The 57671-nt window shown below is 67.3% G+C and carries 54 protein-coding genes, 1 tRNA gene and 1 pseudogene (2 of these 56 only partly in view); 39 read left to right on the top strand and 17 right to left on the bottom strand.

Going from position 1 to position 57671, the window contains the following annotated elements:
* A protein-coding gene (locus tag HH308_RS12905; RefSeq protein WP_170194605.1) for a glycoside hydrolase family protein crosses the window boundary here: on the top strand, positions 1-788 show its 3' portion. 187 nt of this gene lie to the left of the window's left edge; 788 of the gene's 975 nt are visible here — the last part of the coding sequence; its start codon lies beyond the left edge, outside the window; its stop codon occupies positions 786-788.
* 131 nt (positions 789-919) lie between these two features.
* Positions 920-2722 carry a serine/threonine-protein kinase gene (locus HH308_RS29545; protein WP_211188444.1) on the top strand — a complete coding sequence of 601 codons (1803 nt, stop codon included), beginning with the start codon at positions 920-922 and terminating at the stop codon, positions 2720-2722.
* A 30-nt stretch (positions 2723-2752) separates the two neighbouring features.
* On the opposite strand, the gene HH308_RS12895 is transcribed toward HH308_RS29545, so the two are convergent.
* On the bottom strand, positions 2753-3181 hold the full coding sequence (locus tag HH308_RS12895; protein WP_211188443.1) for a hypothetical protein: 429 nt from the start codon (positions 3179-3181) through the stop codon (positions 2753-2755).
* 62 nt (positions 3182-3243) lie between these two features.
* Positions 3244-4053: an alpha/beta fold hydrolase gene (locus HH308_RS12890; RefSeq protein WP_170194604.1), complete on the bottom strand. Its 810-nt coding sequence runs from the start codon at positions 4051-4053 to the stop codon at positions 3244-3246.
* Positions 4054-4104: 51 nt separating this feature from the next.
* Between HH308_RS12890 and HH308_RS12885 the strand changes: the two genes are divergently transcribed.
* Positions 4105-5871 carry a GNAT family N-acetyltransferase gene (locus tag HH308_RS12885; protein WP_170194603.1) on the top strand — a complete coding sequence of 589 codons (1767 nt, stop codon included), beginning with the start codon at positions 4105-4107 and terminating at the stop codon, positions 5869-5871.
* Positions 5872-5893: 22 nt separating this feature from the next.
* Here HH308_RS12885 and HH308_RS12880 read toward each other — a convergent pair whose 3' ends face one another.
* On the bottom strand, positions 5894-6484 hold the full coding sequence (locus tag HH308_RS12880; RefSeq protein WP_170194602.1) for a TetR/AcrR family transcriptional regulator: 591 nt from the start codon (positions 6482-6484) through the stop codon (positions 5894-5896).
* Positions 6485-6583: 99 nt separating this feature from the next.
* Between HH308_RS12880 and HH308_RS12875 the strand changes: the two genes are divergently transcribed.
* The 9 genes from HH308_RS12875 (at position 6584) to nrfD (ending at position 16708) form a co-directional block, all read left to right on the top strand.
* Positions 6584-7654 carry an oxygenase MpaB family protein gene (locus tag HH308_RS12875; RefSeq protein WP_170194601.1) on the top strand — a complete coding sequence of 357 codons (1071 nt, stop codon included), beginning with the start codon at positions 6584-6586 and terminating at the stop codon, positions 7652-7654.
* Between the two features lie 37 nt (positions 7655-7691).
* Complete coding sequence (locus tag HH308_RS12870) at positions 7692-8453, top strand: maleylpyruvate isomerase family mycothiol-dependent enzyme (RefSeq protein ID WP_170194600.1); 762 nt, start codon at positions 7692-7694, stop codon at positions 8451-8453.
* Between the two features lie 74 nt (positions 8454-8527).
* A complete protein-coding gene (locus HH308_RS12865) occupies positions 8528-9286 on the top strand; it encodes a hypothetical protein (protein ID WP_170194599.1) in 759 nt (252 codons plus the stop codon).
* A gap of 84 nt (positions 9287-9370) precedes the next feature.
* Positions 9371-9610, top strand: a complete 240-nt coding sequence (locus tag HH308_RS12860; protein WP_170194598.1) for a type II toxin-antitoxin system Phd/YefM family antitoxin — start codon at positions 9371-9373, stop codon at positions 9608-9610.
* Entirely contained in the window at positions 9607-10035 is a 429-nt protein-coding gene (locus HH308_RS12855; protein WP_170194597.1) for a type II toxin-antitoxin system VapC family toxin, read from the top strand. The genes HH308_RS12860 and HH308_RS12855 overlap by 4 nt, the downstream gene beginning before the upstream one ends.
* Positions 10036-10127: 92 nt before the next feature.
* The gene (locus HH308_RS12850; RefSeq protein ID WP_170194596.1) at positions 10128-10898 is read left to right on the top strand and encodes an enoyl-CoA hydratase; all 771 of its coding nucleotides are present in this window, start codon (positions 10128-10130) and stop codon (positions 10896-10898) included.
* A gap of 476 nt (positions 10899-11374) precedes the next feature.
* Entirely contained in the window at positions 11375-14554 is a 3180-nt protein-coding gene (gene fdnG / locus HH308_RS12840; protein ID WP_211188442.1) for a formate dehydrogenase-N subunit alpha, read from the top strand.
* Positions 14554-15576: a 4Fe-4S dicluster domain-containing protein gene (locus tag HH308_RS12835; protein ID WP_170194593.1), complete on the top strand. Its 1023-nt coding sequence runs from the start codon at positions 14554-14556 to the stop codon at positions 15574-15576. Before fdnG ends, HH308_RS12835 begins: the two co-directional genes overlap by 1 nt.
* Before the next feature lie 4 nt (positions 15577-15580).
* Positions 15581-16708 carry an NrfD/PsrC family molybdoenzyme membrane anchor subunit gene (gene nrfD / locus HH308_RS12830; RefSeq protein WP_170194592.1) on the top strand — a complete coding sequence of 376 codons (1128 nt, stop codon included), beginning with the start codon at positions 15581-15583 and terminating at the stop codon, positions 16706-16708.
* Positions 16709-16814: 106 nt separating this feature from the next.
* Here nrfD and selD read toward each other — a convergent pair whose 3' ends face one another.
* On the bottom strand, positions 16815-17831 hold the full coding sequence (selD, locus tag HH308_RS12825; protein WP_170194591.1) for a selenide, water dikinase SelD: 1017 nt from the start codon (positions 17829-17831) through the stop codon (positions 16815-16817).
* Positions 17832-17876: 45 nt separating this feature from the next.
* Here selD and HH308_RS12820 point away from each other — a divergent pair.
* From HH308_RS12820 to HH308_RS12795, 6 genes are all read left to right on the top strand, one after another.
* Positions 17877-17972: transfer RNA gene (locus HH308_RS12820), tRNA-Sec, on the top strand.
* A 25-nt stretch (positions 17973-17997) separates the two neighbouring features.
* Positions 17998-19305 (top strand): L-seryl-tRNA(Sec) selenium transferase, encoded by a 1308-nt coding sequence (selA, locus tag HH308_RS12815; RefSeq protein ID WP_170194590.1) that lies wholly within the window; start codon positions 17998-18000, stop codon positions 19303-19305.
* Positions 19302-21107, top strand: a complete 1806-nt coding sequence (selB, locus tag HH308_RS12810; protein ID WP_170194589.1) for a selenocysteine-specific translation elongation factor — start codon at positions 19302-19304, stop codon at positions 21105-21107. Before selA ends, selB begins: the two co-directional genes overlap by 4 nt.
* Positions 21108-21253: 146 nt before the next feature.
* A complete protein-coding gene (locus HH308_RS12805; protein WP_170194588.1) occupies positions 21254-22582 on the top strand; it encodes a dihydrolipoyl dehydrogenase family protein in 1329 nt (442 codons plus the stop codon).
* Positions 22583-22661: 79 nt separating this feature from the next.
* Positions 22662-23027: an Rv0313 family protein gene (locus HH308_RS12800; protein WP_170194587.1), complete on the top strand. Its 366-nt coding sequence runs from the start codon at positions 22662-22664 to the stop codon at positions 23025-23027.
* A gap of 129 nt (positions 23028-23156) precedes the next feature.
* Positions 23157-25241 carry an ArnT family glycosyltransferase gene (locus HH308_RS12795; protein ID WP_170194586.1) on the top strand — a complete coding sequence of 695 codons (2085 nt, stop codon included), beginning with the start codon at positions 23157-23159 and terminating at the stop codon, positions 25239-25241.
* A 77-nt stretch (positions 25242-25318) separates the two neighbouring features.
* Here HH308_RS12795 and HH308_RS12790 read toward each other — a convergent pair whose 3' ends face one another.
* A complete protein-coding gene (locus HH308_RS12790; RefSeq protein WP_170194585.1) occupies positions 25319-27571 on the bottom strand; it encodes a glycoside hydrolase family 3 C-terminal domain-containing protein in 2253 nt (750 codons plus the stop codon).
* Positions 27572-27678: 107 nt separating this feature from the next.
* Here HH308_RS12790 and HH308_RS12785 point away from each other — a divergent pair, with 107 nt between their 5' ends.
* The 3 genes from HH308_RS12785 (at position 27679) to HH308_RS12775 (ending at position 30646) form a co-directional block, all read left to right on the top strand.
* The gene (locus HH308_RS12785) at positions 27679-27981 is read left to right on the top strand and encodes a YiaA/YiaB family inner membrane protein (protein ID WP_246284566.1); all 303 of its coding nucleotides are present in this window, start codon (positions 27679-27681) and stop codon (positions 27979-27981) included.
* Positions 27982-28134: 153 nt separating this feature from the next.
* Positions 28135-29331 carry an acyl-CoA dehydrogenase family protein gene (locus HH308_RS12780; RefSeq protein ID WP_170194583.1) on the top strand — a complete coding sequence of 399 codons (1197 nt, stop codon included), beginning with the start codon at positions 28135-28137 and terminating at the stop codon, positions 29329-29331.
* Positions 29332-29365: 34 nt separating this feature from the next.
* A complete protein-coding gene (locus HH308_RS12775; RefSeq protein ID WP_170194582.1) occupies positions 29366-30646 on the top strand; it encodes a WS/DGAT domain-containing protein in 1281 nt (426 codons plus the stop codon).
* Here HH308_RS12775 and HH308_RS12770 read toward each other — a convergent pair.
* Together HH308_RS12770 and HH308_RS12765 are read right to left on the bottom strand one after the other, a co-directional pair.
* Positions 30639-31097 (bottom strand): hypothetical protein, encoded by a 459-nt coding sequence (locus HH308_RS12770; protein ID WP_170194581.1) that lies wholly within the window; start codon positions 31095-31097, stop codon positions 30639-30641. The two genes, HH308_RS12775 and HH308_RS12770, sit on opposite strands and share 8 nt — an antisense overlap.
* The gene (locus HH308_RS12765) at positions 31094-31786 is read right to left on the bottom strand and encodes an RNA polymerase sigma factor (RefSeq protein ID WP_376767222.1); all 693 of its coding nucleotides are present in this window, start codon (positions 31784-31786) and stop codon (positions 31094-31096) included. The genes HH308_RS12770 and HH308_RS12765 overlap by 4 nt, the downstream gene beginning before the upstream one ends.
* Positions 31787-31863: 77 nt before the next feature.
* Here HH308_RS12765 and HH308_RS12760 point away from each other — a divergent pair, with 77 nt between their 5' ends.
* The 7 genes from HH308_RS12760 to HH308_RS12730 are packed head-to-tail and all read left to right on the top strand — an operon-like array spanning position 31864 to position 34988.
* On the top strand, positions 31864-32304 hold the full coding sequence (locus tag HH308_RS12760; protein ID WP_170194579.1) for an Asp23/Gls24 family envelope stress response protein: 441 nt from the start codon (positions 31864-31866) through the stop codon (positions 32302-32304).
* Positions 32301-32657 carry a hypothetical protein gene (locus HH308_RS12755; protein WP_312870565.1) on the top strand — a complete coding sequence of 119 codons (357 nt, stop codon included), beginning with the start codon at positions 32301-32303 and terminating at the stop codon, positions 32655-32657. The genes HH308_RS12760 and HH308_RS12755 overlap by 4 nt, the downstream gene beginning before the upstream one ends.
* 15 nt (positions 32658-32672) lie before the next feature.
* Positions 32673-32852 (top strand): DUF2273 domain-containing protein, encoded by a 180-nt coding sequence (locus HH308_RS12750; protein ID WP_170194578.1) that lies wholly within the window; start codon positions 32673-32675, stop codon positions 32850-32852.
* Positions 32845-33306 (top strand): Asp23/Gls24 family envelope stress response protein, encoded by a 462-nt coding sequence (locus HH308_RS12745; protein ID WP_170194577.1) that lies wholly within the window; start codon positions 32845-32847, stop codon positions 33304-33306. The genes HH308_RS12750 and HH308_RS12745 overlap by 8 nt, the downstream gene beginning before the upstream one ends.
* On the top strand, positions 33303-33890 hold the full coding sequence (locus HH308_RS12740; protein WP_170194576.1) for a hypothetical protein: 588 nt from the start codon (positions 33303-33305) through the stop codon (positions 33888-33890). The genes HH308_RS12745 and HH308_RS12740 overlap by 4 nt, the downstream gene beginning before the upstream one ends.
* Complete coding sequence (locus HH308_RS12735; protein WP_170194575.1) at positions 33887-34516, top strand: hypothetical protein; 630 nt, start codon at positions 33887-33889, stop codon at positions 34514-34516. The genes HH308_RS12740 and HH308_RS12735 overlap by 4 nt, the downstream gene beginning before the upstream one ends.
* A gap of 55 nt (positions 34517-34571) precedes the next feature.
* Positions 34572-34988, top strand: a complete 417-nt coding sequence (locus tag HH308_RS12730; RefSeq protein WP_170194574.1) for a VOC family protein — start codon at positions 34572-34574, stop codon at positions 34986-34988.
* On the opposite strand, the gene HH308_RS12725 is transcribed toward HH308_RS12730, so the two are convergent.
* Positions 34973-35878, bottom strand: coding sequence for a hypothetical protein (locus HH308_RS12725; RefSeq protein WP_170194573.1), 906 nt, complete (start codon positions 35876-35878; stop codon positions 34973-34975). The genes HH308_RS12730 and HH308_RS12725 overlap by 16 nt on opposite strands.
* A 34-nt stretch (positions 35879-35912) precedes the next feature.
* The gene (locus HH308_RS12720; protein ID WP_170194572.1) at positions 35913-36491 is read right to left on the bottom strand and encodes an HhH-GPD-type base excision DNA repair protein; all 579 of its coding nucleotides are present in this window, start codon (positions 36489-36491) and stop codon (positions 35913-35915) included.
* Between the two features lie 32 nt (positions 36492-36523).
* Between HH308_RS12720 and HH308_RS12715 the strand changes: the two genes are divergently transcribed.
* A complete protein-coding gene (locus tag HH308_RS12715; protein ID WP_211188441.1) occupies positions 36524-37021 on the top strand; it encodes a hypothetical protein in 498 nt (165 codons plus the stop codon).
* Between the two features lie 10 nt (positions 37022-37031).
* Here the strand turns inward: HH308_RS12715 and HH308_RS12710 are convergent, their stop codons facing one another.
* The 3 genes from HH308_RS12710 to HH308_RS12700 all read right to left on the bottom strand — a co-directional run bounded on the left by HH308_RS12710 (position 37032) and on the right by HH308_RS12700 (position 39708).
* A complete protein-coding gene (locus HH308_RS12710; RefSeq protein WP_170194571.1) occupies positions 37032-37751 on the bottom strand; it encodes a lysoplasmalogenase in 720 nt (239 codons plus the stop codon).
* 14 nt (positions 37752-37765) lie between these two features.
* Positions 37766-38578, bottom strand: a complete 813-nt coding sequence (locus HH308_RS12705; protein WP_170194570.1) for a hypothetical protein — start codon at positions 38576-38578, stop codon at positions 37766-37768.
* Positions 38579-38850: 272 nt separating this feature from the next.
* Positions 38851-39708, bottom strand: coding sequence for an Rv1157c family protein (locus HH308_RS12700; protein ID WP_376767221.1), 858 nt, complete (start codon positions 39706-39708; stop codon positions 38851-38853).
* Between the two features lie 315 nt (positions 39709-40023).
* On the opposite strand from HH308_RS12700, the gene HH308_RS12695 reads away from it, so the two are divergent.
* The 5 genes from HH308_RS12695 (at position 40024) to HH308_RS12675 (ending at position 46222) form a co-directional block, all read left to right on the top strand.
* Positions 40024-41058, top strand: coding sequence for a thiamine ABC transporter substrate-binding protein (locus HH308_RS12695; protein WP_376767220.1), 1035 nt, complete (start codon positions 40024-40026; stop codon positions 41056-41058).
* 3 nt (positions 41059-41061) lie between these two features.
* Complete coding sequence (locus tag HH308_RS12690) at positions 41062-42729, top strand: ABC transporter permease (protein ID WP_170194568.1); 1668 nt, start codon at positions 41062-41064, stop codon at positions 42727-42729.
* A 301-nt stretch (positions 42730-43030) separates the two neighbouring features.
* Complete coding sequence (locus tag HH308_RS12685) at positions 43031-44065, top strand: ABC transporter ATP-binding protein (RefSeq protein ID WP_170194567.1); 1035 nt, start codon at positions 43031-43033, stop codon at positions 44063-44065.
* 8 nt (positions 44066-44073) lie between these two features.
* Positions 44074-44460, top strand: a complete 387-nt coding sequence (locus tag HH308_RS12680; protein WP_170194566.1) for a (deoxy)nucleoside triphosphate pyrophosphohydrolase — start codon at positions 44074-44076, stop codon at positions 44458-44460.
* Between the two features lie 196 nt (positions 44461-44656).
* Positions 44657-46222: a DUF222 domain-containing protein gene (locus HH308_RS12675; protein WP_170194565.1), complete on the top strand. Its 1566-nt coding sequence runs from the start codon at positions 44657-44659 to the stop codon at positions 46220-46222.
* A 287-nt stretch (positions 46223-46509) separates the two neighbouring features.
* Here HH308_RS12675 and HH308_RS12670 read toward each other — a convergent pair whose 3' ends face one another.
* The 3 genes from HH308_RS12670 to HH308_RS12660 all read right to left on the bottom strand — a co-directional run bounded on the left by HH308_RS12670 (position 46510) and on the right by HH308_RS12660 (position 48002).
* Entirely contained in the window at positions 46510-46986 is a 477-nt protein-coding gene (locus HH308_RS12670; RefSeq protein WP_246284565.1) for a helix-turn-helix domain-containing protein, read from the bottom strand.
* 298 nt (positions 46987-47284) lie between these two features.
* The gene (locus tag HH308_RS12665; protein WP_170194564.1) at positions 47285-47782 is read right to left on the bottom strand and encodes a hypothetical protein; all 498 of its coding nucleotides are present in this window, start codon (positions 47780-47782) and stop codon (positions 47285-47287) included.
* A gap of 43 nt (positions 47783-47825) precedes the next feature.
* Positions 47826-48002: a hypothetical protein gene (locus tag HH308_RS12660; RefSeq protein WP_170194563.1), complete on the bottom strand. Its 177-nt coding sequence runs from the start codon at positions 48000-48002 to the stop codon at positions 47826-47828.
* Positions 48003-48098: 96 nt separating this feature from the next.
* Here HH308_RS12660 and typA point away from each other — a divergent pair, with 96 nt between their 5' ends.
* The 5 genes from typA to HH308_RS12635 all read left to right on the top strand — a co-directional run bounded on the left by typA (position 48099) and on the right by HH308_RS12635 (position 56025).
* Positions 48099-50012: a translational GTPase TypA gene (gene typA / locus HH308_RS12655; RefSeq protein WP_170194562.1), complete on the top strand. Its 1914-nt coding sequence runs from the start codon at positions 48099-48101 to the stop codon at positions 50010-50012.
* 109 nt (positions 50013-50121) lie between these two features.
* Positions 50122-51999: an ABC transporter family substrate-binding protein gene (locus HH308_RS12650; RefSeq protein WP_170194627.1), complete on the top strand. Its 1878-nt coding sequence runs from the start codon at positions 50122-50124 to the stop codon at positions 51997-51999.
* Between the two features lie 56 nt (positions 52000-52055).
* Positions 52056-52931, top strand: a complete 876-nt coding sequence (mshB, locus tag HH308_RS12645; RefSeq protein ID WP_211188453.1) for an N-acetyl-1-D-myo-inositol-2-amino-2-deoxy-alpha-D-glucopyranoside deacetylase — start codon at positions 52056-52058, stop codon at positions 52929-52931.
* Between the two features lie 23 nt (positions 52932-52954).
* A complete protein-coding gene (locus HH308_RS12640; RefSeq protein ID WP_170194561.1) occupies positions 52955-53335 on the top strand; it encodes a facilitated glucose transporter in 381 nt (126 codons plus the stop codon).
* A gap of 107 nt (positions 53336-53442) precedes the next feature.
* Positions 53443-56025, top strand: coding sequence for a bifunctional FO biosynthesis protein CofGH (locus HH308_RS12635; RefSeq protein ID WP_170194626.1), 2583 nt, complete (start codon positions 53443-53445; stop codon positions 56023-56025).
* A 680-nt stretch (positions 56026-56705) separates the two neighbouring features.
* Here HH308_RS12635 and HH308_RS12630 read toward each other — a convergent pair.
* A pseudogene (locus HH308_RS12630) lies at positions 56706-57102 on the bottom strand (rhodanese-like domain-containing protein).
* Positions 57099-57671 carry the 3' portion of a cysteine dioxygenase gene (locus HH308_RS12625; protein WP_170194560.1) on the bottom strand. It continues 6 nt past the right edge of the window, so 573 of the gene's 579 nt are visible here — the last part of the coding sequence; the start codon falls outside the window, past its right edge; its stop codon occupies positions 57099-57101. The pseudogene HH308_RS12630 and the gene HH308_RS12625 overlap by 4 nt, the downstream one beginning before the upstream one ends.

The following is a 57671-nucleotide window of genomic DNA, read 5'->3' as shown; positions in this document are numbered from 1 at the left end:
ATTACGCGGCTGTCCACCTCGGGGCGTATCGGCCTCCGGACGGATATGTGCGTGACCCGAGTATCTTCCGAAACAGCGACGGAACGTACTACGTCACCTACACGACCGCCAACGGCGCGAATATCGGCTTCGCGCGCAGTACCGATCTCGCCACGTGGACTCACATCACCGACTATCCGGTCCCGTTCTGTTGCGCATTCCTGCCCGGAACGGGCGATGGGAAGGGCCCGATCAACCCGTTCGGATCCTCCGGATCGGCCGGATTCCAAGACGGCCCGTCGCTGTCGCCGTTCACCACCAAGGCGTGGGCGCCGGACTGGTTCGTCGAAGACGGGCGAGTCAGCATCATTCTGTCGATGTCGACCGGCGGCGGATTCATGCCGTATCTGATGACCGCGCTCGATTCTTCTTTTCAACGCTGGAGTTGGCCGTCACCGATTCTCAGCATCGGCACCGACCATATCGACACCACGATCGTCAAAGTCGGATCGACCTACCACGCGTTCACGAAGAACGAGACGAAGAAGATCATCCAGCATGCGGTGGCGTCGTCGTTGGCCGGACCGTACAGATTCGTGACGCCGGGAAAGTGGGGCCGGCTGGTAGAGGGGCCCGCGGTGGTGCAACTGCCGAATGGAAAGTGGCGGCTCTACCTCGACGCCTACACGAAGGGCCGCTACCTGTATTCCGACAGCGCCGACGGCCTGAAAACTTGGTCGACGCCGAAGGAACTGTCGAGCCTGTCCGGACGGGTGCGGCATATCGGAGTGATGCGCGAGCCCTCGTGACGCGGCGCCGTCGGGCCGTTGGATCGGCGCAGACCTCATCGACCCGGTTGCGTAGTTCATTCGGCCGACGTCGGCGGTGACGTGCTTCAATTCTCAATACCGCAAAGCACGCGCGAGCTGGAGGCAGGCACATGGCAGAACGGCGCTTGGCACCGGGGGATGTGCTGGCCGGATACGAGGTGATCCGACCACTCGGCGCGGGTGGAATGGGCACGGTCTACCTGGCACGGCATCCGCGCCTACCGCGCAATCAAGCCCTGAAGGTACTGGCCGCGACGTTGGGCAACGACCCCGCGTTCCGGCAGCGGTTCCGGCGCGAGGCAGACCTCGCCGCGCAGCTCGATCACCCGAACATCGTGGCGGTTCAGGACGCGGGCGTTGAACACGATGTCATGTGGATCGCGATGCAGTACGTCGAGGGCACCGACGCTTCCGCGCTGATCCGCGACGAGGGGCCGATGTCGACCGATCGGGCGCTCGACATCGCCAGGCAGGTCGCCGCGGGCCTCGACTACGCGCACGAGCACGGAATGCTGCACCGTGACGTCAAACCGGCCAACATCCTCGTCGCACCGGGGTGGGAGCGGACCGGCCGCCAGCGTGTTCTGATCGGCGACTTCGGGATCGCCCGGTCACTGGCCGAATCGTCGGGACTGACCAGTACCGGCACGATGATCGGAACCCTCGCCTACGCGGCGCCGGAGATGCTCACCAGCGAGCGGTTGACGCCGGCCGTCGATCAGTATGCTCTCGGCTGCACGCTGTACGAACTTCTCGTGGGATCGGTCGTGTTCCCGCGAACCACTCAGCTCGCGATCATGCACGCGCACGCCAACGATGCCGTCCCACGGGTATCCGACGGCCGCCCCGATCTGCCTCGCGACCTCGATGACGTCATCGCTCGCGCACTCGCGAAGAACCCCGCTGATCGCTATCCGAGCTCTCAGGACTTCGTCGCGGCTGCGACTGTGGCGGCGGCGCGCTCGGGCGGTCCGGCCGACACCGCCGGACAGGTGCGATTCACCAAGGGCGGACCGGGACCGACCGTCGTACCCGACCGCGGCGGCCAGACGACATCTCCGGGCGGCGCCGACCAGACGACGGTTCGCCGGCCGCACGACCCGACGGCCGTTCCTGCGGTAGGCGATCAGTCCACCGTGTGGCACGGGCAGGACCGGTCCACCGTCGAGCACGGCCCCGCGCCCTCGCCCTACCAGCAACCGCCCTACCAGCAACCGCCCAACCAACAACCGCCAAACGAGCAACGCGCGGTCAACCCGACGCTGTTCGGTGGCCCACCGTCGGGGCCGCAGTATCCTCCACAGCAACCGCCCGGCTGGGCCGGGCCGCCCGCAGGAGGGCAGCCCGTGGCACCCGCGAACAAGTCACGTAAACGGACGCCGATCATCGCAGGAGTCGTAGCGGCGATAGTGGTGGCCGTCGTACTCGCGGCAGTCCTGCTCTGGCCGAAGCGTTCCGGCGACGACACCGCAGCCACGACGACGCCGCCGGTCGCGACGACGGCAACGACAACCGAGACCACCGATACATCGACCACGGATACGTCGACTACAGGCACATCCACGGCCGCTACGCCGACTACCCCCACGCTCGCCGACATAGTCGGTACATGGAGCGGTGAGGTCAAGGAAGGCGACACGAGTTATGGCGATGCGGTCCTCACCATCACCGCGGCCAAACCCCTCAAAGCGACCGTGAACTACAAGGACCGCGGATGTGTCGCGACGTGGACAGAACGCGACCGGACCGACACGAGGATCAATATCACCGAACACAGCACCTCCGGCTCGTGTACCGACGCCACAGCCGAGCTGAGCGTGAACCCGGATGGCTCCTTGGCCATGTACACCATCTTCTATTCGCCGAAGAAGGGCGGCGACGTCTATACCGGCGCAACCCTCAATCGGAAATGACGGCCGACGGTGCGGCGAGAGGCCAGTCGGCTACGGCACCCATACACTGGCCAATCCCGGTGATACCGGCGGTTTGGCGTCGAGCATCAGTACCACTTGTCCGACGCCGGTGCGCATCGTCGTCTCGGGCGGAAATCCGTTGAGCCCCGACGACATCTTCGCCGTCCCCGACCATCCGTTCGTCAGGTTCCGCCAGTGCACCCAGCTGTAGGACATGCATCCCCACCGGCCACGCTGCGTCCCGGTCACAACGGCGACGCCGCGCACTGAGCCGACCTCGACGGCACAGTGAATCGGCGGGACGTCGAAGCTCCCGTTGGGGTTGCCGAACGGCGCGGGATTCAGCTGGAACGGAATGCGCGTCGACGCCGACGCGGTGCCCGGGATGGCGAGAGATCCCGGGATCGCGAGAAATACGGCGGCAGCGATGCCGGCGATGACTAGTGCGATGCGTTTCATCGGTCTGTGCACCTCGCGGTAGACGGTTTCGGCCCGTTTGCGAGAATACTCCGCATTGCTAACTATTTCCGGTTCTTGCCGCATTGCGCGCGCATCTCGCCGTTGCGCGCGACATCCTCGCTCAAGATCGACGGCCAGCGGGCGACGTCGTCGGGTGTCCGCGCCACCCGCAGCGACGAGTTGTGCAACAGCGTCACCAACGACACCGCCGTCGAGATCGGATGCGCCGGGTCGTCGATCCACGCCAGAATCGTTGTCGGAACATCGATCTGGACGATCTCCACGACGTTGGGCAGGTCACTGAGCGCGGCCCCGCGAAACAGCGACGGCAAGAGGTCCTCGGTGACGTCGGGGCCGGTGACGTGCGGCACCGCGGCGGGAGGTCGGGGAGCGTCGCGTCCGGCGGCGACGAATGCCTCCAGGCCGTGTTCTTCGACGATCGTGGCCGCACGCCGGTATTCGTCGGATTTGGCGATGCGCGTCTCCCACGCGGTCGCCGGAACCATCAGCGTCAAACCACTGAACCGATCAGGATCTTTCACCGCGGCGTGCAGCAGCGTCGCCGTGCCCATCGACGGTCCGACGCCGTGTACGCGCTCGCCGGGAAAGTAGTGGTCGAGCAGCAGCAGCAGGTCGTCGGCGAGATTCGACCAGCGGTAGTCGTCGGGCACCTGGCGCCCGGTCGACCGGCCGTGCCCCCGGGCGTCGTAGCGCAGCAGCCGGGTCCCCGACAGACCCCGCCCCAGGTCCAGGTCGAGTACTCGGTCGCGCGACCGGCTCGACGTCAGCCCGTGCAACTGAACCACCGGATGGCCGCCTTCGTCGCTCAGCTCCACGTCGAGAACAGCCCCCGGGACGTCGAATTTCGCCATGTCAGCTCCTTAACTCGGGTGGCTGCAACCCGCAGCGGTTAGGGTACCGCCATGCGGCTCACCAACGTTGGACACCTTCGCCTGCCATTCGGACGACTGTGGGGTTACGACGTGACGGTATCCCAGGTTGGGGTCGGTCTGCCGGTCTCGTTCGACCAGCGGCGTCACGTCGGCGCGGGCGCGCGGCCCGGATCGTGGATGGCGTTGTCCTTCCGGTTGCGCGAGAACGTCTCCCGCGACGCGTTGGCAGCGGCTTGGCTGGCGGTGATCGCGCGACACGGAACGCTGCGCACGGCGTTCAGCCCGGGCCCCGACGGCCCGCAACTCAACGAGATCGAGGTGCGGCCCGGCGGCTGGACCGAGCACGACATCGCTCCCGGCGAGGCGGTCAACGACGCCCTGCGCGATGTCCTCGACGTCGCCTGTTCGCCGTACAACCGGCCGTCGCATCGGCTGTGCGTCTTGGAGACAGCGGCCGGGCCGACCGTCGTCGTCGCCGCCGACCACTCCCACGTCGACATGTGGTCGATGCTTGTCATCGCGCGTGATCTCCTTGCGGCACTGGGGGATACGCGCGCCGGCCGGGAACCTCACCTGCCACCCGCGCCACCGTTCGTCGCACACACCCGGGCCCTGTTGGAACGGCCCGCCGCGCCCGACGACGTTCGCCGCCGCTGGGCCGAGATCCTCACCGACAGCGGTGGTGTGATGCCGAAATTCCCGCTGCCGCTGGGTGATTCGGAGCTGCAGCCGGAGCGGGTGGAAGTACGTGATGTCTTCGACGTCGACGACAGCGCCGCGTTCTCCGCGCAAGCCCGCGGCGACGGGGTGTCCACGCTGACCCTCGCCGTGTCCGCGATGACAGCGGTCACGCGGGAATTGGCCGGATCACCGCTGCGCGCGGTGTTCCCCGTGCACAGCCGATACGAGCCCACCTGGCACGACTCGGTCGGCTGGTTCATCACCAACTCCGTCCTGGAGTCGGCCGACGCCGATCCCGCGGCTTCCGCGGCTGCGGTGAGAGAGGCTGTGCGCCTTGGCTCTTGGCCACTCAAGGACGTGCTGGAACCGTGGGGCGGCGAGATGCCGGAGGTGCCCGGGATGTTCGCGATCTCCTGGCTCGACCTGCGTCGGCTGCCGGTGCGCGTCGACAGCGTCAGCCTGCAAGCCCAGTACGTCAGTGCCGCCATCCGCACCGACGGCGTGATGCTGTGGTTCATCCTCGACGAGTCCGGTCTGCACCTGCGATGTCGCTACCCCGACACGCCGCAGGCGCGTCGCAACGTCGGCGGCTGGCTGGACCTGCTGGTCGACCGTCTGCAGTCCGGTGCGCGGTCGTCGGTCGGCGGACTGCTCAGACTCGGCGATCGCATCTATCGCGTGCAACGTGCGCAGCGCGGCGACGTCGGCGATGTGGTCGCGCTGCTGTCCGCCGACGAGGTCGGCGGAACCAGGGAGATCGACGACGACGCGGTCTACGAGGCCGCCTACGACGTCGTGGCCCGCGACGGATCGCACTACCTCGCGGTGGTCCGCGACGAAGCCGACCGAATTGTCGCGACGATGCAGCTGACGGTGATTCCCGGGCTGTCTCGGGGCGGCACGACGCGATTGCAGATCGAGGGACTGCGGGTGGCGGCGCCGGAGCGTTCGTCGGGCCTGGGTTCGGCGATGCTGGCCTGGGCGCACGATCACGGGCGGGCCCGCGGCGCGACGCTCGCTCAGGTGACGACCGATGAGATCCGGGATCGGGCGCGCGCCTTCTACTCGAGGCTGGGATACGAGACCAATCATGTTGGCCTGAAGCGATCGTTGTGATCTCTCCGCGTGTAGCCGGCAGTTACCGTCGCGCCAACGACGCGACCGCCTGATCCACGACGGCGTCGAGGTCGTCGCCCAGATTGCCGGACAACCATTGCAACGCGAGTTCGACCATGGCGCCGGTGAACATCGCCGCGCGCACCCGGCTCGACGTCGGGTGGTCGTGCGAAGCTCCGCCGGCCAATGTCGTCCTCAGCAGTAGATCCTGGGTCGCGGCGCGGCGGACGATGAGGACGGGGTTGGTACGCGCCTCGGTGAACAGAACCCGACCGCGCCGTGGATCGGCGGATCCGAATCCCAGCACGGTGCGGATGCCCGCCCGGGTCCGCTCGGCCGCCGAGTCACCGGCGGCGGCGATCGCGGCCTCGAGAACGGCCGACATCTCCTCGGCCGCCTCGTCGTAGACCGCGCCGAGCAGTTCGTCGGTGTCGGCGAAACTCTCGTAGAAGTAGCGGGAGTTGAATTCGCATGCGCGACAGACTGATCGGACCGACAATCCCGACTCGCCCTGTGTTCCGAAGATCTCGAATGCCGCCGCGACCAGTTGTGATCGTCGTTCGGCGCGGCGATCGGCCAGTGGCACACCGGCCCACCTCGTGGGGCTGGACATCGCCCAAGCATACGTCGACCCGGGGCGCGCGGCGCTGGCCGACTGCCGCGCCGCGAGCTATTCTGGGTACACCCGTTGCCAAATAGTGGGAGTGTGACGATGGTGATCTCCATGCCGACCGTGCGGATTCCCGGCGTGCCGCGGATCCCGGTCGTCGCCGACCTGCTCGACGCCGACCTTCCGCCGCTACCGCACCAATACATCGGGAACTGGCTCAACGAACGCTTCGACGACACGGTCAAGTCGAAGTTCTTCCGCGGCATGGAGTTCGACGCCCCGCTCGGCGATCCAGGCTGGTTCGGCCCGGGCAGCGCGACCTGGCACGTCCACTCGCATACGCCCGCACTGATCTTCGGGCTGCAGTGCGCCGCGTACCTCGAGCGCCTCGACCCCAGCATCTTCTGGATGGGCATGCAGCACTCGCGGCTGGCCAAACCGTCGTCGCACATGCCCACTGCGACAATCGATCCCGAGGGCGCGAACATCCGGCTCGGTCATTCGCTGGCCTTCTTCATGGGAACCGCCTACGGCTCCACCGACACCGCGCAGCGGCTTGCCCGCACGGTGCGGGCGATGCATCACACGATCAAGGGAACTCGTCCCGACGGCCTCGCCTACGACGCCGACGATCCCGACTGGCTGCGCTGGAACTACGCGACGGTGGTCTGGGGTATCGCGACGGCGCACGAGATCTACCATCCGAACCCGTTGCGCGGCAAGAAGCTCGACGGCTACTACGGGGAGTTCGTCCGGGTCGGTCAGGCGCTCGGCGGCACCGACCTCCCGGCCACCAAGGCCGACACCCTCGAATGCCTCAAGTCGTACCTGCCGCGGCTGGCGCTGACCTACGGCAGCGCGATGGCCACCGGCGCCAATGTCACCAACCCCGCGCAGGCCGCCGTGGACTGGGCGATCCGCGACACCATGCCGACATGGGCCGCCCAGCTGGTGATGTATCGGCCGCCGAACCCCATCGAACGTCGGGCCCGACGCGCCGCGGTCTGGACAGCCATCAACGGTCTGCGCGCGAGTATGGGGGAGGCCCCGGAGTTCGCCGCCGCCCGACGCCGCGTCGCGAACGGCACGACGGTCCCGCATACCGTCCCGACCTACGTTCCCGGCACCGACCCGCAACTCGACCGCGCTCAGGTCGAGGCCGAGTTCTCCTAGGGTAGGCATCGCCGGGCCGTCGTGGCAGGGTGGGATCATGGACCGCCTCGCCGTGATCTCCGCGCAATCGCAACGCCTGGCCGACGCAGTCGCCGACGTCGACCCGCAACGCCGGTGCCCCACCTGCCCCGACTGGTCGGCCGCCGACCTGCTCTGGCACATAGTTCACGTGCAACACTTCTGGGCCGAAATTCTCGCGCGAAACACCTTGAGCGACAACGACATACCCGACATCGAGGCCAGCAAGCCGCAGCGTCCGCCGACGGTCGGAGAACTGCTCGCGCTCCGTGACGCGGCGACGCGACGCCTCGTCGAACAGCTCGCCGCGCACGACGACGAGCAACCGCTGTGGTCGTGGTGGCCCGCCGAGCAGACCGTCGGTTTCACCCGGCGGATGCAGACCTACGAGGCGACCATGCACCGCATCGACGCAGAACTGACCGCGGGAATCGACGTCATGCCCATCGCCCCCGACCTCGCGACGGGAGTGATCGACCACGCCGTCGACGTGATGTGGGCATGGATGCCCGACGCCGCGGTGTACGAGGCGCGGGCCGTCGTCGAACTCCGTGCCGCCGACACCGGACAGCGATGGTTCGTCGAAGTCGGGCAGTGGCGAGCCGGCGATTCGGCGGGCGCGCGTGGCGTGCGGTCGACGGGCGCCGAGGCGACCGCGACGGTCACCGGAACCGTCGACGACCTGGCGCGCTGGGCGTGGGGTCGAGGCGGCGAGGTCAGCGTCGGCGGCGACCCCGCCGCAGTCGCCGCGATGGATGCGGTCCTGGCGGTGGGGATGTAGCAGCCCGGCTGTGAGGTCGCTGTCCATCGGCTGGAGCGGGGAGTGGGCTGCCGCACGCGTCCTACCATCGGAGGATGCGTTGGCTGCAGACCTGGTGGAACGTCGAGGTCGTCGACGGGTACAAGGGGCCGCTGCTGCTGAGCTTCGCGGCTTTCGTGATCACGTTCGGCGTCGTGCGGGTGATCACCCGGCTCATTCGGGCCGGACGCGGGCCGTTCAAGAACGTCAGCGCGGGCGGCGTCCACATGCACCATTCCACGCCCGGGCTGCTGTTGCTCATCGTCGGCGCTTTCGTCGCGCTCGGTTCGCCACCGCTCTCGGCGTGGACGTATTCGTCAGGAATCGTCGTCGGAGTCGGATCCGCGCTGGTCTTGGACGAGTTCGCGATGATCTTCCGCCTGCAGGACGTCTACTGGTCGCAGGAGGGTCAGCTGTCGGTCAACGTCGTCACGATCGCCGCGGCGTGCGTCGGGCTGGCGGCCGTCGGGGTATCGCCGGTCTACGTCGGGGGACTCGCCCAGGCTGCGGCCGTCGCGCGGTGGATCGTCCTGGTGGTGTTGATGGTGCACCTGGTGCTGGTGGCCGGGACGGCACTCAAGGGCAAGTATCCGATGGCCCTGATCGGATTCTTTCTGCCGCCGGTGGTGTGGATCGGTGCGATACGGCTGGCCCGCCCGACGTCGCCGTGGGCACGCCACCGCTACGACGACGACAAACGCGCCGCCGCGGCCCGCCGCGCCGCCAAGTTCGACCAGCGCTGGACGCCGACGCGCCGACGCTGGGACGACATGGTCGGCGGCACGCCGACCACAGACAAGCAGCAGGCCTCCTGAGGTCGCGCAGCTGAGCTGCAAAGTGCTTGGCAAGTGCTGCGCCGAGGACTAAAGTAGGTACGTACCTACCAAAGGGGGAGTGCCGTGGCGACTCTGACTTCTCGGGACTTCAACCGCGACGTGAGCGCCGCGAAGCGAGCGGCGTCCGACGGTCCGGTGGTGATCACCGATCGCGGGGAGCCGGCGTTCGTATTGCTCACGATCGATGAGTATCGCCGGTTGACCGCAGCCCGCGGCGGAATCGCCGAGCGGCTGCGTCTCGACGTGGACATCGAATTCGAACCCGGCCGGATCGGTTCTCTTCCACGAGCAGCCGAACTGTGACTTTGCTCCTCGATACGAATGTCGTCAGTGAGCTGCGCAAGCGGCCCGGAGTCATAGCTCCCGAAGTGCTTGCCTGGTCGGAGTCGCAGCTTCGCGCCGATCTCTACGTAAGCGTCATCACCGTGATGGAGATCGAGTTCGGGATCGCTCGTCTGGCACGTAGGGACTCGCGGCAGGCCGCGGTTCTGACTCGATGGCTCGAGCACGATGTCCTCGACGAATTCCGCGGACGCATCCTTCCTGTCGATGTCGCGGTGGCGCGTCGCGCGGCACGACTGCACGTTCCGGATCCTCGCCCAGAACGCGACGGCTACATCGCTGCGACCGCACGCGAGTTCGGGTTGACCGTGGTCACCCGCAACGTCGCTGATTTCGAATCACTGTCGGTGCCCGTGATCAACCCCTGGGACTTCGACTCCGGGTGATAGGTGATTCGAGATCAGGTGTGCGGCGGGTGGTGTCGCCATCTTGTGTGAATGTCGAAGGAGGCACCCGAACTCTGCTTACCATCGAAAACATGAACGCTCCCGTGTCGGTCACCGTCGAAGCCCCACTCGCCGTCGTGTTACTCGAAGAGTCGGTACGTCGAAATCCGTTGTCGTTGCGCACAATGCGGGAGACGACCAGAATTCTCCGCGAACTCCACGACGACCCGGCCGTCAAGGTAATCGTCATCGCCGCGCGCGGTCCCGCATTCTCCGCCGGCCACGACCTCGCCGAAATGGTCGATCGCACGCTCGACGACGAGCGGGAGATCTTCGAGGCGTGCACCGAACTCATGACGACGGTGCACGAGGTGCGGCAACCGGTGATCGCGCAGGTCCAGGGCACGGCGCTGGCCGCCGGATGCCAACTCGTCGCCACCTGTGATCTCGCCATCGCCGACGAATCGGCCCGCTTCAGCACGCCGGGCGTCAAGATCGGATTGTTCTGCTCGACGCCGATGGTCGCGCTGAGCCGGGCGGTCGGACGCAAACGCGCCATGCACATGTTGCTGACCGGTGACATGATCGACGCCGCCACCGCCGTCGACTGGGGATTGATCAACACCGCGGTACCGGCCGACGACCTTGAACGAACCGTCATCGATCTCGCGACTCGCATCGCGGCGTCGAGCGGCGACACTCTCGCGATCGGCAAACGTGCCTTCTACCAGCAGATCGACGCCACCGAACCCGACGCGTACACGCTGATGACGCAGACGATGGCCACCAATGCGATGACTCGCGATGCGCAAGAGGGGATGTCGGCGTTCCTGGCGAAGCGGACGCCGGTGTGGTCATCGTGATCGCTCGGTCGCCGGTGCTGAATTAGCCCCGTTCCCCGGGTGCGGCAGCGTGCGTGTGTGCCGGAGTTACTCTCCGTTCCCCGAGTGCCGAAACGTGCGTGTGTGCCGGAGTTGGTCCCCGTTCCCCGGGTGCGGAAGCGTGCGTGTGTGCCGGAGTTGGTCCCCGTTCCCCGGGTGCGGAAGCGTGCGTGTGTGCCGGAGTTACTCCCCGTTCCCCGGGTGCCGAAACGAGCTTGCGAGTTTCGGTGTAACGAGGGGTCGGTGAGCCGAAATGCCAACTGGGGGAAGCATTTCGGAAGGCACGTCGACGCGGCCCCGCGGACCCGACACCATCGCATCAACCCGAACGGAGTGTCCGTCCGGGTTGAGACATTTCGTTCGGGTTCACCCAGACACGATCCGCTCCTCACCGCCCCCGACTCGACACCTCCGATATCGCCGGACACCGGCCGACGCAAGCGACTACGCTTTTGACCATGGCCAGGTTCAGCCCCCTGCAATGGCCCGTGTTCCGTCAGGTCCGCACCGGCGACGTGTTCGGGCGCGGTCCCGCTGTGCAGTCCGCGCACACCAAAGCGTTGACGCCGCGAACGGTGACCGCCGATCGCGTGGTACAGAGCGTCTGCCCGTTCTGCGCTGTCGGATGTGGGCAGAAGGTGTACGTCAAAGACGAGCGCGTCGTGCAGATCGAGGGCGACCCGGACTCGCCGATCTCGCGCGGCCGACTCTGCCCCAAGGGGTCGTCGAGCGAGCAGCTCGTCAATAATCCGTTGCGACAGACCAAGATTCGGTACCGCGCCCCGTACGCGACCGATTGGCAGGACCTCGATCTGCATACCGCGGTCGATATGATCGCCGACCGGTTCATCGAAGCGCGCCGCAACGGCTGGCAGGATCACGACGCCGACGGTAGGCAACTGCGACGCACGCTCGGCATCGCCTCGCTCGGCGGCGCGACCCTCGACAACGAAGAGAACTACCTCATCAAGAAGCTCTTCACCGCGGCGGGCGCGATACAGATCGAGAACCAAGCCCGTATTTGACACTCCGCAACGGTTCCCAGTCTGGGAGCCTCGTATGGTCGCGGCGGCGCAACGCAATCACTGCAAGACATGGCCAACGCCGACTGCATCGTCTTGATGGGCGGCAACATGGCCGAAGCTCACCCGGTGGGCTTCCAATGGGTGGTTGAAGCACGCTCGCGCGGTGCGCGGGTCATCCACGTCGATCCGCGGTTCACCCGGACGTCGGCGAACGCCGACCGGCACATCGCGATTCGCGCCGGCTCCGACGTCGTGCTGCTCGGTGCGCTGATCAACCATGTGCTCACCGAGGACCTGTACTTCCACGACTACGTCGTCGCGTACACCAACGCGGCGTCGAAGATCAGCGCCGACTTCCGCGACACCGACGACCTCGACGGACTGTTCTCCGGTTTCGACCCGGAGTCGGGGACTTACGACCAGTCGTCGTGGCAGTACACCGGTGAACGCGACGAGACACTGACCGACGAGCACACCGTCTTCCAGATCCTCCGTCGTCACTTCGCGCGATACACCCCGGAGATGGTGCGCGACATGTGCGGTATCTCGCCGGACGAATTCGCTTATCTCGCAACGTCGATCACCGACAATTCGGGCCGCGAACGTACCACCTGCTTCGGATACGCGACGGGCTGGACCCAGCACACCCTCGGAGCGCAGTTCATCCGGTCGGCGGCGATCCTGCAGATGCTGCTGGGGAACATCGGCCGTCCCGGCAGCGGCATCATGGCGTTGCGCGGACACGCGAGCATCCAGGGGTCCACCGACATCCCCACGCTGTTCAACCTGCTGCCCGGCTACCTGCCGATGCCGTCGGTGGGCAAGCACGACACCTTCGCCGACTACATCGCCGCCGTCGGGCCCAAGGACGAGAAAGGCTACTGGGCTTATGCGGACGCCTATCTGGTCAGTCTGCTCAAGGCGTGGTTCGGCGACGCCGCCACGGCCGACAACGACTGGGCCTACGACTATCTGCCGCGGCTCGACGGACCGTTGGGTACCTACCAGACGACGGTGAAGATGCTCGACGGCGAAGTCGACGGGTACTTCATCCTCGGCCAGAATCCCGCCGTCGGTTCGGCGAACGGTCGCCAGCAGCGACTCGCGATGGCACAGCTCAAATGGCTCGTCGTGCGCGACCTCAACATGATCGAATCCGCGACCTGGTGGAAGGAGGGCCCCGAGATCACCTCCGGTGAACTACGTACCGAGGACATCGGCACCGAGGTGTTCTTCATGCCTGCTGCCACGCATGTGGAGAAGGCCGGATCGTTCACTCAGACCCAGCGGATGGTGCAGTGGCGTCACCAAGCGGTCCAACCGCCCGGGCAAGCGCAGAGCGAGTTGGATTTCTTCTACGAGCTCGGTGCCGCGATCCGGCGTAAGCTCGCCGGCTCCACCGACGAACGCGACCGCCCGCTGTTGGCGATGACCTGGGACTACCCGCTCGACGAGCACGGCGACCCCGATCCGGAAGCGGTGTTGTCGGAGATCAACGGGTCGTGGATCGACGGCCCCGACGCGGGCAAGAACCTGACGTCGTTCACGCAGATGCGTGCCGACGGTTCGACAGCGGGCGGGTGCTGGATCTACACCGGGGTGTATGCGGACGCGACCAACCACGCCGCGCGGCGCACCCCGCACGGAGGTCCGGGACTGACCCAGTCCGAGTGGGGGTGGGTGTGGCCCGCCGATCGCCGGATCCTGTACAACCGCGCGTCGGCCGACCCCGACGGCAAACCGTGGAGCGAACGCAAGAAGTACATGTGGTGGGACGCCGACGCCGGGCGATGGGCCGGCCCCGATGTACCCGACTTTCCGGTCGACCGCGCCCCGCACGCGCCCGGTGACCCCGAGCGCGGTGGTGCCGACGCACTGGCCGGCGACGACGCGTTCATCATGCAGCCCGATGGCAAGGCATGGCTGTTCGCGCCGACCGGCATGGTCGACGGCCCGCTGCCCGCGCACTACGAGCCGCAGGAATCGCCGGTCGCCAACTCGTTGTACACCCAGCAGCAGGCGCCCGCGCGAGTGATGTTCCCTCGCTCGGACAACATGGATGCACCGAGCGCGGGTACCCCCGGCTCCGACGTCTACCCGTATGTCTTCACCACCTACCGACTCACCGAACACCACACGGCCGGTGGCATGAGCCGCTGGTCGCCGTATCTCGCCGAACTGCAGCCGGAGATGTTCTGCGAGATCTCGCCGGAATTGGCCGCCGCACGCGGGCTCGAAAACGAAGGCTGGGCGACGATCATCTCGCCGCGCGCCGCCATCGAGGCGCGCGTGTTGGTGACCGACCGGGTCAAGTCGTTGCGTATCAACGGCCGCGACGTCGAGCAGGTGGGACTCCCGTATCACTGGGGTGTCGGTTCGGACGCCGTGGTCAGCGGCGACGCCGCGAACGACCTGATCGGTGTGACGCTCGACCCCAACACCCAGATACAGGAGTCCAAGGCGGGGTCGTGCGATGTGATCGCCGGACGTCGACCGACCGGTGAGGCGTTGCTCGCCCTGGTGGCCGAGTACCAGCAGCGCGCGGGCGTGACGACGGAAACCGATAATGTTCGATTGACGAAACGCACGGATTCAGATCAGGAGGATGACTGATGGGTCAGCTGTCCGGGCCGAGTGATCCAAGCGCCGACGCCGCGTGGCACGTCCATCGGGATCGCAAGGGCTTCTTCACCGACACCTCGATATGCATCGGCTGCAAGGCGTGCGAGGTCGCCTGCAAGGAGTGGAACCGCAACCCCCGCGACGGTGATCTCGAACTGACCGGCATGTCCTATGACAACACCGTCGCACTGGGCGCCAGCACCTGGCGGCATGTCGCGTTCATCGAACAGGACGCCGAACAGATTTCCTCGGCGCGGACGTCGGGCCGGGCGCTGGTCGGGCTCGGAATGCCGAGTATCGGTGCACCGCAAGAGGATTCGGTCGTCGACACTGTGTCACTGGATAACGCGCCACCGGATACCGCGCCGCCGGACACCCCGGAGTTCCGCTGGCTGATGTCCTCGGACGTGTGCAAACACTGTACGCACGCCGGCTGCCTCGACGTCTGCCCGACGGGAGCGCTGTTTCGCACCGAGTTCGGCACCGTCGTCGTGCAGGACGACGTCTGCAACGGTTGCGGAACCTGTGTCGCGGGCTGCCCGTTCGGCGTCGTCGAACGTCGGGCCGACGGCACCGCGGCACCGACGACGCGCGAGGGATATCGCAAGGGCGAACAGCCGCCGGTGCCCAAACGCGGTGTCGCACAGAAATGCACACTCTGTTACGACCGGCTGCTCGACGACGAGACCCCGGCCTGCGCCAAGACCTGCCCGACGACGTCGATCAAATTCGGCGACCACGACGACATGGTCGCCAAAGCCCACGAGCGCGTGGCAGAACTGCATGCTCGGGGCATGACCGAGGCGCGGCTCTACGGCGCCAACGAACTCGACGGCGTCGGCGGAACCGGGTCGGTGTTCCTGCTGCTCGACGAACCCGAAGTCTACGGTCTGCCGCCGGACCCCCGGGTCTGCACCGCGGATCTGCCGACGATGTATCGGCGGGCGGGCGCAGCGGCGCTGGGAATGGTTGCGGCAGTGGCGGTTTCGTTCCTGACCGGACGGAAGCGGTGACCCGGTGACACATTCCGATTACGACGCCGTGCGCCCGCCCGAGTCACCGCGTAAACGCAAGTGGCGCAAGGATCCTCCGAAGGATCGGCCGGGCCGTCGGGGCGGCGGCCGCGTCGAGATGTCGATGGTCCCCGAACCCGAGTTCGTCTCGTACTACGGACGCCCGGTGGTCAAGCCGCCACCGTGGGAATGGCCGGTGGCCGCCTACCTGTTCCTCGGCGGCATCGCCGGCGGGTCGGGTGTACTCGCCGCCGGCGCGCAATTGTCGGGGCGCCCGACGCTGCGACGCAATGCGCGGCTGGGTTCGCTGACCGCCGTGAGTCTGGGCGGCGTGGCACTGGTCATCGACCTCGGTCGGCCGGACCGGTTCTACAACATGCTGCGCACGTTCAAGGTCACCTCGCCGATGAGCGTCGGATCGTGGATCCTCTCGGCGTTCAGCGGCGGTCTCGGAGTGGCCGCGGTCGCGGAGATCGACCGCCTCACCGGCGAACGGTTGCCGTTCGGTCCGCTGCGGCCGGTGCTGCGCTTCGCCGAAGCGCCCGCCGGTCTGGCCGCGGCGGTGCTCGGTCCGCCGCTCGCGGTGTATACCGCTGTGCTGCTTGGTGATACGGCCGTGCCGACCTGGAACGCGATGCACCGCGACCTGCCATTCGTGTTCGTCAGTTCGGCCAGCCTGGCATCCGGGGGCCTGGCGATGATCACCACCCCGGTCGACGAGACCGGACCCGCCCGGACGTTGGCGGTGCTGGGGGTGGTCGGCGATCTCGCGGCAATGAAGTACATGGAGTCCCGGATGGATCCCGTTGCGGCAGAACCACTTCACCATGGACTGCCGGGTACACTGCTCCGCTGGAGCGAGCGGCTCGCGGTGGTCGGCGGCCTGGGTGCGCTGCTTGGCGGACGCAACCGGGTGGTCGCGGCGGCGTCGGGGCTGTCGTTGATGACGGCGTCCGCACTCACCCGCTTCGGCGTCTTCGAGGCCGGCCTGCATTCGGCGAAGGACCCGCGCTACACCATCGAACCGCAGAAGCGGAGACTGGCGGCGCGACGAGCGGCCGGTGTGACCGACGATTCAATAGTCACGACGGTGCAGGGGCGGCAGGCCCCGTCCACTGGTTTCAATGAGTGACCACCCGCTCCCCGAGTGCCAAAGCGAGGAACAAGCTTCGGTGTAACCACCCGCTCCCCGAGTGCCGAAGCGAGGAACGAGCTTCGGTGTAACGAGGGGTGCCGAGCTATCGCACCTCGATCCCCGACCCCTCCACCAGGTGCCCGATCACCGGATATCCCGGCACCTCGCCCGCGACCAGCAATCCCCCCGACGTCTGTGCGTCGGCCAACAGCAGTAAGTCGTCCTCCGACACATCCGACGCCGAATCGATATGTGGTGCAACCCAATCCAGGTTCCGCCGGGTCCCGCCGGATACATACCCGGCACGCAACGCGTCCAGCGCACCGTCGATGAGGGGCACCGAGGCACGATCGATCACCGCCCGCACCCCCGACGCCCGGCACAACTTGTAGAGGTGGCCGAGCAGCCCGAACCCGGTCACGTCGGTCGCCGCCCGCGCGCCCGCGTCGAGCGCCGCCTGCGCGGCGTCCCGATTGAGCGACGTCATCGACGCGATCGCCGCCTCGAACACCTCACCGGTCCGCTTGTGCCGGTTGTTGAGCAGCCCGACACCGATCGGCTTGGTCAGTGTCAACGGCAGGCCCGCCTGTGCGGAGTCGTTGCGTAACAATCGATCCGCGGATGCGACTCCGGTCACTGCCATTCCGTATTTGGGTTCGGGATCGTCGATGGTGTGCCCGCCGATCACCGGGCACTGCGCCTGCGCCCCGACGTCGAGTCCGCCGCGCAGCACCTCGGTCAGCAGTTCCATCGGGAGCACGTCGCGCGGCCAGCCGACGAGGTTGATCGCGACAACCGGTCGACCGCCCATCGCATAGATGTCCGACAGCGCGTTCGCCGCGGCGATGCGGCCCCAGTCATACGCGTCGTCGACGACCGGTGTGAAGAAGTCCGCGGTCGACAACACCGCAAGGCCCGTCCCGCCGACGTCGACGCGTACCGCGGCGGCGTCGTCGCCGTCGTCGAGCCCGACGATCACGTTCGCGTCGACCTGCCCGGTCAATCCGGCGACGGCTCGCTCGAGTTCGCCCGGCGGAATCTTGCAGGCGCATCCGCCGCCGTGAGCGTATCCGGTCAAGCGCAGGGGCGTGGCGGCGTCGTCGAGTGTGTTGGAGGTCACCTGGTCGAGAGTAGTGCGCCGACCCTGGAGTACGTTGAAGCGGCTGGAGGCGTTTGGGTTCCTGGTGGGCCCCCCGGTCTTCAAAACCGGTGAGACCGAGCATCTCGGCCTGGCGGGTTCGATTCCCGTCCGCCTCCGCCATACCCGACGTCGGCGAGGAGCGTACATGGGCAGCGGCGATCCGCGGCGCAACATACCGAGGACCGATACGCTGCTGTCGCTGCCCGCGGTCAACGAGGCTCGAAATCGGTTGAGCGAACATGTGATTCGCCATCAGCTCGACGCCGTGCTGCACTCGGCCCGACGCGGCGACCTCGCGCCGGAAGCGATCGAAGCGGCCTTCACCGAGGCCTTGCGGACCCGCCGGCCACATTCGATGACCCCGGTGTTCAACGCGACTGGCGTCGTCGTCCACACCAACCTGGGCCGCGCGCCGCTGTCGGCGGCGGCCAAAGCGGCGGTCGCCGACGCCGCCGACTACGTCGACGTGGAGTTGGACCTCACCTCCGGAACCCGTTCCAAACGTGGCGTCACGACCCGGCGGGCGCTGCTCGCCGCGTGTCCGGCCGCCGAGGATGCGCTGGTCGTCAACAATGGGGCCGCGGCGCTGGTGCTCGCGACGACGGCATTCGCCGCGGGCCGGGAAGTGATCATCAGCCGCGGCGAGATGATCGAGATCGGCGCGGGGTTCCGCCTGACCGACTTGATCGCATCCACGGGTGCCGTGCTGCGCGAGGTCGGCACCACCAACCGCACCCACCTGCACGACTACGCCGACGCACTCGGCGACCGCACCGGCTGCATCCTCAAGGTTCACCCGAGCAACTACCGCGTCGAGGGCTTCACCGCCGGCGTCGACGTCGCGCAGCTCGCCCCGCTCGCCGCGGAACGCGGAGTACCCCTCATCGTCGACCTCGGCAGTGGTCTGCTCGCCCCCGATTCGGCGCTGCCCGACGAACCCGACGCCACGACTGCGCTGAGCGCGGGCGCCGACCTCACCACGGCCAGCGGTGACAAACTCCTCGGTGGCCCTCAGGCGGGAATCATGTTGGGCCGCAAGCAGATCATCGAGAAGCTTGCGAAACATCCACTGGCGCGGGCGGTTCGCGTCGACAAGCTCACGCTCGCGGCGCTCGAAGCCACGGTCACCGCGGGGCAGGTACCCGTCGTCGACGCGTTGCACGCCGACCCGGCGCATCTGCGCGAACGCACCGAGCGCCTGGCGGAGAGCGTGGGCGGCGACGTCGTCGAGCACGACGGTCGCGTCGGTGGGGGAGGAGCGCCCGGAGTTCCGTTGCAGGGCTGGGCTCTTCGTCTGCCCGAGGCGGTCGCGTCGACGCTGCGTCTCGGTACGCCCGCCATCCTGCCGCGCGTCCACGACGCGGCGTGCCTCATCGACCTGCGGTGCATTCCGGAGTCCGCCGACGCCGACGTCGCCGCCGCGGTGTCCCGCGCCGTCGCCGCGCATCGATGAGCGGACCGCAGGCCCGATTCGTCGTCGCCACCGCAGGACACGTCGACCACGGGAAGAGCACCCTGGTCCGTGCCCTGACCGGAATCGAACCCGACCGCTGGGCCGAGGAACGTCGGCGCGGACTCACCATCGACCTGGGATTCGCCTGGACCACAATGCCTTCCGGCGCCGACGTCGCGTTCGTCGACGTTCCCGGCCACGAACGATTCCTCGGCAACATGCTCGCCGGGCTCGGACCGGCACCCGTCGTCTGTTTCATCGTCGCCGCGGACGAGGGATGGTCGGCGCAGTCGAGCGATCATCGAGACGCACTGGCGGCGTTGGGAATCGACCACGGGCTCATCGTCGTGACCAAGATCGACCGCGTCGACGACGGGGGTGCGGCCACCATGGTCGCGGCGCGAAACGAGTTGCGGCACACCGGGTTGGCCGAAGCGCCCGCGGTCGCCGTCTCCGCGCGCACCGGCGAGGGACTCGACGCACTCACCGTAGCCCTCGATCGAGTTCTCGCGACGGTTCCCGCGCCGGACACGACGGGTCGCGTCCGGCTGTGGGTCGATCGCTCCTTCACCATCGGCGGTGCGGGCACCATCGTCACCGGGACGCTGACCGAGGGAACTCTCGCAGTCGGCGACACCGTCGAGCTCTTCCACGCGAATACGCTGCGTACCTTGATGATTCGTGGCCTGCAGACCGAAGGTGCCGACCGCGATACCGTCGGCCCGACGTCGCGCGTCGCGGTCAACCTGCGTGGCATCGCGGCAACCGGCGTCGAGCGCGGCGATGTGCTGCTGACGCCGCGTGCGTGGCGCCCGACGTCGAACGTCGACGTCGGGCGAGTGTCCGGCGACTTCGCGGACATGCCGCACCATCTCACCGCTCACATCGGCAGCGCGTCGATACCCGTGCGGGTACGTCCCCTCGACGACGAGCGCCTCAGGCTGGCACTCGCCGCGCCGGCGATGCTCATCCGCGGCGACCGGATCGTGTTGCGCGACCCCGGAACTCGCCGAATCATCGGTGGCGTGCGTGTCCTCGACGCCGATCCGCCGCCACTGCGCAGGCGCGGCGACGCGAAGCGGCGAGCCGCGGAACTCGGTGAGCAGTCCGGCGCGCCGGACCTGGTGCGCGAGGTCGAGCGGCGCGGCTATGTCGCGGCGGACCGGTTGCGAGAACTCGGCTTGATCGGCACCGGCGAACAGCCGCCCAGCGGCATCCGCGCGGTCGACGGTTGGTGGATCGCGCAGAGCACGTTCGACGCCTGGGCCGCCACACTCGCCGACGCCGTCGACGACATCCACCGACGTGACCCGCTCGCCGCAGGCATGTCCCGCGGTGCCGCCCGCGACCGTCTCGGCCTGCCCGACGCGGCCGTGCTCGACGTCCTCGCCCGACACGTCGGGCTGGAAACGACCGACGGTCAGCTCGCCCGCCCCGGCCACCGGACCGACGTGACGCCGATCGAGGCATCGCTGACCGAACTCGAAACACGCTGGCGTGCTGAGCCTTTCGCGGCCCCGGAGGCAGCCGACCTCGCCGCGCTGCGACTCGGCGACCGCGAACTCGCCGCCGCGGCACGCGCGGGCCGCGTCATCAGGCTGCGCGACGGAATCGTTCTGGCGCCGACAGCCCCGGCTCTCGCGATGCGTACACTCGCGACTCTCGATCAGCCATTCACCACCAGCGCGGCCCGCCAGGCCCTGGGCATCACCCGACGAACCGCGATTCCCCTGCTCGAACACCTCGATGCGCGCGGCTGGACGAAACGACTCGACGCCGGCCATCGCGAAATCCGACGGTGATCGGCGTATCCCCACCGCCGGTTGAGTAGCCTCGACGAGCGCAGCGAGACGCGGCGTATCGAAACCCCGCGAGCCGAGCGATCACCTTGACCCGTGCACTAGCGTCGAGGACGCAAGGTGACGCGCCGCATCGAAGGGATCCTGGCATGGCAACAGATTTCGACGTCATCGTGATCGGTGGTGGGGCGCCCGGCGAACACTGCGTCGGTGACCTCGTCGGCCACGGCCTGCGGATCGCCGTCGTCGAGCAACGGCTCGTCGGCGGCGAATGCTCGTACTACGCGTGCATCCCGTCGAAGACGCTGCTACGCCCCGGTGAGGCGGTCCACGGGGCGCGGGCGGCGCTGGCGACCGCCGAGGTCGACGTCGCCGCCGCGCTCGCCTGGCGTGACTACATGGTCTCCGACCACGACGACACCTCGGCCGCGCAGTGGCTCACCGATCAGGGCGTGTCGCTGCTGCGTGGACATGGCCGGCTCGACGGTCCGGGTGCGGTCGTCGTGGGCGAAAGGCGCTATACCGCAACAGATATCGTCATCGCCACCGGCTCCGACCCGCTGCTGCCGCCGATCGCGGGACTGGCCGGACTCGACGGTGTCTGGACCAATCGCGAGGCGACGTCGATGACGACGGTGCCGCGGCACCTCCTGATCCTGGGCGGCGGCGCTGTGGGCGTCGAGATGGCGCAGGCGGTACGACGCCTCGGCGGCGCCGTCACCCTTGTCGGCTCCGGTGATCACCTGTTGCCGAAGGAACCGGCAGCCGTCGGGCAGGCGCTCGGCGAAGCATTGGCGCGCGACGGCGTAGAACTCGTGTTCGGTTCGCGCGCAACCGAAGTCGCCCGCGACGAGAATGACTACGTCCTCACCCTGGCCGACGGCAGACAGTTCCGTGGCGACAGACTCCTCATCGCGGCCGGCCGCAGACTGCGCGTCGACGACATCGGGCTCGACACGGTGGGCGTCGACGCCGATCGCCGCGGAATCCCGACCGACGCGCGCGGCAATGTCGGGCCGGGACTGTGGGCCGTCGGGGACGTGACAGGCCAGTGGCTGTTGACCCACGTCGGCAAATACCAAGGCGAGGTGGTGGCGTCGAATATCCTCGGGCGCCACCGCGAAGCGGACTACTCGGCGGTGCCGCGGGTTGTCTACACCGACCCGCAGGCCGCCTCCGTCGGCGCGATCGAGGCGCCGTTCTCGGCGTCGGTGCCGATCACCGGGATCGCCAAGATGGCCACCTACTCCCGCAACTACGCCGACGCCGTCGGGTTTCTGACCCTGCTGTCCGACGGCGAGCGGCTGGTGGGGGCATATGCGGTCGGCCCCGAAGCGGGGGAGTGGCTCCAGCAAGCCACCGTGGCGATTCGCGCGCGCGTCCCGCTGGAGGTGCTCGTCGACACCATCCAGCCGTTCCCGACCTTTGCGGAACTGTTCGTCGGCGCGTTGAAGGAGCTGCGGGCGGCCATCGGCTGAGCCACGCCTCGGTGGCCAACGTGTCCGATTACGTGGACACTGGTCACCAGTGCCGCATATCGCTGCAAAGGAGCAGGTCATGGCAGACAACGACAAATTCGGGTTCGGGCCCGGCGAATTCGACGACTTCGCGCGGGAGGCGACTGAGAGCCTGCGCGCGATGCTGGGCAAGTTCGTCGCCGGCCAGGGCGGCCGCGAGGCCTGGATGTCGATGTTCGACGACTCCGCACGTCGCCCGCGTCCCGCACCGCAACCCGAAACCACTGGCTCCGCGGGCAGCGGCGTGTGGGCGGTGTTCGTACTCGACGACGACGGCGGCGCGCGCGTCGAGCAGGTCTTCGCCTCCGAACTCGACGCGCTGCGCGCCAACCAGCACAACATCGATTCCGGTCGCAAGGTCCGGTTCCTCCCGTACGGCATCGCGGTGAGCGCACTCGACGACTGAGCCAATTCGACATTGAGCGCACCTGACGATTGAGGCGCGCCGACCGGCGCCTACTCTCTCGGCACCCGCACAGCAAGCTCCCAGACTCGTGGGACCGGGCGGCCAGACAGCGCTGTCAGTGTGTTCACCATGACCACATTGATGACGCGATCTCAGCCCGCAGGTGGCGGGCGACACGCACTCGACGACTCCGCGGAGCCGACGTCCGTCGCCCGACGCCGGCGCCCCGAACCCCGACACTGGGCTCTCGCCTCGCTGCTGATTCTGACCGCGGTGCTTTACCTCTGGAATCTGTCCCGCAACGGCTGGGGCAATGACTTCTACGCCGCGGCATCGCAGTCGGGCGGAATGAGTTGGAAAGCGCTGCTCTTCGGCTCGCTCGACCCGGCCAACTCGATCACCGTGGACAAGCCGCCGGCCGCGACCTGGGTTTCCGGTCTGTCGGTCCGCATCTTCGGGCTGTCGTCGTGGTCGATCCTGGTGCCTCAGGCTCTGATGGGTATCGGAGCGGTCGCACTCGTCTACGCGACGGTCCGTCGAATCCTGCTGAAAGCGGGCACCGAGCAGACCGCGACCGCGGGCGCTCTGATCGCGGGTGGCGTCCTGGCGCTCACCCCGGCCGCCGTACTGATCTTCCGGTTCAACAACCCCGACGCCCTGCTGGTCCTGCTGATGACCGCAGCCGCATACTTCACGGTTCGTGCGTGCCAGGCGGCGTCGTGGAAGTGGCTGGCGTTGTGCGGTGTCGCATTGGGGTTCGCCTTCCTCACCAAGATGCTGCAGGGACTGCTGGTACTGCCCGGATTCGGTCTCGCCTACCTGCTGTTCGCCCGGGCGTCGTGGCTCACGCGGGCTCGTGATCTCGCCATAGCTACTGTCTCCCTTGTAGTTTCGGCGGGATGGTATGTCCTGCTGGTGGAACTGTGGCCGGCCGGCTCGCGCCCGTACATCGGCGGTTCGACCAATAACTCGTTCCTCGACCTGGTCTTCGGCTACAACGGCGTGGCCCGCATTCTCGGCAACTCCGGTTCCGGCGGTGGCGGCGGTCATGGCGGTCCGGGTGGCAACGGGGCGTCGGGAACGTCATTCGGTGGCTCGACCGGTCTGAATCGGTTGTTCAGCAACGAATTCGGCAATGAGATCTCCTGGCTGCTGCCGGCCGCGCTACTGGTGCTGGTCGCCGGAATCGCGCTCGCCATTCGACGCCGCCTCGACCGCGACATCGCGATTGGCCTGACCGTCTTCGGCACCTGGCTGGTCATCACCGGCGTCGTGTTCTCCTACATGAGCGGCACCGTCCATCCCTACTACACCGTCGCACTCGCTCCGGCCATCGCCGCGCTCGTCGGCATCGGGGCCGTCATCGGCTGGCGCAACCGTGAATCCTGGTACGGCACAGCGTTTCTCGGGGCACTGGTAGTCGCGGCCACCGGGTGGGGTGCGATCCGTGCCTACCAGGCGGGCTTCGGGTGGCCCGTACTCGGCTGGGTTCTGGGTGCGCTCGCCGTGATCGCCGTCGCCGGACTGGTGGTCGGGCGCGGGTGGACCGGCAAGCAGGCGGCAGGCCTTGCGGCGGCTCTGCTCATCGCAGGCGGCACCGCCACAGCAACGTTCGGCGTCGCCACCGCGAACACCACGCACACCGGCTCCATCCCGACCGCGGTCGTGACTTCCAAGGGGTCGTCGGGCTTCGGTGGCATGGGCGGCATGGGACAGGGCGGCGGTCCCGGCGCGGGCGGCCAGGGCACTCCCGGTACCGGCGGCCAGGGCACTCCCGGCGCGGGCGGCCAGGGCACTCCCGGTGGGCAGAACGGGGCGCCGACCGGCTTCACCGGTCGAACCTCGACTGCCGATGGCCAGCGAAACCACGTCCGCGGTCAAGGCGGCCCCGGTGGCGGATCGGCCAACACCCAGGTGGTGTCGTTGCTGAAGTCGACCAGCACCACGTGGGCGGCGGCAACCGAAGGTGCGCAGTCGGCGGCTCCGCTACAGCTGAACTCGGGCAAGGCGGTGATGGCCATCGGCGGCTTCACCGGTGACCCGTCGCCAACGCTCACCCAGTTCAAAAAGCTTGTCGCAGAAGGAAAGATCACCTACTACATCGCCGGAGGCGGCGGCGGACCGCAACGGTCGAGCGACATCTCCAGCTGGGTCCAGGAGCACTTCACCGCAACCACCGTCGGTGGCACCACGGTGTACAAGCTGACAACCTAGTCGGCAAGGTGCGCGGCAGCCCCACCCTCGGCTCATCGAGAGCCGAGGGTGGGCTGCTTAGCGGGTCCGACGAGCGGCTACCCCTGCAACAACTCCGACATCTGCTCCCGCGTCATGCCCAGAATCGGAGCTACCCGACCGATCGGGAACGACCCCGCCAACTCCAGCAGCGTCGGATCCGGTGCCGTTCCGTCGCCGCTCAGGGCGCCGAACATCTCGCCCAGCCTCGGCCCGATGACGGGGTGGTCGAGTACTTCCAGGATCGTCGAGCCGAGTCCGATCGCCGTGTCGGCGGCGTCGCCGTCGACGTGAATCACGCTGGACGCCTTGATGTCTCGGCTCGACGATCCGACGTCGACGCGGTAGTCGGCGTCCTCGACGAACCAGTCGTCGACGTCGCGATTCCAATACGCGAGCTCACTGCGCGGCACGTCGATCCGAACCGACATCGACGCACCGGCCGCGAGCTCGAGTGTCTCGATGCCTTTGAGCTCGCGCGGCGCACGGGCCACGGCAGAGCGCTCCACCCCGACGTACACCTGCACCACCGCCCGCCCGGTCCGCGATCCGGTGTTGGTGACACGCACGTCGACAGCGATCCCGTCGTCGGTCAGGCTTGCCGCGACGTGGTCGAAAGTCATTGTCGTATAAGATAATCCATGTCCGAACGGGTACCGCACGGGCAGGTTGCGGGCGTCATACCACCGGTACCCCACGAACACTCCCTCGCCGTAGCGGACGTGCAGGTGCTCGCCGGGAAAGTCGAGGAACGCGGGCGAGTCCTCGATGCGCAGCGGAATGGTTTCGGCGAGCCGGCCGGACGGATCGACGAGGCCGTACAGCACATCGGCGAGGGCGGCGCCGCTCGCCTCACCGAGCAGCCACGCCTCAACCACGGCGGCGGCATTCTCGGTGGGCGCCAGATCCACGACGCTACCGTTGGACACCACGACGACGGTGCGTGGATTGGCGGCCGTCACCGCGTCGAGCAGTTCGATCTGCGCGGCGGGCAACGTCCAGCCGGTGCGATCGAAGCCTTCGGACTCGTCGCGCTCACCGAGGCCGACGAACACCACCGCGACGTCGGCGGCACCGGCCTGCGTCGCCGCTTCGTCGATGAGCTCCGGCGTCGACGCCGTTTCACCGATCACGAAGCCGGGTGCGAAAGTGACTGGACCGTCGGCATATTCGACGATGGCATCGAGTGCGGCGTCGACCTGGAACGGGTTGACCTTGGAACTGCCGCCACCTTGGAATCGCGGCGTGCGTGCGAACTCGCCGATCACCGCGACGCGGGTGCCCGACGTCAGCGGCAGTACCGCGCCGTCGTTGCGCAGCAGCACCGCACACCGGGCGGCCACCTCGCGTGCCAGCGCGTGATGGGACGCGCGGTCGTAGTCGGCGCCCGAACGGGCGTTCGCCGACGCCGCCAGACCGAGCGCGGCCACCCGCGCCGCCGCATCGTCGAGAGCGTCGTACGGGACCTGCCCGGCTTCGACGGCCCGCACCACCGCGGCCGGACTGGCCGGGTTGGCAGGCATCTCGAGGTCGAGGCCCGCGGCGAGTGCCGCGACGCGGTCGTCGACGGCGGCCCAGTCGGAGACCACCAGTCCGTCGAATCCCCAACGGTCGCGCAAGGTTTCGGTCAGCAGCCAACGACTCTGGGTCGCGTATTCGCCGTTGATCTTGTTGTAGGACGCCATGATCGTCCACGGAGCGGCGGTGCGTACGACGTGCTCGAAGGCACGCAGATAGATCTCGTGCAGTGGGCGCGGGTCGATGTCGGCGCTGACTCGAAGTCGTTCCGTCTCTTGGTTGTTCGCGGCGAAATGCTTCAACGACGTGCCGACACCGTGCGCCTGGACCGCCGCCACGAGACTCGCCGCCAATCGCCCGGTGAGGTAAGGGTCCTCCGACATGTACTCGAAGTTGCGGCCGCCGAGCAGTGAGCGTTTGATGTTGATGCCCGGCCCCAGCAGTACGCCGATCGACTCGGCAACACATTGTGCGCCGAGCGCATCGCCCACGCGGGCTATCAGACCGGCGTCGAACGACGACGCCATTGCGACGGCGGGCGGAAAGCAAATGGCGACAACGGAATTGTTGAGCCCCAAGGCGTCGCCGTCACCGATCTGTTTGCGGATGCCGTGTGGGCCGTCGGTGAGCATGACCGCCGGGATTCCGGCGGCGTCGTCGGACGTGGTGAACCAGAACGATGCGCCGGTGGTGAGTGCGGCCTTCGCGGCGAGGTCGAGGTCCGCGATGCGCTCGCGGGCGGTGGGCAGCAGGGCGGCTGGTGTCGTCAGTTCGGTATCCTGGGTGCTCGGCATGGCACTCACGCTACGGGCCGAGTCGGGCTACCTGCGCGGAACTGCCCGACGGAATTGAGTAACATTACGCAGCCGTCGGCTACGGCGTCGGGGTCATGCTTCTACCCATGGATACCCGAACGATTCCCCAGTCGAACACGGCCGCTTTCTTCCTCCAGTCGGTTATCGCCTTCGGCGCGAGCCTGGCCGCCGCAGTCATCGGAATGTTGTACCTGCCAATGGATCCCTGGCAGCGAGGCTTCATCGGGATCACGATGCTGTTCCTCACCTCGAGTACCTTCACCCTCGCCAAAGTGGTTCGCGACCGCCAGGAACAGGCCGCGGTGATGGCCCGACTCGACGAAGCCCGCGTCGAACGCCTCATCGCCGACCACGACCCCTACCTTCCCAACAAGACCAACGCCGCCTAGGCGTCGCGAACGAGCCGCCTCATCCGTACAGCGGTCGCCGTCGGCTTTGTCGTGCGTCGGGTTTCGATTCACGCCGAGCGCAACTGTGGTCGGCTGGGCGCCGTGCGGGACAGACTGGTCGCCGATCCGTTCCCGTGATGAAAGCGACTGACGATGACCACCTCGACCGCCGGCTACACCGACGTCCAGCTCGACGAGATCTTCGACCCAATCTATGCGCGTATCGCCGACGGCGCCGTCGCGCGCGAGGTGGATCGTCGCCTCGCCTACGACGAGGTCGGCTGGTTGCGCGATGCCAAGTTCGGGGCGCTGCGCGTACCAGTCGAGTTCGGCGGATACGGCGCGACGGTCCGTCAGCTGTTCCGTCAGCTCATCAAGCTCGCCGCAGCGGAATCCAATCTGCCGCAGGCACTTCGGGTGCATTGGTCGTTCGTCGAGGACCAACTGTTGTCGACCGACGAGCAGGCACGGGCCACCTGGCTCACCGCGGTGGCCGAGGGCAAGCTGGTGGGTAACGCCATCACCGAACCCGGCGTCGGAGCAGTCGATCGATACCGCACCACCGTCACCGGCCCCGACGACGCGCTCGTCGTCAACGGCACCAAGTACTACAGCACCGGCAGCCTCTATTCCGACTACATTCTGATTGCCGGTGACCGCGACGGCGAGCGGGTGGGCGTTCTCGTCGACGCCGACGCACCCGGCGTCGTCCAGCACGACGACTGGGACGGCTTCGGTCAGCGGCTGACGGCCAGCGGCACAACAGAATTCACCGAGGTCAAGGTGGCGGGGGACCGGTTGCTCGGCCCCGGTTACGGTGTCGCGGGCCGGACATACGGGACGTCATATCTGCAGCTGGTGCAGCTCGCGGTGCTGGCCGGTATCGCGCAGCGCGCCACCGACGACACGGCCGCATGGGTACGCGAGCGAACCCGTACCTACACTCACGCCGTCGCCGACCTCCCGCGTGAAGATCCGTTGGTGCAGCAGGTGATCGGCCGACTGTCGTCGGCCGCGTTCAGCGCTCGCGCCGCGGTCCTCGACGTCGCGGACACCCTCGATGCGGTCCTCGATCAGGGCGCGAGTGACCCGGACCTGCTCGACGCCGCCGAGTTCGACGTCGCGCGGGCGCAGGCCGCGGTGATCCCCGCTGTGCTCGATGCGACCACGCATCTGTTCGAGGTCGGCGGCGCGTCGATCACCTCCGAGCGGCTACGCCTCGACCGTCACTGGCGCAACGCCCGCACCATTTCGGTGCACAACCCGCTGATTTACAAGCTGCAGTCGGTGGGCAACCGAATCCTCAACGGCGCGGAGCTGCCCTACGCGTGGAGCGCGGGCGCACGGTAGTCTCGCGGGCGTCCGCGGCGGCTATCGTGTCTTCGTGTCACGCTTGCATCCCGACGACGCCCGGGCGTTCTGGCTGGCGCCGAAGACGCGCAGCGACCAGTTTCTGCTGTACGCCTTCAGCCCGGTAGGCTCCGACGTCGACGCCGTGGTCGATCATCTCCTCGACCGGGCTGCCCGCATCGGCGATCTGAATCTCGTTGTGCGCGAGACGTTCGCGGCACTCGACTATCCGTACTGGAAGCGGGTGCGGGCGCGGCGCGACCAAATCGTCGTGCGTGGCGGGATATCGGACTGGCGGGCGTGTCTCGACGACGTCGCCGGCCTCATCGCCGATCAGGTCGACGCTCGAGTGCAGGCGTGGCGGATTCATCTGTATCCCCACATCCTCGGTGCGCCCGACGACCGCGGACCGTGTTCGGTTGCGGTACTTCAGATCTCGCACGCGCTCGCCGACGGTCGGCGCTCGGCGGCGATCGCCCGCGAGCTCTTCGGCATCGACGATCTGCCGGCGGCGTCGAACATCCGAGGACGCCGCGAGGAATCGATGACCGCCGCGGCCACCGGGCTGCTGCGAGTTCCCGGCCAACTCGGCGGCATCGTCGTCCGCGGTCGTCGGGCGTACCGACTCACCGCACTCGACGGTCCCGGGCCCGCTCCGGCCGCGCCGGGACCGCTCAACACCGCCCCCGGCGTCGACCGTTTGCTGCGAGTGGTGGTCGTCGACGCCGCAGCGCTACGCATCGGCGGACACAGCGTTACGGCCGGGGCGATCGTGGTGATCGGCCGTGCCCTGGTCGGTGCGGGCATCGTCGGCGCGGACGACCCTTTGGTCGTCGAGCTGACCATCTCCCGCGATCCGAACCCAGGCACACGCAACAACTTCTTCACCGCGGCGGTCGACACCCATCCCGGCATCGCCGACCCCGCACTCCGCGCGGCGGCCGTCGCCGCATCCATCGACGATGCGCGACGTCGCGACGGCTCGCCCGGCGCAGTCGCGTCGAGACACGCGGCGGCGTCGACGCCGGCCGTTCTGATGCGTTGGGGCACATCATTTTTCGATGCGACGGCACGGACGGGAACGGTGACCGGCCACACCGTGGTGTCGTCGGTGAACCGCGGTGGTGCCGACCTCGTGCTCGGGGGTGGGCGCGTGCGTTTCACGACCGGATTCCCGGCGCTCTCGTCGATGCAGGGAATGACGCACGGCGTCCACGGCATCGGATCGTCGGTGGCGATCTCGGTGACGACCAGCAGATCGGTGGTGTCCGACGTCGACGCGTACGTCGCGCACCTGCGGCGGGAGCTCAGTTGAGCCAGTCGCGGCTGTACACGTCCTGCCATCGCACATGGATGTCGGCGGCGGCCGCCGACGACGTGTGTTCGCCCAGCGTTGCCGCCAGCACATCGCGGACCGCGTCGCGCGCGCGGTCGGACATCTCCTGCAGGTCGTCGCGATAGCGCGCCACCAAGCCGATTCGTACGGCGGTCACCTGCCCGGCGTCGTCGACCAACTGCGCATACACCACGAGCCTGCCGATCGCCGCGCGGATCGCGGTGGCGAGCAACGCTTTGACGACCCGGTCGGACATCTTGACCCCGTCGACGTCGGTGTTCAGTGTGTGCGCCGGACGGACCGCTCTGGTCACCGTCGTGGTGATCGACGCGATCAACCGTTCGACCTCACCGGACGGCGGGTCGAGATCACGCGCCGCGGCGATCAGCCAGCCGTCGGTCGCGTCGGCGTCGTCGAACTGCAGGGTCATCGTGATTCACCTCCCGATGTCTGATCGTGCGGGTGGTTCCGCTGGGATTGTGACACATAGTCGGGCCGCCACATGGCCAGCCGGTCGGCCAACTGCTTGCGGCTGCGTTGCAGATGGCCGCGAACCGATCCCGGGGACAGCCGCAGGACACCCGCGATCTCGTCATGGGACAGCCCTTCCACCTCACGCAGCCACCAGCATGCCCGCGCCGCCGGACTCAGCCTCGACAATTCGAAGGTCAGGGCTTCGCGCAGCGACGTGTGCTCCACCGCGTCGGCGGGCTCCGGATCCGCCGAAGCCAGCGCGGCGAAGTCGTCGGTCTCGGTCGGCACATCGCGTCGGCGACGGTAGTGATCCACCGCCTTGCGATGTCCGATGGAGAACATCCACGTGCGAAACGAACTCCGGAAAGCGAAGTCCGGCAATCCTTTCCAGGTGTGCAGCAGCGTCTCCTGGGCAAGATCCTCGGCGACGTGGGGATCGGCCACCATCCGCCGCAGATAGCGCAACAGTACCGGTGTCAAGCGGGTGATCAGAACGTCGAAGGCTGCGCGATCACCTGCCGCGGCGGCCCCCGCCAACTCGTCGTCGGACAACTCGTCGAAGGCGAAACTGGGGCAGTGATCGAGATCACTGGAATTGGCGTGATCTAGATCACTTGAATTGAATCGTGCAGTTTCGTGCTCCACTGCGACTGACCATATAGCACGCCGATGCGGAAACGCAGATGGCATCGGCGCCACAGTTGAAGAGCAGGGAGATCGCAATGTCGCAAGCCGTTGAAACGTCATCCGCCGCGAAGGGTCAGTCGCCGCTCGTCGGTGATCGCGGACGCACCTCCATCGCCGATGTGGTGGTCGCTAAGATCGCCGGCATCGCCACCCGCGAGATCGACGGGGTGTACGACCTCGGCGGCAGCGCCGAGCGGGTCGTCGGCAAGGTCCGCGAGGTCCTCCCGGGAACCTCGACGAGCACCGCGCAGGGCATCAGCGTCGAGGTCGGCGAACGTGAAGCCATCGTCGAGGTGGCCATCGTCGCCGACTACGGGGTGGCTCTGCACCAACTCGCGGCCGCCATCCGGCGAAACGTGATTTCCGCGATCGAGCAGATGACCGGGCTCTCGGTGACGGAGGTGAATGTCACCATCCACGACATCAACTTCGGCGACGAGGACGACTCCGCGCCGGCACAACCGCGAGTGCAGTGACGGTGCCCCCCGAAGACGTGGCGCCCGACGACGTGGCTCGCGAGATGGATTCGGCGGAACGGGCCGAGCGCATCGCCCACGCGGTGTTGTCGGTGCTGGGCGTAGTCAGACTCGACGGCGGGCGGTTCGGCGAGGTCGCGACGTACCTGCCCGGGCGACGGGTCACCGGGGTCTCGCTGGACGACGAGAGCGGCGAGGTGCACATCGTGGTGGCCTGGCCGGCGACCGACGAACTCGCGCGCAGCCTCGATCTGCTCGCTACCGCGGAGAACGTCCGCGCAGTTGCACAGGAGATTGCCGGCGTGCCCATCACCGTCACCGTCGAGGATATCGTCGCGACCGGACGCGATTAGAAAGCAGGAATTCGGATGAACAACGCAGCATTGGGACTATTGGCCGGCCTGTTGATCGCGGTTGCGACGGCGACGGGAGGGTTCGGCGGTTTGGTACTCGCACTACTCCTCGGCGGCATCGGACTCGTGATCGGACTCAGTCGCGACGGGGTCATCGACCTGACGGCGTTGCTGCGGAGCCGCAATCGTGGCTGACGATCGCGGAACTCTGACGATCCGGCGCCGGGTCTACGAACGGTTGGCGCAGCACGCCGCGCTGTCGGTCGACGACGTGGTGGCGCAGTCGACCGGACTGACCGCCGCGTTCGACGACCAGACGGCAACCAGCGCCGCGCTGTTTCGAAGTCTGCCGCACGCGATGGCGCGCGAGGACGGCGCCGCGATCACCCTGACGGTCGCGCTGCGCTGGCCGACGAGGGTGAACGACGTGTGTGCGATGGTGCGCGACGTAGTGTCCGACGACGTCCTGCGGTTCACCGGTAGTCGTCCGGAGCGAGTGGATGTCGATGTAGCGCAACTGGTTTCAGGGTCTGCGAAGGAATCCGCGTCGACGAGCACGCGTCCCAGGCCGGTGCGGCGCCGGGCCGGATTCATCGACTTGCCGCCGGTCGGCGACAGCGTCGACGAGGTTGAGGCGATCGGCTCATGAACGATCACGGGACGGGGAACCGACGTGCGCCCGCGGCAAACCCGTCGGCCATTCTCGCCGGTGCGCTGATCGGGTTGGGCCTGCTCGGCGTGGCGGCGATCGCGCTGCGCGACTTGACGGTTCGGGCCGGATGGGTCACCGGATCGGAGTGGCTCAGGACGGTGCCGCGATGGACCGACCGACTGACCTGGCAGGCCTGGATGTGGCCGGCCGCGATCGGCTTGATCGTCGTCGGGCTCGCCATGGTGTGGTTGTCGATACGGCCGCGGCGAAAGGAGTACGACGCCGTTCCCGCCGCCGCGGGACTGTGGACGCGCCCCGCCGACATCGCTCGACGCTGCAGCAGCGTCGCCCGCACCCAGCCGGGCGTCGCGACGGCGTCGACCGTGGTGGGCAGGCGGAAGGTACGGGTGACGGTGGGATCCGGCGGCCCGGTGGACGTCATCGCGGTCGAGCGAGCCGTGAAAGCCGAACTGGCACAAGCGGGTACCCAGCAGCGAGTGTCGGTGCGAGTCAGGCGTCGCGCGACGCCCACGGTGTCCGCCGACGGGCCGCGCGAGGAGACCGTGAAGGAGTCCACATGAATCACCTGCCGGCCACGGTGCACCGATTGGTGGTCTTGGTACTCGGAGTGTGCGCGGTCGTCGTCGGAGTGGGTGCGCTCGCGTGGCGATTGACGATCGATCCCGTCGACGACTGGATCGAGCGTATCGACACCGGCGCCGCCGTACGGTTCGCCGACGGTACCTGGTGGACGGCGGTGCTCGTGGGCATCGCGGTGCTCGCCGTCGTCGTCGCAGCGGTGTTGCTCGTGACGGTGATCCGCCCGATGAAAGCGCAGCGCGTGTTGCTCCCGGCCAGCACACCCAACGGAGAATTGACCGTTGCGCCCGGACTTCTCGCCACCGCGGCCGCCAACGACCTCGCCCGCGATCCGATGGTCCTCGCGGCTTCGGGCCGCGCCATCAATGATCGGGGCCACCAGATCATCCGCCTCACCGTCCAGGCTCATTCGACGAGGTCGTATGCGGATCTGGCGAAAGTCTGCTCGAGGGCGACAGATGCGCTCGCCGACGCCTTGGCCGGTGCTCCGGTAGAGATACAGGTGCTGCTTCAGCTGAAACATCCCGATCCCGGACAACGGCTGAACACGCCGGCGCCGGCTGCGGAGACCGACGACGTCGCTGCGATTGCTGCGGACCGAAACTGACCGGAATGATTCGTAACCTCGTGGTGTCCGACAAGTCCACCGCGAAAGGAACATCATGCAGTTCGCCTCGGCCCGCATCATCACCGACGACGTCACCGCGCTGACCGACTTCTACGAGCAGGTACTCGACGCCCCCGCGAGTCGACCCGCACCGGTCTTCGCTGAAATAACCACTCGCACAGCGACACTCGCGATCGGCCACGTCGACACGATGAACCTCTTCAGTGCGGGTGCGGCGATCCCGCGAGCAAATCACACGGTGATCCTGGAATTCCTCGTCGACGACGTCGACGCCGAATACCGCAGGCTGGCAACACTTTCCATCGCACCCGACGTCGTGCAGGAGCCCACGACGATGCCGTGGGGCAACCGATCGCTGTTGATCCGCGACCCCGACGGCAACCTCGTCAACCTGTTCGCACCCGTCAGCGACGACGCGAGGGCGCGCGCCGAAGCCTATTCGTCGGTGTAGTCGGTGTGGCTGGTCCCCGCTCCGCCCGCGTTGAGGCTGCGGCTGCCGGGCGTGGGGGTGCCTCGCGTGAGGCGTTTGGGCAGTCGATCGGCGAGGTTGCCCAGCGGAGCAACCGACGCCGTCAGCAGGTCGACAGTCTCGCGCAGGTCCTTCACCGTTTCCTGCATCGCGATGAGGCTGGGCGCCAGGAGGCTGATCGTCTCGGTCAGCTCGGTGACGCGGTCGAGCGGGCCGCCGGGTGCGATCGCCCGTTCGATGGCGCCGTTCTCGCCGACCAACTGATCGAGGAGTCCGCCGTCGTCGGCCATCCGGTCGATGATGCCGCCCTGCTCGGCGATCTTCTCCAACACGCCGTCGGGTGCGGTGAGTTTGTCGACGATCCCGTTCTCGGAGGTCAGGCGTTCGAGGATGCCCTCGCTCTCGGTGAATTGATCGACGACGCCGCCGGTGCGGGTCAGCCGGTCGAGCGGGCCGCCCTTGGCGGTCAGCCGCACCAGGATGCCGCCGTCCTCGGTCATCTGGTCGAGCAGTCCGCCGGGCTCGGTGAGCTTCTCCAGAATTCCGTCGTCGGCGGTGAGCCGATCGACCACGCCGCCCGGTCGCAACAGCCGGTCGACCGGCCCGCCGTTGGCGAGTACCCGGCCGCCGGGCCGATCGGGTCCGAGCAGTTCGGACAACTGCGACAACAGAGCGAGCGGAGTCCGCGCGGCCGACAGGTTGTCCTCTTCGACGCCGAGCAGGTCGTTGACTTCGTTCTGTACACCGTCGGCGGTGACGCGGGCGATGGAGATGGCTGATTCGACAGTGGTCAGGGCCACGCCGGTGATGGCGAAGCCCACGCGGAAAGGCAGCCCGACGATCATTCGGGCATCGACCTTGGGGGTATCCATAGCTCAGAACCCTAAGCTACTGAGCGGTCAGTTGTCAGCTTCCGGCCGCTTCGGCCTTGGCCCGCGCCTTGGCGGCCTTCTTGAAGTCGCGGACCTGCTGCAGCGAATCGCCGTCGACGACGTCGGCGACCGAGCGGAAGCCCTTCTTGCTGTAGTCACCGCTGACCTTGGTCCACCCCGGCGGTTTGACCTCGAGCTGCTTGGCCAGCAATGCCACGAAGATCTTCGCCTTCTGCTCGCCGAACCCGGGCAGCGCACGCAGCCGCGCGAACAGTTCGTCTCCGGTCTTGGCGGTGTTCCACAGGCTGGCCGTGTCGCCGTCGTAGTCGTCGACGATGGCCTGGGCGAGTTGTTGGACGCGCCCGGCCATGGATCGGCCGTAGCGGTGGATCGCGGGAGGAGTGGAGCAGAGGTCGGCGAAGGCCTCGGGTTCGGTTGCGGCGATCGCGGCGGGGTCCATGGTGCCGAAGCGGTCACGGATCTTGGCTGGTCCGGCGAATGCTCGTTCCATCGGGAACTGCTGGTCGAGCAACATTCCCGTCAACAGGGCGAACGGGTCGGTGGACAGGAGTTCGTCGGCTGCGGGTTCTTGGGCTATCTGCAACTTCGCCATTAGGTCATAGTAGTTGCCACTACTATGACCCCATGCGAATGCCGTTGAAGGTGACGATCGCCGGGGTGGTTGCTCTCGGACTGGGGTGCAGTGGGATGGGTGCGGCGTCGGCGGTGCCACGCAGCGTCGAACCGAATCTCGTCACGACCCTGCGCTGCGATGTCCCCGATCCGTGGCCGGGCCCGCCGATGCGCACCTACGTCGACGTGTTCAATCAGGTCGCCTACCCGTCGGACGGTCTGCCCGGGCCGGTCATCGACCTGATCGCCACCAATCCGCGACTGCAGGGCGGCACGCAGGGATTTCTGGAGTACACCTCGCAGACCACGGTCACCTGGCGCAACCTGACGAACGGCCGCACCGGACGGGTGGTGGTGCCGACTCGTGCGCGGGCGAACACCTGGGAGGTGAACATTCATCCGGGACCGGGCCGGGTGGCGTTCACCATTCACCAGAAGGTCGGTGCGATGGCGTTCGTGCCGATGGTCAATCCGCAGTCGTCGTCCTGTTCCGGGGTGGCGACGGCGTGAGCCGGTCGGCTCAGTAGTCGGCCTTCGGGTCGGGCCGCAGCAGACCGTCGACCAGCAGCAACTGCGCGGCGAAGTAGCTGCCCAGCACCCAGCCTTCGGCAACCTTGCGTGCCAACGCATTTCGCGGGACGTCGGACAGCAGATGGCGACGGTTGATGATGGCGATGTCGGAGGCTTGAAAGGCGATGCCGCCCATGGTGAGTCGCCTGGATCCGGTGGTCGACGCCAACGCCGACATCGTCGCGAGCGCCGATCCGTAGGGACTCAGCACCGGCAGCACGCGTGGACTGAATTTCGTCAGGACCGCGGCGGGCTCACCCATCACCGCGAGCCGCGGAGCGAGCGAGGCCACCGTGAAACGACCGCCCCGCCGGATCATCGACGCCGAATAGAAGCCTTGTGCCACACCGAAACTCGCGGCACCGAGCTGAAGGTTCCGGTCTTTGGCGGCGGGATCGACGGCGAACTCCTCGCGGTACATCCACACGTCGCCGATGGCCGAAGCGACCACCGCACCCCCGATGAGGACACGGTCGAGCTTGGTCAGATACGGATGCTCGATGACCCGGATTCCCAACAGCACCAACGGAATCGGTTTGGTGGCGGCGGCCGCCGAACGGTTGCCGAGTGCACCGGTGACGGTCGCGGCGGCCGACGCCGTGCCGTAGGCCGCCCACCAGAGTCGTTGGCGCGCTTTGTGATTCTCGGACAGACGGGAGAGCAGACTCATCCCGTCATTGTGTCCTATACGACCCCGACCGCGGGAAGGAAGTAGCAGGACCGCGAACCGACCTGCGCGGTGCCGTACACGGCGGAGAGTACGGTGCCCTTGCCGGTCTCGACCGGTGCCAGGCGTAGTCCGGAGACGCCGGGAATGAGGGCGAGCAGAGGGTTGTTGGCAGCGACCGAGGTGAGGTCGGCGAAGCCGCCCTTCAACGTGGTGGTGTTGAACCAAGCGACCTGCATCTTGCCCCCGGTGCCGCCGGCACCCGCGGGCAGGAACGCGTAGGCCGTCGACCCGTCCTTGACGAGGTTCGGGTCGATCTTCGCGGTCGGGAGGTTCAGCGGAAGGATGGGCGTGGTGATCCGCAGCGGCCAGGGGCCCTTAGCCGCGCCCGCACCCGCGGCGACGAGGCCGAACGGATTGTCGGCGGTCGGGGTGGTGCACATCGGGGCGATCGACGGCGACAGCGGCGTGATGCCGAGGGCCTTGAGGATCGCGAGCGGGTCGGTGGTCGCTGCGACGGGGCTGGCCGTCGCCTGACTTACCGACAGTTGCCCCACGGTGCCGATGATGGCCTTGGCCGCCTCGATGGCGATCTTGTCGATTCCGGCCTGTTTGATCATGCGCAGACCGGCGGCCAGTTCGCCGTCGAACGGGATGTTCGGGATGGGCACCGTGTTCGGGGAGACAGCGGTCGGGACTGCGGGTTTCGCCGGGGCGGCGGGTACTGCCGGGGCTGCGGTTGCGACGGCCGGCGCTCCTAATGCGAGGGCGGATACAGCCGCGACGCTGACCAGTGCTGCGCCGACGCGTCGAGTGGTGGTGGTGAACATGGCCCCTCCTGCAAGGCTGTCTGGCACACGCACAGAACTGTGACAGATGTGACTGATGATGCTTGTGTTAAAGAACAACATGCATGTGAGTCCGGTGGCAACTCGCGAGTCCGAGCCGTGACTTAGGCGCGACGTCGGCGTGACACAGCGCGCCGCCGGGACTGCGGCTATTTCTGCCGTCGGTTCGGCGCTTGGGGTGCCCGGAAGCACTCAACCCCGGCATCGGTGTCGATGCCGGGGTTGAGATGTCGGGGTTGAGAGGAAAAGCGGTGCTAGACGATCGCGATGCCCACCGTCGGGATGATCGAGCAGGTGGTCGGCCGATTGGTGGTGGTGTTGCGCGTGGTGACCGAACCGTAGATGGTCGAGATGACGCGACCGCGCCCGGTGGTGGCGATGCCGGTGAAGGTGCCGGGGCCGTCGGTGGCGTTGATCTTCGGGTTGCGCTTGAGCGCGAACTGTCCGGTGCGGCCGTTGTCGATGTTGACCCAGCTGACCTGCAGCGGGTTGCCCGCATTGTTGAGCGCGGGGCCGGTGCCGAGGCTGGTGTAGACGTAGCCGGCCTGGCCGAGCTTGGGGCCGGGGGCGGGCGCCTGCTGCGGACCCGCGGTCACCAGGGCGCGACCCATCGAGTTGCCACCGGTGGACGAGCCGTTGCCCGCCATGCAGCCGAAGCCGAGGGTCGGGTAGAGGAACTCTTGGATGCGTGGCTTGTTGGGGCCCTTGGGGATGGTCGGATCGCCTGCCTTGGCGGCCGCCTCGGAGCGCAGCATCTCGGTGACCTGTCGTTCGCCGGGAGCGCCGAGGAAGTCGATCACCTTGTCCCACATGGCCTTCACCTCGACCGGCAGGCCCGGCGTCGACGACAGCGTGCGGGCCTCGCTGAGCAGACCCGCGTTGATCTTGCCGTTTGCGTCAGGAGTTGCGGCGGAACCGATGATCGCGGGGGCGAAGGCGCCGAGCGACTTCAGCGCGTGCTCGTTGACCTTCGGCGTCGACGGCGCCGGTGCGGCGGTCGCGACGCCCGAGACGGTCAGCGATGCCGCTGCGGCGATGGCGCCGGCGGCGATGACACGACGGCCGAGTCGGGCCGGGGTAGAGTTCCGCACTCGTGTGAGACGCACTGTCACGATGTCCTAACGGTTGTCGGTCAAATCTGGCCGCAGGGCCGGAGCAAGTGTAAAGGGTCCAACGCACTCCGTGTACAACGGAGTCAGCCTGAGAGGGAGCCTAACGGATCGGGTGAATGTTCTGTGCGCCCGGTGATTCAATTGTTACGTGTGTGACTCGTGTGATTGACCGGCGCGTGCATCCGACTCAGTCACTTGCGACGGGCGGTGGGCTCCTATCATTGGGTGCGCTGGTCGCCGACGATCGGCCGGGCAGGCTGCGGTAGCAATCCAGGCTGTGTAGGAATCTCCGAGAGGCGGGACATGGTCAATCGCATGGATAGACGGATGCATCGGTGGGGGATCGCCTCGGTGGTGATGCTCGCGGCCACCGCGTCGACGCTGGGTCTCGCGTCGTGCAGCTCCGACGACGCCACCGCGCAAGTGGTATTGCTCACACACGACTCGTTTGCGCTGCCCGACGACGTGATAGCGCAGTTCAAGACCGACACCGGCATGCAGCTGAAGATCGTGAAGTCGGGCGACGCGGGCCAACTCGCATCGACGGTCTCGCTCACCCCGGGCGCTCCGAAGGGCGACGCGGTCTACGGCATCGACAACACGTTCGCGTCGCGGCCGATCAACGCCGGCGCCCTGGCGTCGTACAACTCTCCCGAGGCGGTTCACGGCCCCGACGACTATGCGCTGCCCGACGCCAAGGGGCTGCTGACGGCCGTCGACCGCGGCGACGTCTGCCTCAACGTCGACGAAAAGTGGTACGACAGCAAAGGTCTGCAGCCGCCGGCGTCGCTGGAAGATCTGATCAAACCGGAATACAAGAATCAGGCGGTCGTCCTCGACCCGGCGACGTCGTCGCCGGGAGTCTCGTTCCTGCTCACCACGATCGGCGTCTATCCGCGGACCTGGCAGGACTACTGGCGTTCGCTCAAGGGCAATGGCGTGACCGTGGTGTCCGGGTGGGAGACCGCCTACAACCAATTGTTCAGTGCCGGAACGGGCAAGGGGGACAAGCCGATCGTGGTGTCCTACGCATCGTCGCCGGCCGCGACGCCGGGGACGTCGGCACTGCTCAAGAGTTGCTTCCGGCAGGTCGAATACGTCGGCGTGCTCAAGGGCGCGGCCAACGAGCCCGGCGCGCAGAAGCTCGTCGACTTCATGCTGAAGCCTGCTGTGCAGAAGGCACTTCCATCATCGATGTACGTCTATCCGGTGCGCAAGGACACCCCACTGCCCGACGGCTGGCAGGCGCGCGCTCCCATCCCCGAGTGGACGGTGAACATGCCTCCCAAGTACATCGCGGACAATCGCGAGCAGTGGCTCGCGCAATGGCGCACGGTGATGGGCCGATAGCTCTTGCGCCTGCGGCTCGGTGCCCTGGCGGTCCTCCCGACCGTCTTTCTGGGGGTCTTCTTCATCTGGCCGATCGTCGCGCTGATCAACCGGGCCCGGCACGACGCCGCGGGCGGCTCGCTGAGTGACACGCTCGAGCGGACCCACGCGTGGCACCTGTTGGGGTTCACACTCGGGCAGGCCGCGGCGTCGACGCTGCTCACGATTGTCGTTGCGGCACCGATCAGTTGGCTGGTGGCGCGGGTCGACTTCGCCGGTTCGCGGGTCGTGCTGGTGGCGGTGACGGTGCCGTTCGTGTTGCCGACGGTGGTCGTCGGCATCGCCTTCCGGACCGTGTTCGACGGGCCGCTGCTTTTCCTGCACGCGACGTCGGGGTTGTCGCCGATCCTGGCCGCGCACGTCTTTCTCAACGTCGCGGTGGTGGTGCGGGTGGTCGCCGCGGCGTGGCAGGGCATCGACGAGCGGGCGAGTGAGGCGGCGCGGACGTTGGGCGCGACTCCCTTCCGGGCGTTCATCACGGTGACGCTGCCGCGGTTGCTGCCCGCGCTGGCGGGAGCCGCCGCGCTGGTATTTCTGTTCTGCTCCACCAGTTTCGGCGTGATCATCATCCTCGGCAACGGTGATCTGCAGACGCTGGAGACCGAGATCTACACCCGGGCGATCGGCTATTTTCAGATCTCCGACGCCGTGGTGCTCTCGATCTTGCAGATCGTCGTCGTGCTGGCGGCGCTGGGACTCGTACGGCTCTGCGGCGCAAGCGGTTCCGGTGCGGCCGACGGACCGATGGCCCCGCAGCGCCGGGGGCGTCGTCGCCGGGTGACCGGCGCGGCGCGGGGCGTCGTCGTGGCCATCTGCGCCTGGGTGGGGTTGTGGTTGGTGGCGCCGCTGCTCGTGCTCGCGATCTGGTCGGTGCGGCCGCAGTCGGGCGGGCCGTGGACGCTGGCGGGCTATCGCAGTCTGGGGCGGACGGTCAATGGCGTCACTCCGCTGGAAACGTTGGGCTACAGCGCATTCAGTGCTGTCGTGGCCGCTGTCGTCGCGGTGGTGATCGGAACGCTCGGCGCCTATGTGATCGCCCGTGGCGGGCGAGTGCTGGGAGGCATCGGGAACGTCGTCTCGACGTTGCCACTTGGAATCAGTGCCGTGACACTGGGTTTCGGCTATCTGATTCTGCTCGCCGCGATGCCGCGGGAGGTTCGCATGTCGCCGCTGATCATTCCCGCGGTGCAGTCGCTGATCGCGATTCCAGTCGTGGTGCGCATCGTCGTGCCCGCGCTCGACGCCGTCGGGTTGCGGGTGCGGCAGGCCGCCGCGACCCTCGGCGCGCCGCCGTGGCGGGTGTGGTGGACCGTCGAGCTTCCCGCTGTCGCGCGATCCTTGGGCGCCGCAGCGGGATTCGCCTTCGTGATGGCGCTCGGCGAGTTCGGGGCCACCGGTTTTCTCGCACTGCCCGACACCACGACGCTGCCCGTTCTCATCGGATCGGCGCTCAACAAGCCGGGCGCCGACCAACTCGCGACCGCGATGTCGTGTTCGATGCTGCTGGTGTTCGCCACCACCGCAGCGGTGCTGCTGATCGAAGTCGTCGGAGCAAGGGAGATGGTTGAGCGGGATTCGACGAATGCGCCCCCATCTCCACTGGTTAAGCCGTCACCGCTGGTTGAGCCGTGAGGAGCGCTAGCGGCGGGCGTGTCGAAACCATGCTGGCACAACAGGTTTCGGCGAGTCCGTGGTTGCCGGCGACGCGACATCAGCCGAACCGTCGACCGGACCTGCTAGGTGCACGAGACAGCGGATCGCCACGGTCGGAAGTCGTGCCGGGCGGTTGCGCGAAACCCGAGGCGATCACAGTGGTTTCGACTCGGCTTCGCCTCGCTCAACCAGCGGATGGAGCGGTTCACCCCGGAGCGACCGATGACTCCGGGACGAGCCCCCGTACACTTCCCCAACTGACACTCGGAGGCGTTGACCGATGTTAGAGATCTCGAAACTCGTTGTCGCATATGGCCGCAAGCGCGTCATCGACGAACTTGATTGGCGGGCCGGCGATCACGGCCGATTGGTCACCGTCGCACTCGGGCCGTCGGGCTGCGGGAAGTCGACGCTGTTGCGGGCCATCGCCGGCCTGGAGCCCGTGGTGTCCGGCGCGATAACGTTCGACGGCGTCGACCTCGCCGATACGCCGCCGCATCGTCGGGACTTCGGTGTCGTGTTCCAGGACGGTCAGTTGTTCACCGGGCGCAGCGTCGAATCGAATGTGGCCTACGGGCTGCGGATGCGCGGATGGTCGAAGGCAGCTGCTCGGGGACGGGTGGCGGAGATGTTGTCGCTGGTGAAACTCACTGACTACCAGCATGTTTCGGTCGATCAGCTATCCGGTGGACAGGCGCAACGGGTCGCGCTTGCGCGGGCGTTGGCGCCGAGCCCGAGGTTGCTCTTGCTCGACGAACCGTTAGCCGCGCTGGACCGGCAGCTGCGCGAGGAATTGGTTGGCGAGATCTCCGACATCGTGCGGACCACCGGCACTCCGACGATCATGGTCACCCACGACCACACGGAGGCTGCGGTGCTGGCCGACCAGATCTCCATCATCGCGGGCGGTGTTGTGGCCCAGACTGATTCGCCAGCAGACCTGTGGCGCTACCCGGTCGATCAGTCGACGGCACAGTTTCTGGGATGCACAACGATCATCTCCGGGCAGATCAGCGGAGCCACGGCGTCGACCGAGCTCGGCGACGTCGATGTGAGCGGCCGCGCGTTTGCGTCGACGTCGATAAGCGTTGGGCTGCGGCCGGATTCGGTGGCGGCCTGCGCGACGTCGGGGAGTTCGGTGTCGGGAAGTGTGACGCGAGTGACGCCGCTGCCCGGCCGACTGCGCTTGCGGGTAGTCGTCGACGGCATCCACCTCGACGCTGACGCCGACGATTCACTCGGTGGGGTTCGGGTCGGCGATGAGGTCGGGATCAGGTTGATCGCGTCGCGGGTTGCGCTGATCGGATCACGATGAGCAAGGCGATGAAAACCGTTGTGGCAGCGGCCATCGTGCGCGAGGGACGGTTGCTGCTGGCGCAGCGAAGCTACCCGGAGGAGGTCGCTGGACTATGGGAGTTGCCGGGTGGAAAGGTCGAGGACGGTGAGTCGATTGCGTCGGCGCTGCAACGGGAGATCGCCGAAGAACTGACGGTTCGGATCGAGGTCGGCGAACCGGTGGGTGAACCGGTTACGTTGGGCGACAACGTGATTCTGGTCGCTCTGCATGCATGGCTGGTCGATGGCGAGCCGGTCGCGGCGGAACATTCGGCGGTGATGTGGGTGACCGGGGAGCAATTGCGGGCGATGGCAGTCGATTTGGTGCCCGCCGACGCCGTGTGGTTGGAGGACCTGGTGGGGTTGTTGGGGTAGCGGTCGGCGCTCCTCGTTGGGTTTAGTACTCGCAGCGCCAGCGAAACATCTCTCGCAAGTGTGTTCGATTCTGTGATATGATGAGTGTACGAGCAGCAATACTACGAGGGCTTCACCGGCGGGAATGGTCCCGCCACGACAAATGATGAGGGACTGCTCCTCCCTATCCGTCTTTTCGTCTCGCGAAGGACTCGTCGTGGCTGTGCTCGCCCATGATTCGCCGTCGGTATGGCCGACTCTGGATCTCGCGTCTCTCAGACTCGACCCTGTCCTGGCCGACCCTGGTCTCGCTGTCGGAGACCTGCTGGGATTGTATGGTCACGCCGACAAGGGGGATGCGTTCCTGGCCTGGTACCGGCTGAGGGTCCTCGCCGAGTTGCACACCCGTTTGGTCGTTCCGGTCGAGTACGACGACTACCGCGCTGATGACGCCTACCTGCAGTTGGGGCAGCGAGTCGGGATGACGCGCGGCCAATCCGCCGACACCCTGATGAGTCGGATAGGCGACGCAGTCGCGGCGCGAGATCGTCTTCCCGCCACGGTCCTCTGTTTGCGCGACGGACTCGTCACCGAGTCGCAGTTCCACAAGATGGTCGCCTGGACCGACCTGGCGGACGGGCAGCCGTACATGGCGGAGTTGGACACGGAGATCGCCGCGATGATCCGCGGCGGCCGCGGCATTCCGTATTCGATGGATCAACTCCGGCATCGCGTCGACCGACTGATCTTCCGGAAAGACCCGGATGCGGTGCGCGCTCGACGAGACGTCGCAAAAGACCAGCGCGGCATGTTCACCCAACCCGGCTCCGACGGCATGGCCACCATCGGCGCCACGATGACCGCCGAAGACGTGCGGATCGCCGCCGCACATGTGAAAGCGCTCGCCAACGCCGTCTGCAAGAACGACCCGCGTAGCTTCGCCGCCCGGACGTCGGATGCGATGTACGCGCTGCTCACCCAGACGCCGTTCGAATGCCTCTGTGACGCTGCGACGTCATGCACCTCAGTCATCCCCGATCTGGCAGATGCGCCGTTCCCGGTCCACGTCGACCCGAAGGTCGTCGTGCACGTCGTCGCCAATCACAGCACCATGTGTGGCGACGATGACGAACCGGGCTGGGTGGATGGCTACGGCACGGTGTCGGCCGATCACGTACGAGACATGGCCGCCCGACCGGATGCGACGGTCCGGCCGGTGAATCCCGACCCGTCACCTCAAGCGCCGGCGCAACCCGCCGACCCGTACCGGCCGACGAGACTGTTGGACACCTATCTACGGATACGGGATGGGCACAGCGTCGTCCCCGGTTCCCACACTGCGGCGTGGGACTGTGACCTCGACCATGTCGACGAATACTCCTTCACCGACCCCGCGTCAGGCGGACAGACGCACCCGGACGGGATGGACGCCAAGAACCGCTACTTCCACAACCTCAAAACGCACGGGGACTGGCTCGATGACCTCGACATCGACGACGACGGTCGGGCACATCCGGTGTTCTACACACCCGAAGGTGATGAGATCCGTGGCCATCCGGGGCTGGGCATCGACCTGTTCCCCGGCTTGACGACCATCAGATTCCAGGAGCCTGCCCACCGACCCGCCACCACCGCCGCACCCGAGACGCCGGCCGATATGGAGGAGCCGCAACGTAAGAAGACACGTCTGGAGTACAAGCATCGACGACGTCGGGCTGAACGTGCCCGCAACAAGAAGCGGAGGCGGCAACGCAACGATGCCGACGGAGATCCGCCGTTCTGAACGGTTGCATGGTCGGTCGCGTCAGGACCTAGTTGGGGTGTCGCACGTAGAGTGTTGTATGGCGTTGCGTTTCTCTGCCGGTTGAGCGAGCGAAGTCGAAACCCCACCGGCCGGATAGTGGCGAAACCTGCAGCGTCACAGTGGTTTCGACTCGGCTTCGCCTCGCTCAACCAGCAGGATGCGGCGACGCGGGGCGCGATCATACGGGCGGGCGTACACGGCCAGAATGTCTTCCATGGCAGCGATGAACGCCGCATTCGCCGTGGGCGGGATGGTCCAGCACGCCTTCAGGTGCGGTCTGAGAGCCCCCTTTGTAAGACCCGCCCGATCGTCGAGTGATCCATCGTCGGCATCCCCTCGGTCAGCGCGACGTGTTTCTCCAACAACCGCAGCGTCCACCGCGAATGCCCCTGCGGGGGCTCGGTGCATGCCAACGCGATCAGCCGGGCCTGCACATCGCCGGTGATCTTCGGCTCGTTCGGCGGGGTGAGGCGCTTCTTGCGGGTGATTACGTCCTCGACGTTTCCGCCGGCCGCATCGAACCGCTTGGCCACCAAATACACCGTCGCCTCCGACACCCCGACCCGCTCGGCGACCACCCGCCGATCAGGTGACGGGCCCTGAGTCTCATCCAACGCCAGCAGAATCCGCGCCCGGGTGATCATCCGCGCCGGATGAGTCCCCGACCGAACCACCCCGGTCAACTCGACACGATCGGCCTCGGTCAACGACACCGTGAACTGCTTGGGACGCGGCAACTCCATCAACTCCTCTGATCGATTATCAACCAGAATCAGCCCACCACAAATACCGAATATATTAAAGACGACATGTCACTAGTAGGGTGTCGCACTTAAAAAGTTGTATGACGTTGCGTTCCTCTGCCGGATGAGCGAGCGGAGCGAGTCGAAACCCGCCGGCCGGGTAATGAGGAAACCCGCAGCGTCACAGTGGTTTCGACTCGGCTTCGCCTCGCTCAACCAGCAGGTTGCGGCGAGCCAGAGTGCGCGCAAGATATCAATATCATTAGGCGCGACGCGCCAACTAGTTCCCATTTCTCCGCTACCCGACCCGAAAGACTGCAGTCCCAGGCGCGGTCGGTGCGAGGATGCCGGTTCCGACGGCATCGAAGGTACCGATCACCAGTCCGGGCCCGGGCGCGATCTTGACCCGCCGCGGGCCTGCAATCGTTGTGGAACATGCTCGGACGGACGTGACGCCCGCGCGGCCCGTCGTCACGTTGGTGTAACGCAATGTCACCCACGACTCACCCGCGCGAGTGAAGCAGACCGTGGGATTGGCCGGTGCGCTGAACCACACCGCGCCGGGCCCGGCGGTGTCGATGCGAACCGTCGGCTGATACGTCTTGAACAGCTGTAAGCCGGCGTCGGCGAAGGCGAACGCCGGGGTCTGTTGGACGGCCACCGGAGCTGCCTGCGCCGGACCCCCGGTCGCGCAGGCTGTTGCGGCGGCGGCGAGTGCCATGGCGGTACGCGCCGCGAGTCTCCGGCGGCCACCGATCCGATTGCACGATGTGGGTCCGTTCGACGTGATTCTCATTGGGTCTGCCTGCGCGATGTGTCTGCGACTCCCTCGGTGGCCCTTATGCCGCGCGCGCCTTCTTGTACGCCTTCGCGAATTCCTTGGGTGACATCTTCTCGGCGTGCTGTTTGCTCAGCCGGTGCAGCACCACCGGGCACTTGCTGCAGCGCTTCCGCGACCGGCAGCACTTTTTCTTCGGCTTGATGCTGCGGAACTTCGCGGGCGAGATCTTGCTCATCAACTGAACTTAGCACGCCCTAACAGACGTGTGATCCGCGTCTCAGTCGGGTTGCAGATACTCTGTGAGGGTTGACCGCCATACGAAAGAGAGCCAGTGAGCGCCGCTCCTAACTTCCGCAACGTCGCGATCGTCGCGCACGTCGACCACGGCAAGACCACCTTGGTCGACGCCATGCTGCGCCAGTCCGGTGCGTTCGCTGAGCGCGCAGAGCTGGTCGACCGAGTCATGGACTCCGGTGACCTCGAACGCGAGAAGGGCATCACCATTCTCGCCAAGAACACCGCGGTGCATCGAACCCAACCCGACGGTACCGAAGTCGTCATCAACGTCATCGACACCCCCGGTCACGCCGACTTCGGCGGCGAGGTTGAGCGTGGCCTGTCGATGGTCGACGGCGTGGTGCTCCTCGTCGACGCCTCCGAGGGACCGCTGCCGCAGACGCGCTTCGTCATGCGCAAGGCACTGTCGGCGTCGCTGCCGGTCATCCTCGTCGTGAACAAGACCGACCGCCCCGACGCCCGCATCGAAGAGGTTGTCACCGAGAGTCAGGACCTGCTTCTCGACCTCGCCTCCGACCTCGACGACGCGGAGGCCGCCGCGGCCGCCGAACTCGCGCTCGACCTGCCGGTTCTCTACGCATCCGGCCGCGCGGGCGTCGCCAGCACCGTTGCACCCGCGAATGGCGAAGTGCCCGAGGGCGAGAACCTCGATCCGTTCTTCGACGTCCTGCTCGAGTACGTTCCCGCCCCCAAGGGTGATCAGGACGCGCCGCTGCAAGCTCACGTGACCAACCTCGACGCCTCGGCCTTCCTCGGCCGCCTGGCGCTGGTCCGCATCCACAACGGCACCTTGCGCAAGGGGCAGCAGGTGGCGTGGTGTCGCGAGGTCAACGGCGAGCCGGTCGTCGAGCGCGCCAAGATCACCGAACTCCTCGCCACCGTCGGCGTCGACCGTCAGCCCGCCGAGTCCGCTGTGGCGGGCGACATCGTCGCCGTCGCAGGCATGCCGGAGATCATGATCGGCGACACCCTCGCCGACCTGGAGAACCCGCGGCCGCTGCCGCGCATCACCGTCGACGAGCCCGCCATCTCGGTCACCATCGGCACCAACTCGTCGCCGTTGGCCGGCCGCGAGAAGGGCAGCAAACTGACCGCGCGCATGGTCAAGTCACGTCTGGACTCCGAACTCGTCGGCAACGTGTCGTTGCGCGTCCTCGACATCGGCCGCCCCGACGCCTGGGAGGTGCAGGGCCGCGGTGAACTGGCGCTCGCGATCCTCGTCGAGCAGATGCGCCGCGAAGGCTTCGAACTGACCGTCGGCAAGCCGCAGGTGGTGACCCGCCAGGTCGACGGCAAGACTCACGAGCCGTTCGAGCACCTGACCATCGACGTTCCCGAAGAGCACCTCGGCGCCGTCACTCAGCTGCTCGCCGCCCGCAAGGGCCGGATGGACCAGATGAACAATCACGGACATGGTTGGGTCCGGATGGAATTCGTGGTGCCGTCGCGCGGCTTGATCGGTTTCCGCACCGACTTCCTCACCGAGACTCGCGGCACCGGTATCGCCAACGCCGTCTTCGACGGCTACGGGCCGTGGGCCGGTGAGATCCGCGCGCGCCACACCGGATCGCTGGTCAGCGACCGCCAGGGCAGCGTGACCCCCTTCGCGATGATCCAGCTCGCCGACCGCGGAACCTTCTTCGTCAATCCGGGCGACGACTCCTACGAGGGTCACGTGGTGGGCATCAACCCGCGCCAGGAAGATCTCGACATCAACGTCACCCGCGAGAAGAAGCTGACCAACATGCGTCAGTCGTCGGCCGACGTCATGGAGACCTTGGCCAAGCCGATGACCCTCGACCTCGAAGGTGCGATGGAGTTCTGCGCGGCCGACGAATGCGTCGAGGTCACCCCGTCGATCGTGCGAGTGCGTAAGGTGCATCTCGATGCATCGACTCGAGCACGCGAGCGGTCCCGGGCCAAGTCCCGCGACCAGAACGCAGGTTAATCCAGGTGGGGGCGACACGGTGACGTCAGCTCCGCATGCGCGCCGTGCCCCCAAGCGGGGGCTCGCCGCGCTCGTCGTCGCGGTCTGCGCGGTGGTGACCAGCGCGTGCATGGCGTCGCCGCCTGCCGCGGTACAGCCGACCGCGGCCACGCCTCCGCAGGCCGAGTACCCGACCGAGAAGACGGTGTACATCGCGACGAATTCGATCGGGGCGGGTTTCAACCCGCACATAGGAGCCGACCAATCGCCGATCACCACCGCGATCGGCGCGATGACCCTGCCCAGTGCGTTCGATCCCAGCCTGGGACCCGACGGCACCGTTGTCTGGACGCGGTCGGCGGCCCTGCTCACCTCGGCCGAGGTGACCAGCAACAAGCCGTTCACCGTCACCTACCGGATTCACAATGACGCGCAGTGGTCCGACGGTCTGCCGATCACCGGCGACGACTTCGCCTACCTGTGGCAGCAGATGTCCCGGCAGCCCAATGCCGTTGCGCCCGCGGGTTATCGGCTGATCGACGACGTGCAGACCAGCGGCGGCGGCAAGACGGTCGCGGTCAGCTTCGCGCAGGCCTACCCCGCGTGGCGGGAGTTGTTCCGATCGTTGTTGCCCAGCCACGTCCTCAAGGGTGCCCCCGCCGGTTTCCAAACCGGAATGGACACGGGTAAGCCGGTGTCGGGTGGGCCGTTCGCGATCGTCGGCATCGACCAGTCTCGCGACGAGGTTCGCCTCGCCCGCAACGATCGCTACTGGGTGACGCCGCCCAAGCTCGACCAGATCGTCCTGCGTCGCGCCGGGACCGCGCCGCAGATGGTGGAGTCGGTGCGCTCGGGCGACTCGGCGATCACCGCGCTGAGCACCGGCCCGGCGACCACCTCGCAACTGGAGACCGTGCCCGGCTTGACCTCTCAGCGCGATCTGACGTCACGTGCGCTGACACTCAATGTGAACACTCGCTCACCCGCGATGCGTTCAGAAGCCTTGCGCACCGCGCTGCTCGGCATGATCGACGGCGGGTTGGTGACGCTGGCCAGCGCCGGCGACGACATCGTCACCCAGTACTCCAACACCGTCTACGCGCCGTCGGACCCCAACTACGCCCCGACGTCGCGCAGCCGGCCGACGGCGGCCGCGGTCGCCCAGCTGATGACCGCGGCGGGGTACGTCCGCGGCGAACCCGCGGCGCAGGCTCCGGTGTCACCCGATCCGACGTCGGGTGCGCCGTCACCGACGTCCTCGCCGACGTCGACCTCGGCACCGACCACCTCGGAGACGTCGACGCCGAGTACCGCGTCGCCCACGACGTCGGACACGACGTCGGACACGACGACGCCGTCCGACGAGGATCTCTCCACCGTGCCCGATGTGCCGACCGGTGTCGCGCCGTGGGTGTTGGACGGTAAGCCGCTGGTCGTGCGGGTGGGTGCGGTAGCCAGTGATCCGCGCTCGACGTCGGCGGCGGCGAGCATCGTCGACCAGTTGCGTCGCGCCGGTGTGCGCGCCAAGGTGGTCCCGCTGTCCAACAGCGAGCTTTACGGTGTGGCGCTTACCAATTCGCGTGTCGAGGTGGTCGTCGGCTGGACCGGTCTCGGTGTCCCGCCCGCGACGTCGTTGGCGTCGCAGGTGGACTGCGATCAGCCGAAGGCCCGTACGGCGCCGTCGTTGTCGACGCCGCCGACGCCGACCAGCGTCGCGCCGGGTCAGGTGAACGAGGACAGCAGCAGCACCGCGAACTTCGCGTCGAACGTCTCGGGATTGTGCGACGCCACGCTGATCGATCTGGCTCGCCGGGCGCTGAGCTCGGACGATCCGACGCCGCTGCTGGCGCAGGCCGAGACGCTGCTGGCGCAGAAGGCCGTGTATCTGCCGTTCTATCAGGACGCGATGTTGACCGGTGTCACGCCCGCGGTGTTCGGTGTGCCGCTGACCGGGCCGGTACAGGTAGGTATTTTCGGCGATTCGGTGCGATGGGGATTGAGCAAGTGACCGGGGCGAGCGAAGCGACGGGAAATGTGACCGGGGCGAGCGAAGCGACGGGAAATATGCGCAAACGTCTTCTCCTTCTTCATGCGCACCCCGACGACGAGACGTTGATGACCGGCGGCACCATCGCCCGGTACCTCGCTGATGGCGTTGACGTGCGTGTGCTGACTTTCACTCTCGGTGAGGAGGGTGAGGTGATCGGTGAGCAGTGGGCGCAGCTGGTCGCCGACGGTGGCGCGGATCAGCTCGGCGGCTTTCGCATCGGTGAGCTGACCGCCGCGCTGGCGGCGCTGACTCCAGCCGGACAGCAAGCGGTGGCGCCGCGATTCCTCGGTGGCGCCGGGCGTTGGCGTGACTCGGGGATGGCCGGGTCACCGTCGGCGTCGCATCCGCGGGCGTTGGCGGGCGCGAACTTCGACGACGTCGTCGCGACGCTGGTGGCCGAACTCGTGGATTTCGCGCCGCAGGTCGTGGTGACCTATGACCCGGCGGGCACGTACGGTCATCCGGACCATCAGACGGTGCACTCGGCGTCGGCGGCAGCGCTGCCCATCGCCGCGAAAATGCTTGGCGCACAACTGAAAGTATACGAGTCAGTGACCGAGGAGTCGGCGCTGGCCGGGGGACTGTCGGCGGCCGTCGACCGTGTCCCGGACGGTTGGCGGATGCCCCACGAGGGCGAATTGCCGAGCTACCCGGACGACGCGATCACCGCCGAGGTCGACGTGAGCGCGGTCTACGACCGCAAAGTCGCGGCGTTGGCGGCGCATGCCACGCAGGTGACCGTAGCGCCGTCGGGCACCGAATATGCCTTGTCCAACAACATCTTGCAGCCGATCGGACGAGTCGAGCATTTCATCCGCACCGGATGGTTCGGCGTCGACGCCGCGGAGTCCACCGATCGCGAAACCGACCTCTTCGCCGGACTGTCGTGATGACCGCACGGTGGATTCACCCAGTGACGCAAGGGTTTTCGGAGGAGAAGTTCGCTAGAACGCTCGACGCCGCGTTAGTCGCGTTGCTGATCGTCGACGGCTTCATCGTCGGCCTGCTGTCGGTATTTCTGACCTACGTGCGCATCGGTGACGCCGTCGCGCCGATCGGCATCGCGATCGCGCTGGTGGGCAACACCGCGCTCGTGTTGTTGGCGTCGAGGTTCACCGAGTCGTCATGGCGCTGGGGTCCGCTGCTCGCCTGGATGGTCGTCTTGCTGGCGGCCGGGTTCACCGGTCCCGGCGGAGATGTGGTGCTGGTGACGGACTGGCGCGCTATCGCGCTGTTGCTGGCAGGCGTGGCGGGGCCCGCGGTGCTGGGGTGGCGCGGGGCACTGGCGCGGTAGGGCCGACACACCGCACCTCGATTTCGGACGCCGGTACCGGAATTTTGGCCGGGGTGGGCGTGGTTACTATCGGAATGGTGAGTAGTACACCGCTGCCCGAGCCTTCGATGCCGGCGCACGAATCGGTACAACCCAGCGCAGCCGAACCCGTGGACGAGCCGTTACCCACGCCGGCGGCGATCCGACGCGCGCTGCGTCGGGCACGTGACGGCGCGACGATCAACGTCGATGAGGCGGCAGTCCTGTTGGCGGCTAGCGGCGACGACCTCGACGATCTGTGTCTCAGCGCCGCACGTGTCCGCGATGCCGGACTCGTCGCCGCGGGACGTGATCGACAGATCACCTATTCGCGAAAAGTGTTCATCCCGCTGACACATCTGTGCCGCGATCGCTGCCACTACTGCACCTTCGTCACGGTGCCCGGCAAGCTGGCCCGCGAGGGCAAGGGCGCCTTCATGGAGATCGACGAGGTCCTCGACGTCGCCCGCCGCGGCGCCGAATTGGGTTGTAAAGAGGCATTGTTCACTCTCGGAGACCGGCCGGAGGACCGGTGGCCCGAGGCGGCTCAATGGCTCGACGAACGTGGCTACGATTCGACGCTGCAATATGTGCGCGCAGCCGCGATCCGAGTCCTCGAGGAGACCGGGCTGCTGCCACACCTCAATCCCGGCGTGATGAGTTGGGAGGAGATCTCCCGCCTCAAGCCGGTTGCGCCGTCTATGGGCATGATGCTGGAGACCACGTCGTCGCGGTTGTTCACCGAGAAGGGGCAGGCCCACTACGGCAGCCCCGACAAAGATCCCGAGGTGCGCAAGCGCGTACTCGTCGACGCCGGGCGACTGTCGGTGCCGTTCACCACCGGCATTCTCGTCGGCATCGGTGAGACTCGCTACGAGCGCGCCGATTCGCTGATGGAGATCCGCAAGACGCACAAAGCGTTCGGGCACATCCAGGAAGTCATCGTGCAGAACTTCCGGGCCAAACCCGACACCGCGATGCGCGCGACGCCCGACGCCGGACTCGATGAATATCGGGCCGCGATCGCTGTCGCGCGATTGTTGCTCGGACCGTCGATGCGGATCCAGGCGCCGCCGAATCTGGTGTCGGCCGACGAGTGCCGGATGCTCGTCGACGCCGGAATCGACGATTGGGGCGGCGTCTCGCCGTTGACCCCCGACCATGTCAACCCAGAACGCCCGTGGCCGAATCTCGATGCGCTGCAAGAGATCACCGCCGAGGGCGGCTACGTCCTCACCGAGCGCCTGACAGCGCAGCCGCAGTACGTTCTCGCCGGTTCGCCGTGGATCGATCCGCGGGTCAGCAGCCATGTGCGCGCGCTGGCCGATCCCGGCACCGGCCTGGCCGCCGACGTCACGCCGGTAGGCCTGCCGTGGCAGGAGCCGGACGAGGACTGGCAATCGGCGGGTCGCATCGACCTGAACACCGAGATCGACACGCAAGGACGCAACACCGAGACGCGCAGCGACCTCGCAAGCGCCTTCGGTGACTGGGAGACCGTGCGCGAGCAGGTGCTGGAGATCGCCGCGCATTCGGCACCCGCCCGCGTCGACGCCGATGTCGTGGCCGCCCTGCGCCGGGCCGAAGCCGATCCCGCGGGTCTGTCCGACGACGACTACCTCGCGCTGGCGACAGCCGAGGGGGACGGCTTGGAAGCCTTTGTGGCCCTTGCCGATTCACTGCGCCGCGACGTCGTCGGGGACGAGGTGACCTATGTCGTCAACCGCAATATCAACTTCACCAACATCTGCTATACCGGCTGCCGGTTCTGCGCATTCGCGCAGCGTAAGGGCGACGCCGACGCGTTCACGCTCTCGACGTCGGAGGTGGCCGATCGCGCGTGGGAAGCCCACGTCGCCGGAGCCACCGAGGTCTGCATGCAGGGCGGCATCGACCCCGAACTACCGGTCACCGGCTACGCCGACCTGGTACGCGCGGTGAAGGCGCGGGTGCCGTCGATGCATGTGCATGCGTTCTCGCCGATGGAGATCGTCAACGGCGCATCGCGTGGCGGCGAGTCGATCCGCGATTGGCTCGTCGCACTGAAGGAAGCCGGCCTGGGTTCCATTCCGGGTACCGCGGCGGAGATCCTCGACGACGAGGTCCGCTGGGTGCTCACCAAGGGCAAACTCCCGACCGCGATGTGGATCGAAGTGGTGACGACCGCGCACGAGGTGGGTCTGCCGTCGAGTTCGACGATGATGTACGGCCACGTCGACACCCCCAAACACTGGGTCGGTCATCTCAACACGTTGCGTGGAATTCAGGACCGCACAGGCGGATTCACTGAATTCGTGCTGCTGCCGTTCGTGCATCAGTCGTCGCCGCTGTACCTGGCCGGGGCGTCGAGGCCGGGCCCGACCCACCGCGACAACCGCGCCGCACACGCGCTGGCAAGGGTGATGCTGCACGGTCGGATTCACAACATCCAGACCAGCTGGGTCAAGCTCGGTGTCGAGGGCACCCAGGTGATGCTCAACGGCGGCGCTAATGACCTCGGCGGCACGCTGATGGAGGAGACCATCTCCCGCATGGCCGGCTCGATGCACGGCTCCGAGAAGACCATCGCCGAGTTGCGCGCGATGGCCGACGGAATCGGACGTCCGGCGCGTGAGCGCACCACCACCTACGGCCGGGCGCCCGAGCGCCGGGAGCTGCCGATCGCGACCTAGGGCGTGGCTTCGTGCTCGTGGAGTGGGGAGCGTCGGGAGCCTCGCTCGTCGAGTGCCAGACGAGGAGCTTGCGACGAGTCTGGTGTATCGAGATGCGGCGAGATGAAGTCGGATGGTGATCAGGTCGGCGATCGTGAAAGCCTCACGCTCCCAACGTTTGTCGGGGTGTGCGTTGTGGGTGTGTTGTCGCGGGGCCCCTCGATACACCGAAGCTCGTGCCTCGCTTCGGCACTCGGGGAGCGGAGGGTTTGAGTGGCTTCGGCACTCGGCGTCGTTGTGGGGCCCCCCTCGCTCATAGAGTGCCAGATGAGGAGCTTGCGGTGCGTCCCCCCTCGCTCATCGAGTGCCAGACGAGGAGCTTGCGACGAGTCTGGTGTATCGAGATGTGGTGAGGCGAAGTCGGATGGTGATCAGGTCGGGGGAGTGTGAAAGTCTAGCGTTTCCAACGTTTGTCGGGGTGTTCCTTGGGTGTGTTGTCGTGCGGCCCCCTCGATACACCGAAGCTCGTGCCTCGCTTCGGCACTCGGGGAGCGGAGGGTTTGAGTGGCTTCGGCACTCGGCGTCGTTGTGCGGCCCCGCTCGCTCATCGAGTGCCAGATGAGGAGCTTGCGACGAGTCTGGTGTATCGAGATGCGGTGAGGCGAAGTCGGATGGTGATCAGGTCGGGGGAGCGTGACAGCTTAATGCTTGTCGGGGTCTGCGCTGACCCCCACTACCCCCGCGGCGGCGAGTGCCTCGTAGCCGCCGACGACGTCGGTCGCCCGGTGCAGTCCCAGGTCCTGCAACGACGCCGCGGCCAACGACGACGTATATCCCTGCTGGCACAAGATGATCCAGCGGACGTCGTGGTCGACGGCGGCGGGGATACGGGCGTCGCTCGCCGGATCGGCGCGCCATTCCAGCACGTTGCGCTCGATGATCAGCGCGCCCGGGGAATTCGCCCTCGGCGTCGCGCTGTGCCTGCGGCCGGATGTCGACGAGCACGGCTCCGGCGGCGAGTTCCGCGGGGACGTCGGCTGCCGTCACCCGACGCAAACGACGCCGCGCCCGGGCCAGGATGTCGTCGATGGTCGTCATTCCGGCTGATCTGTCAGCGTGGTGCGGGTGCGCCGCAACGTCTGGTGTTCGGTCACCTCGTAATACGACATCGCCGTCAGCGGCGGCGAGTAGGCATGCACACTCAACGACACGGCCGGCGGCGTCGAGCTCGTGGCGGCCACCGGCCGCAGGGGAGCGGCGTGGGGGTTGGCTACGACGTCGTGCACCCAGCCCAGGGGAAACGATGCCTGATCGCCTGCGTCGAGCGTTCGACGCCGCAGCGCCGCACCGTTCCAGCGGTACTCCAGCAGCGACCCGGACAGGACGGTCAACGCGCCGAGCGATCCGGCGTGATCGTGCAGCTCGGTGTGCTCGTTGGGCGTCCAGCTGATCAGCCAGACGTCGAGATCGTCGTCGGCTTCGAGGCGGGTCGCCCAGCGGTTGACGGTGTCCCACTCGGTGGGCAGCAGGTGGTTGTAGCGGCCGTCGAGGACGTCGGCGGCGCCTTGGTCGGTGATGCGCAACAGGTCGGCGGGTCGCAGCCGCGTCGGGAGGTGCGTTGCCGGGCCGGTCGGTGTCGAGGTGGATCGTGGGCGAGCCAGCGTGGA

Origin of the sequence: Gordonia asplenii (assembly GCF_012933505.1) — a bacterium.
GTDB lineage: Bacteria > Actinomycetota > Actinomycetes > Mycobacteriales > Mycobacteriaceae > Gordonia > Gordonia asplenii.
Note: the sequence above shows the minus strand (reverse complement) of the source record. Positions and strands in the feature narration are given on the sequence as shown.

What these genes read in the sequence shown, in the direction of transcription:
- selB (WP_170194589.1), top strand. Translation starts at nt 19,302, where the DNA reads ATGAGCGGACCGCAGGCCCGATTCGTCGTCGCCACCGCAGGACACGTC.
- HH308_RS12885 (WP_170194603.1), top strand. Translation starts at nt 4,105, where the DNA reads ATGCGGCTCACCAACGTTGGACACCTTCGCCTGCCATTCGGACGACTG.
- HH308_RS12715 (WP_211188441.1), top strand. Translation starts at nt 36,524, where the DNA reads ATGCGAATGCCGTTGAAGGTGACGATCGCCGGGGTGGTTGCTCTCGGA.
- HH308_RS29545 (WP_211188444.1), top strand. Translation starts at nt 920, where the DNA reads ATGGCAGAACGGCGCTTGGCACCGGGGGATGTGCTGGCCGGATACGAG.
- HH308_RS12785 (WP_246284566.1), top strand. Translation starts at nt 27,679, where the DNA reads ATGGATACCCGAACGATTCCCCAGTCGAACACGGCCGCTTTCTTCCTC.
- HH308_RS12660 (WP_170194563.1), bottom strand. Translation starts at nt 48,002, where the DNA reads ATGAGCAAGATCTCGCCCGCGAAGTTCCGCAGCATCAAGCCGAAGAAA.
- HH308_RS12865 (WP_170194599.1), top strand. Translation starts at nt 8,528, where the DNA reads ATGCGTTGGCTGCAGACCTGGTGGAACGTCGAGGTCGTCGACGGGTAC.
- HH308_RS12740 (WP_170194576.1), top strand. Translation starts at nt 33,303, where the DNA reads ATGAACGATCACGGGACGGGGAACCGACGTGCGCCCGCGGCAAACCCG.
- HH308_RS12760 (WP_170194579.1), top strand. Translation starts at nt 31,864, where the DNA reads ATGTCGCAAGCCGTTGAAACGTCATCCGCCGCGAAGGGTCAGTCGCCG.
- HH308_RS12895 (WP_211188443.1), bottom strand. Translation starts at nt 3,181, where the DNA reads ATGAAACGCATCGCACTAGTCATCGCCGGCATCGCTGCCGCCGTATTT.
- HH308_RS12880 (WP_170194602.1), bottom strand. Translation starts at nt 6,484, where the DNA reads ATGTCCAGCCCCACGAGGTGGGCCGGTGTGCCACTGGCCGATCGCCGC.
- HH308_RS12735 (WP_170194575.1), top strand. Translation starts at nt 33,887, where the DNA reads ATGAATCACCTGCCGGCCACGGTGCACCGATTGGTGGTCTTGGTACTC.
- HH308_RS12875 (WP_170194601.1), top strand. Translation starts at nt 6,584, where the DNA reads ATGGTGATCTCCATGCCGACCGTGCGGATTCCCGGCGTGCCGCGGATC.
- mshB (WP_211188453.1), top strand. Translation starts at nt 52,056, where the DNA reads ATGCGCAAACGTCTTCTCCTTCTTCATGCGCACCCCGACGACGAGACG.
- HH308_RS12730 (WP_170194574.1), top strand. Translation starts at nt 34,572, where the DNA reads ATGCAGTTCGCCTCGGCCCGCATCATCACCGACGACGTCACCGCGCTG.
- HH308_RS12670 (WP_246284565.1), bottom strand. Translation starts at nt 46,986, where the DNA reads ATGGAGTTGCCGCGTCCCAAGCAGTTCACGGTGTCGTTGACCGAGGCC.
- HH308_RS12790 (WP_170194585.1), bottom strand. Translation starts at nt 27,571, where the DNA reads ATGCCGAGCACCCAGGATACCGAACTGACGACACCAGCCGCCCTGCTG.
- HH308_RS12890 (WP_170194604.1), bottom strand. Translation starts at nt 4,053, where the DNA reads ATGGCGAAATTCGACGTCCCGGGGGCTGTTCTCGACGTGGAGCTGAGC.
- HH308_RS12720 (WP_170194572.1), bottom strand. Translation starts at nt 36,491, where the DNA reads ATGGCGAAGTTGCAGATAGCCCAAGAACCCGCAGCCGACGAACTCCTG.
- HH308_RS12795 (WP_170194586.1), top strand. Translation starts at nt 23,157, where the DNA reads ATGACCACATTGATGACGCGATCTCAGCCCGCAGGTGGCGGGCGACAC.
- HH308_RS12650 (WP_170194627.1), top strand. Translation starts at nt 50,122, where the DNA reads ATGGCGTCGCCGCCTGCCGCGGTACAGCCGACCGCGGCCACGCCTCCG.
- HH308_RS12710 (WP_170194571.1), bottom strand. Translation starts at nt 37,751, where the DNA reads ATGAGTCTGCTCTCCCGTCTGTCCGAGAATCACAAAGCGCGCCAACGA.
- HH308_RS12695 (WP_376767220.1), top strand. Translation starts at nt 40,024, where the DNA reads ATGGATAGACGGATGCATCGGTGGGGGATCGCCTCGGTGGTGATGCTC.
- HH308_RS12805 (WP_170194588.1), top strand. Translation starts at nt 21,254, where the DNA reads ATGGCAACAGATTTCGACGTCATCGTGATCGGTGGTGGGGCGCCCGGC.
- HH308_RS12750 (WP_170194578.1), top strand. Translation starts at nt 32,673, where the DNA reads ATGAACAACGCAGCATTGGGACTATTGGCCGGCCTGTTGATCGCGGTT.
- HH308_RS12635 (WP_170194626.1), top strand. Translation starts at nt 53,443, where the DNA reads ATGCCGGCGCACGAATCGGTACAACCCAGCGCAGCCGAACCCGTGGAC.
- HH308_RS12770 (WP_170194581.1), bottom strand. Translation starts at nt 31,097, where the DNA reads ATGACCCTGCAGTTCGACGACGCCGACGCGACCGACGGCTGGCTGATC.
- HH308_RS12705 (WP_170194570.1), bottom strand. Translation starts at nt 38,578, where the DNA reads ATGTTCACCACCACCACTCGACGCGTCGGCGCAGCACTGGTCAGCGTC.
- HH308_RS12800 (WP_170194587.1), top strand. Translation starts at nt 22,662, where the DNA reads ATGGCAGACAACGACAAATTCGGGTTCGGGCCCGGCGAATTCGACGAC.
- HH308_RS12665 (WP_170194564.1), bottom strand. Translation starts at nt 47,782, where the DNA reads ATGAGAATCACGTCGAACGGACCCACATCGTGCAATCGGATCGGTGGC.
- HH308_RS12725 (WP_170194573.1), bottom strand. Translation starts at nt 35,878, where the DNA reads ATGGATACCCCCAAGGTCGATGCCCGAATGATCGTCGGGCTGCCTTTC.
- HH308_RS12780 (WP_170194583.1), top strand. Translation starts at nt 28,135, where the DNA reads ATGACCACCTCGACCGCCGGCTACACCGACGTCCAGCTCGACGAGATC.
- HH308_RS12850 (WP_170194596.1), top strand. Translation starts at nt 10,128, where the DNA reads ATGAACGCTCCCGTGTCGGTCACCGTCGAAGCCCCACTCGCCGTCGTG.
- HH308_RS12870 (WP_170194600.1), top strand. Translation starts at nt 7,692, where the DNA reads ATGGACCGCCTCGCCGTGATCTCCGCGCAATCGCAACGCCTGGCCGAC.
- selA (WP_170194590.1), top strand. Translation starts at nt 17,998, where the DNA reads ATGGGCAGCGGCGATCCGCGGCGCAACATACCGAGGACCGATACGCTG.
- HH308_RS12685 (WP_170194567.1), top strand. Translation starts at nt 43,031, where the DNA reads ATGTTAGAGATCTCGAAACTCGTTGTCGCATATGGCCGCAAGCGCGTC.
- HH308_RS12835 (WP_170194593.1), top strand. Translation starts at nt 14,554, where the DNA reads ATGGGTCAGCTGTCCGGGCCGAGTGATCCAAGCGCCGACGCCGCGTGG.
- HH308_RS12680 (WP_170194566.1), top strand. Translation starts at nt 44,074, where the DNA reads ATGAAAACCGTTGTGGCAGCGGCCATCGTGCGCGAGGGACGGTTGCTG.